This window comes from Alistipes provencensis (assembly GCF_900083545.1).
Lineage (GTDB): Bacteria > Bacteroidota > Bacteroidia > Bacteroidales > Rikenellaceae > Alistipes > Alistipes provencensis.
On sequence record NZ_LT559262.1, the window covers coordinates 3656380 to 3714050 of the forward strand.

Sequence of the window (57671 nt, forward strand, 5' to 3'; positions counted from 1 at the left end):
CGCGTCCATCGCCGGGGTCTTGACCCACGGATTGCCGGCGCACGACATAGCCCCGGCGGTCTGCTGGTCGGTCATGATGACGATGATGCCGGGACGCTTCCCGGCCGAGGGTTTGGGTTTGGGAGCGGCGGCGGCATCGGCGGTCACGGCCAGAGCGGCGAGCGATGCGGCCAGCGCAGGGTGGTTCAGGTTGGTCATAAGTCGGTTTTTCAGGTATTGCAAAGACAGTGCAAGCCGAGTGCGGAGCCGGGGTTTACCCGGACTATGCCGAGGCGCCGCCTGTCTAAGCCGAAGTTCATCTTCAGCAAAAGTAGCACAACGCTGCAACAAAGGCCCCGGAGATTGTTCTCAAAAACGTAAATCGTGTGCAAAAGCCTTTCGATTTTGTAGAATCGCACCTTAAATTTGTCCTAAAACCCCGTCGCAAGCCCCGTCAGGGCGCGTCATTCGACAAATCCGGCATCGGACTGCACAAAACTGAAACCCCTTTGCTGAAATTCGGGAAAGGATTGGTCATTATTAATAAAAGGTACCCGCGCTTTATCGTACCTTTGCCGTACCATGAAACCTGTAAAACTACTTATCACGCTTCTGCTGGCCGCCCTGCCCGCCCTGCTGCGGGCGCAGGCCGACACCTCGGTTTTCGCCCTGCTGGACCTCACGCACCCCGGACTGGAACGCGTCGCCGCGCTGCACGCCGCGGGCGACGAGCGGGCCGCCGCCGAGGCCCTGCTCGACTACTACCGCCACCGCACGGGCGTCGTCTGTCCCGACGTAGACCTCTCGGACATTACGATCTCGCCGGACGAGCGGCGCTGGGCCGACGAGGCGATGGAGCACCGTTTCTTCGTCCATCACGGCTACCAGCCCTCGTATTTCTACGGCGACGACATCGACTGGGAGTACTGGCCCGTGAAGGACAACGAACTGCGCTGGCAGCTGCACCGCATGAAGTGGTGGGTGCCGATGGGCAAGGCCTACCGTCTCTCGGGCGACGAGCGCTACGCCGCGGAGTGGTGCGCCGAATACCTCGACTGGATGCGCAAGAACCCCCTCACGGCGTATGACGAACGCAAGGCCGGGAACTGGACCCGCGCCGAAAACGTCTATTTCGCATGGAGGCCCCTCGAAGTGAGCGACCGGCTGGAGTTCCAGATCCACCAGTTCCTCTATTTCCTGCCTGCCGAGGCGTTCAGCGGGGATTTTCTCGTGCATTTTCTCGACAACTACCACCGCCACGCGGAGCATATCACGCGCCATTTCTCGGCCAAGGGCAACCACCTGCTGTTTCAGGCCCAGCGGCTCGTCTTCGCAGGCGTATTCTTCCCCGAGTTCCGCGACGCGGCCCGCTGGCGCGCGACGGGCGTCGAGATCCTCAACCGCGAGATCGGCGAGCAGGTCTACGACGACGGCATGCAGTACGAACTCGACCTGCATTACCACCACGAGTCGATCGGCATCTTCTTCAAGGCGCTGCAAATGATGGACGCCAACGGCTACCGCGGCGATTTTCCGGCGGAGTACCTCGCCACGGTCGAACGGATGATCGACGCCTACATCGACTGCTCGTTCCCGGACTACTCGACACCGCTGTTCAGCGACAACCGTTTTCAGGAGAAAGCCGTGCTGCTGCCCGGCTACCGGGCGTGGGCCGAGGTCTTTCCCGACAACGCCGCCATTCGCCGGATGGCGACCGAAGGCCGCGAGGGAGCCGCCCCGGAGCATCTTTCGCGGGCGCTGCGCACCTCGGGATTCTACGTCCTGCGCAACGGCTGGGAGAGGGACGCCACGGCGATGGTCCTCAAGGCCGGGCCGCAGGGATTCTGGCACTGCCAGCCCGACAACGGCACGTTCGAACTCTGGCACCGGGGCCGCAACTTCTTCCCCGACTCGGGCAGCTACGTCTATGCGGGCGACAAGGAGGTGACCGACCAGCGCAACTGGTTCCGCCAGACCCGCGTGCACAACACCCTGACGCTCGGCGGCCGCAACCTCGAGCGCACCGACTCGAAATGCGTGCGCTGGGAGACGGACGGCGCAACGGACATCCTAACGGTCGAAAATCCCTCCTACGAGGGCCTCACCCACCGCCGCACGGTGTGGTTCGTCGACCGGCGGTTCTTCGTCATCGCCGACGAAGTCTTCGGCGCGGCGCAGGGCGAAGTGGCCCTGCATTACAACCTCGTGGAGTGCGACCCGGCGGAGGATTTCGCGGCGCACTCCGCGGCGACCCGCTTCGACGACGGCAACAACCTCCTGCTGAAAGTCTTCGGGGCGGAGCGGATGGAACGCCGCGAAGGCTGGGTGTCGCGCACCTACCGCCAGCGCACCGAGCGTCCGGCCTATACGTTCACAGTACAAAAGCGCCCGGAAAAGCCCGTGCGGCTGGTGACGGTGCTGCTTCCGGCCGAAGACGCCGCGGTGCAGCGCGTCAAAGCCGTCTGGCACGGCGACCGGTTACAGGTCAAAATCAACCAAGAGAAATACAACCTAAAATAACGAACTGAAATGAAACGAATCCTGATGACCCTTTGCGCCGCGCTGGCGCTCGGCGCGGCATCGGCCGCCGGAACGACACCGGCCCTCGGCGACGAAAAGTCGCTCTACGACCTGCTGGACCTCGACCGTCCGGGGATGGAGGCGGTGAAGAAAGCCGTCGCCAAAGGTAACGTCGCCGCGGCGGACAAGGAGCTGCTGAGGTATTTCCGCACGCGCAAGCCCGTCGAGCTCTTCGGCCTCGACCTCGAAAACGTCAAGGTCAACAAGCTGGAGCAGAAGCAGGCCGACGAAGCGCTGGAGCACAAATTCTACGCCCACAAGGGCTACCAGCCCTCCTATTTCTACGGCGACGACATCAACTGGCGCTACTGGCCCGTGAAAGACAACGAGCTGCGCTGGCAGTTGCACCGTCACTACTGGTTCATCCCGCTGGCCAAGTGTTACTACACCACGGGCGATGTGAAATACATCGACGCATGGATGGAACAGTACGCCGACTGGGTGAAGAAAAACCCGCTGGACGGCGTCGAGCGGCTGACCGCCGCAGGGGCTCCTGCGGCCGAGATCACCGCCGAGAAGGAGAACATCCGCTTCGCATGGCGCGCGATGGAGGCCAGCCGCCGGCTGCAGGACCTGCTGACGGAGTTCGCGCTGACGATCCGTTCGCCGCGCTTCACGCCCCAGTTCCTCAACCTCTATCTGCGCACCTACCGCCAGCATGCCGACCACATCCTCCACAACTACTCCAAGCAGGGCAACCACCTGCTGTTCGAAGCCCAGCGGATGTTGTTCGCGGGCATCTACTTCCCGGAGTTCCGTGAAGCCGCCGAGTGGCGCCGCAGCGGCATCGAGATACTCAACCGCGAGATCGGCGTGCAGGTCTACCCCGACGGGATGCAGTTCGAGCTGGATTTCGGCTACCACATCGCCGCCATCGACATCTTCCTCAAGGCCCTCGGCATGGCCCGCGCCAACGGGTACGAAAGCGAGTTCCCCGCGAGCTACATCGAGACCGTCGGAAAGATGACCGCCGTGACGTGGAACATGCTCTTCCCCGACTACACGAACCCGATGTTCGGCGACACGAAGAGCCACGACAAGGGGACTCTGCAACGGCAGTTCCGCAGTTGGAGCCGGGTGTTCCCCGACGACAGGCAACTGCAATGGTTCGCCACGGACGGCCGCAAGGGCGCCCTTCCGAACTACACCTCGCAGCAGTTCCCGGCCTCGGGATTCTACATCCTGCGCACGGGGTGGGACAAGGACGCCACGGTCACGGTCGTGAAGGCCGGTCCCCCGGCGTTCTGGCACAACCAGCCCGACAACGGCACGTTCGACTACTGGCGCCGGGGCCGCAACTTCTTCCCCGACTCGGGCAGCTACGTCTACGGCGGCGACAGCGCCGTGCTGGCCCAGCGCAACTGGTTCCGCCAGACCCGCGTGCACAACACCCTGACGCTCGACAACCGCGACCTCGAAAAGACCGATTCGAAGCTCCTGCTGTGGGACGCGACGCCCGCTCTGACGACGCTGGTGACCGAGAATCCCTCCTACGAGGGCCTCACCCACCGCCGGGCGATGTTCTTCACCGAAGAGGGCCTGCTGGTGATCGCCGATCAGGTGTCGGGCGCGGCCGAGGGGACCGCAGGGGTGCATTTCAACCTCTGCCCGGGCAAGATCGAATACGCCAAGGACGGCACCGTGCGCACGTTGTTCGCCGACGGCAACAACATCCGCATCAAGACCTCGGCGACCGTCCCCGTGCAGATCCGCGAGGAGGAGGGATGGGTCTCGACCGCCTACCGCAAGAAGGAGGAGCGCCCGGCCTATGCCGTCGAAGCGCAGAAACCGGCCGGCGGCGAAGTGCTGTTCATCACCGTGATCGCCCCCGACGAAGCGCCGTTCCAAGGCTCGATCGCCATCGTTCCGGAAAAGGCCCCCGTGGGCGACAAACTCCGCTTCGCGGTGCGCGTGGGCGCCAAAACGTATAATTTAGGGTATGAACTCCGATAAGATGAAACGACTCTATGCAATAGGACTGCTGCTGGCCACGATGCCGGCAGCGGGTCAGGAAAAAGGCTACGAACCGCTGCCCGAGCGGGTGAACGTGCAGGCCGACTCGGCCCGCAGGGAGCAGGTGATCGACGGCGAGTGGGTCGCCGTGGGCATCCGCAAACCCGAGGCCCTCGGCCACGACTACTCCCGCCCCTATGCGGGCAAGCCCTCCTACCGGTTCACGCTCGGACGCGAGGACAACACCCTTTCGGGCTATGCCCCGGGCGAAACCAAGGGACGGTCGGAACTCTCCTACTGCTACGCCACGGCGTCCGATTTCGAGGGGCTCCCCGAAAAAGCCTACACCGACGCCCGACGGATGAAGACCGTCTACCACCACGGCAAGGGCATCTGTCCGCAGGGCACATCGTGGAGCTACACGTTTTCGGTCTACATTCCCTCGGAGTTGAGCAGCGACGTATCGACCATCTTCGCCCAGTGGCACGGCATGCCCGACCGGACGCTCGTGACGGCGCCCGACGGCCGGGTGATGAAGCTCCCCGCAGAGGAGTTCCTCGCCATGGAGGACACGGTCGTCATCAAGAAAGACACGGCCTACGAGCGCATCGCAGGGACCGACAAGAAAGGCAACACGGTCTGGAAAGCCGGGAAACCCACGGGCTGGAAGGTCGAGCAGGGCGGCTATCCCCCGCTGGCGTTCGGGTTCTCGAACGGGTATTTCTACATCAAAGCCAACTCCGACCGCCGCTGGTTCACCGACAAGACCGACCGCTGCAACGCCAATCCGGCCAAGGCCGAGGTGATGGTGCCCGTCACCTCGGAATTCAAGGCTTCGACGATCGCCGCGCGGATGCCGTTCGGGGAGTTTCCGAAAGATCGCTGGGTGACCTTCACCGTGGAGATCGACTGGACGCAGTACGGCGGCGCGGAGGAAACAATCGTGCGTCCGGGACGCCTTGACGTCGTGATGGCCTGCGACGGACAGACGCGCCGTCTGGTCGACAACGAACAGATCCTGATCGGCCGCAACGACGAGGACGGCTACTACTTCAAGTTCGGCATCTACCGTGTGGGCGACAGCACGGAGCCCGTGAGCTACAACCTCGCGGGATACGCCCAGCGGCAGCGCTGATCCCCGGAAAGGGAGATAAGAGAAGAGGCGGGATTTCGGTCCCGCCTCTTGTCATTCAGGTCCGGCGACACGCCGGAAACCCGCCCTATGAAATGCAGATACGCTGGATCTGCTCCTCGATGTCCGATGTCTTGTCGATCCGGGCGTTGCGCAGCCGCGCCCGGTAGGTGTAGATGGTCGAGAGGGTGCTGTTGAGGAACATGGCGATCTGCGCCGAGTCCGAAACGCCCAGCCGGATCAACGCCAGATAACGCAGTTCGGTCGAGAGCTGACGGCTCCGCTTGGGCATGAAACGCTCCGGTTCGAGGAGCAGCCCGCTCACCTGTTCGATGAAATCGGGGAACAGCCCGAGGAAAGTCTCGTCGAAAAGCCGCAGGAAATTGCGGTGTTCGGTCTGGATCAGCTCCTGCGAACGCAGCGTGATGAGCGTCTGCTCGGCATTCTCGGTTTTGAGCAGTTTGATGATCCCCATGCGGTAGGTGTCGAGACGCTGGATGTAGGAGCTGCAAAGCTGCATATATTGGCTCACATACTCCGATTTGATCTTGTTGGCGTCGTTGAGCTGGTCGTTGGTCCTCACCAGCGCGCTGTTGGTGGCGTTGAGCCGATGGTTGATGTCGGTCAGTTGGCGATTGATCTCGAGGTAGCTGTCCTTGAGGCGTTCGATCTCGCGCTTGCGCCGCAGGGTATAGATCGCCTGCCAGAGAATGACGACCAGCAGCACCGAAAGCGACAGGGCCGTGAAGAGCGTCAGCAGCAGTTTGCTGCGCATCGACTTGTCGAACGAGCGGGTGATCATGTCCAGCGATTCGGCATACTGGCCCATACGCAAACGATAATTACTGAGCGTCAAATCATTCAGCGTGCGTTTGATATAAGCGTTTGCCAACCGTATCTCCCCGGTTTCATAGAGTATCTGCGCCAGCCGGTAGAGCGACATGTGGGCGCGCGTCGAGGCCGAGAGTTCGTAGATCGAAGCCCGGGCCGCCCACAGCATCCCCCGCCGGTCGTCGCCCATATCGGTATAGTTGCGTGCGATCTGATAGGTGATATTGGCTTTCTGGAAGATATCGAGGCTGTCGATGTCGTCGTAAATAAGCCGTTCCAGCATCTCCAGCGCTTCCCGATTGCGTCCTTCAAGACGCAGCAGCTCGGCCTCGAAGTTCCGCTTCTGATAGGCGATGCGCGGCCCCGAGGCCCGGTTGATATAGGCCCTGAGGTAGTATTTGAGCGAATCGTCGTAGCGGCTCTGCACCTCGGGGAAAACGCTGAAGCGTTTCGACTCGCGGAATACCGTAGCCCGCGTGCGGTAGTAGAGCGTCAAGTCCACCTGCCGGCTGTCCGTCGTGTCGACGCTCCGCAGGATGCGGTTGGCCTCCGCCAGTTCGACGTTCCCGATCAGGACGATAGCCGTGCGCACCTTGGCGTTGTTTATCAACAGTTTGTCCCCCAGCTCCTCGGCCAGCGCACGGGCCTGCATGCAGTAGTAGGCCGACGAGTCGAGTTGGAAATGGCTGTAATGCCCCGCCAAGGTAGTATAAGCCCATGTCCGGGTCCGCATACTGCGGGTGGTGTCCGCAATGTTGCGGTATTTCCGGATCATACGGTGGCGGCGTTCCACATAGACCGCTTCGTTGTGTATGACATCGTTCAGTTCGCGGATCGTCGCGTCGATCTCGCGGTCGAGATCGTCCCGGCAGCCGGTCGCAAGGAATGCGGCAGCGGTAAGCAACAGGCAGCAGAGGCTTCGGTTCATGGCAAATGGCGTGTTTCGATGAGGCAAGATAATAAAATTCGGCATCAAAATCACGCCCCGGAGGACTTTTCGGGCGTTACAACCCGGTTACACAGTTTGATAAAACAAACCCGATTTACGCACAATCCACTGACAATTAACAGCCTGCATTTTCGACGAGTTTGATTTTCCCCACCCGCCTGCGGGAGTATTCATTTAGTAGGTACATTTGCCATACCGACTAACCCCGTTGCCCGGCGGCAACACACAAACCCAACCCCAAATGAACCGAATACTGAATTGCTTTTCATCGGCAGCGCTTGCATTGACGCTCCTCGCGGGCTGTTCGTCCGAATCGTCTTCCGAGGGTCCGACTCCCCCGCCCTCCGGAGCCGGGGATGTCTGCGGATATGTCCGCTGCGACGGCCATGGCATCGCCGGAGTCGTCGTTTCCGACGGCGTGAACGTCGTGAAAACCGACGCTGCGGGCTATTACTCCTTTACGAGCGACCTCGCCACGGCCGACTTCGTGCGCATCTCCATACCTTCGGGCTACGAAACGGCCCGCGACGGCATCCTTCCGGCATTCTACGCGCCCATCGACCCCGCCGCGACCGACGTGCAGCGCTTCGACTTCGACCTGACCGCCGTGGACAATACCCGCCACCTGCTGCTGGTCATGGCCGACATGCACATCTCGGGACGCAAACCGGGTTATCCGAACGACAGCGGAACAATCGTCGCCGAACTCGACGCCACGCAGTGCCGCGACCGTTTCATCCCGGCGCTCGCCTCCTATGCGGCCTCGGCCACCGAAGGTTACCGCGTCTACGGGCTGAATCTCGGCGACATGACCCACTCGGAATACTGGTATTCGAAAAACTACTCTTTCCCGCAATACATCGAGGCGATGAAGGGAGTCGATTTCCCGGTTTTTCACGTCATCGGCAACCACGACTACTGCCACAAGGTGGCCGACGACACGGCCGACGCGCAATATAAGGCGGCGCTGGGTCCCACCTACTATTCGTTCAATCTGGGCCGCATCCACTACATCGTGCTCGACGACATGGTTTACAAGGGTTCGAACGCCTACTCCACGCGCATCGACGACCGTCAGATGGAGTGGCTCCGCAAGGACCTCGCGGCGACGGACCCCGCGGTGCGCGACGTGGTCGTGGCGATGCACGTCCCGACCGTCAACGGGCTGCAAACGGACGGCTCCTATAAAAAGGCTCTTGAAAATTTCGACGATTTCTATGCGCTCTTTGCCGATTACAACCTTACGGTGATGAGCGGGCACTGGCACCACGCCCACTCGGTCCGCATCGGCGACAAGGCCGCCGAATACATCCTCCCGGCCGCGTGCGGCACATGGTGGTACAAACTCCTCTGCAACGACGGAACCCCGGCGGCTTTCTCGGCCTGCACCGTCAACGGAACCTCCATGAGCTACCGCATCGTGCCCTTCGGCGACGAGTACGCCGCGGAACGCTACCGCGTCTACAACAAGGGCGTCACGACCAACACCGGGACCGCCGCCCCCGGAACGGCGTCGGACCCCGCCGGCGGTTCGCCCGCGATTCTGCTCAATCTCTGGGAGATGCGCCCTGACTGGACCTTCACCTGCTACGAGAACGGCGCGCAGACATCGGGCCGGCTGACCCGCGTTGCGCGCTACGACCCCATCCACCGCGATTTCTGCAATCAGGGACTGATCGGATGGCAGAAATATTCGTGGTGCGCGACGGTCCGCACGGCCGACCACTGGCTGCAATATGTCCCTGCGGACCCCGCGGCAAACATCCGCATCACGGTAACCAACCAGAAAGGATCGCTGCTGCACGTCATCGACACGAAGATCGAATAACCCGAATCCATACCGCTTTTACCATTTTTTACCATGATGAAAAACAGAAAATTCCTGCTCTTCGCGGCCGTCGCCGTATGTCTTGCGGCGCCGGTCCGGAGCGCCGAACTGCCGCCTCTCCCCGACAAACCGGGGGCCACGGTCAAAGGCTATGTCGCGTGTGAAGGGCGAGGCGTCGAAGGGGTCGTCGTCTCCGACGGTTTCAACGTCGTGAAGACCGACGCCGAAGGCCGCTACTGGCTCAAGACCAAGCTCTCGCGGTCGGAGTTCGTGATGATCTCCACGCCGCGCGGCTACGACCCGGAGGTCTACTCCGGCTTCCTGCCCAAATTCTTCCACGCCCTCGACAAGACGGCGGGCAAAAAGGAGGTGCAGCAGTTCGACTTCCACCTCACACGCGCCGCCAACGACGATTACACCCTGCTCGTGGTGGCCGACGAACACGTCTCGGGCCGCGTGATCGACATCCCGCCCGGAAGCGGCAACGTCATCGCCCCGGTCGACTCGATCCAGTTCCGCGACGACTTCATGCCCCGGCTGGTGGAGTACGCCGACAGCCTGATGCGGCGCACACCGGTCTACGGGCTCAATCTGGGCGACATGACCCACTCGGAATACTGGTTCCGCAACAAAACGGGCATGGCCGAATACCTGCGTCTGGCCAAGGACACCCCCTTCCTGATGTACCACGTCATCGGCAACCACGACCACTGCCACAAATACGAAAACGACTACGAGGCCGAAGCCGAATACCGCAAGTATTTCGGACCGACCTACTACTCGTTCAACATCGGCAAGGTCCACTATGTCGTGCTCGACGACATGCTCTACCACGGACGCAACAAGTACGACAAGATCATCGCTCCGGAGCAGCTCGCATGGCTCTACAAGGACCTCCGGGCGCTCGATCCGGAGATCCGGCAGCTCGTCGTGGCCTGCCATGTGCCCCTCGTAGCCAACAACGGCGCATGGGACGACATCTGGTACAACCTCAAAAACAAGGACGAACTGTTCGTGCTGCTGCAGGACTACGACGTGACCATCATGACGGGCGACTGGCACACCGAGGGCACGACGCGCGTCAACGACCGGATGGTCGAATACGTCCATCCGGCCATCACCGGCAACTGGTGGTACCGTCAGGGCATCTGCTGCAACGGCTATCCCGCAGCCTTCACCGAGTATGTCTTCCGGGGCGACCGCCTCGAAAGCCGCTCGCTCGTCGACTGGGCCAACGGCAACAGCAAACAGCAGTTCCGGGTTTACAACAAGGGCGTCACCTCGAACACGGGCGTCGCCAGCGCCTCGGCGCTCGACCCCGCGGGCGGCGCACCCTCGGTGCTGGTCTTCTTCTGGGGCGTGGCCCCCAACTGGACCTTCGTCTGCCGCGAGAACGGCGAACAGACCTACGGACGCGGACAGCTCGTACAGCGTTACGACCCGCTGGCCCGTTCGCTGGTCGAGGAGGGCATCGTCCCCTACGAACGTTACACATGGCTCAAACAGAAACCCGTGCGTCTCTACCTCTACACCCCGAAGGACCCCGGCGCCGAAATCGAGATCGTCGGCACGGACCACATCCGCAACCGCGATTTCCGCGTGGTCACACGGATCGAACGCTAAACCAAGCATCCCTAAACACTACCTGATATGAGAAAATTCTACAAAATGATCGGTGCGCTGATCGTACTGGTATCGGTTACCCTCTCCACCCTCGCAGCCCAGCCGGCCGCCGAGGTCAGGGGAACCGTTACCGACGGCGACAGCGGCAGGCCGCTGGCCGGCGTGAGCGTCGCGCTCTCCGGCTCGGCAACGTCAACCACGACCGACGCGAAGGGCGCCTATGCCATCCGGGTCCCCTCCGCCGCGGCCGTACTCGAATTCTCCCGCGAAGGCTATCTCGCCCGGAAAGTCCCGACCGAGGGACGGACGCAGGTCGACGTCGCACTGAAACCCGCGCCCCGCGAAACGGGCGTCGTGAAGGGCATCGTGACCGACAGCGACAACGGCGCCCCGCTGGCCGGCGTGACCGTCGTCATCTCGGGTTCCGCCCGGGGAACCACGACCGACGCCAAAGGCGCCTACACCCTCTCCGTGCCGTCCGCCGAGTCGGTCCTCGACTTCTCCTATCTGGGCTATGTACCCCAGAAGATCCGGGTCGGCAACCGCTCGCAGGTCGACATTTCGCTGGTCGCCGACAACAAGGACATCGACGAGGTGGTCGTGATCGGTTACAGCGAGGTGAAGAAAACCGACCTCACGGGTTCGGTGACCAACGTCAAGATGGGCGACATCAAGGACATTCCGGTCGTCTCGGTCGATCAGGCTTTGCAGGGCCGCGTGGCCGGCGCCGACATCATGTCCACGTCGGGCGACCCGACCGCCTCGACCTCGATCCGCATCCGCGGAACGCGTTCGATCACCGCTTCGAACGAACCGCTGATCGTCGTCGACGGCATCATCGACGCCGTGCAGGACCTGAGCGACATCAATTCGGCGGACATCGAGTCGATCTCGGTGTTGAAAGACGCCTCGTCGACGGCCATCTACGGCGCACGCGGATCGAACGGCGTCATCATCGTCACCACGCGAAAGGGCAATCCCACGGTGAGCAAACCGTGGATCACGCTCAAGGCCGACATGGGCTTCTCGCAACTGCCCCGCAACCTCGACGTGATGAACGCCACGGAGTTCGCCCTCTACCGCAACGACGTGACCTATTTCAACTGGCAGATGGGCAACCGCCCGGTTCAGGACTACACCTACAACGACCCCTATTCGCTGGGCAAGGGCACCAACTGGATCGACGAGATCACCCGCACGGCTCCTTACCAGAACTACAACCTCTCGGTGTCGGGCCGTTCGAAGACGAGCAGCTATTTCGTATCGCTGGGTTACAGCGACATTCAGGGCATCGTCGACGACAGCGGGTTCCAGCGCACGACGGCCCGCGTCAACGTGTCGCACGACTTCGCCAAATGGTTCACGGCAGGCGTCAACTCGTCGCTCTCCTACCGCGACGAGGCCAACAACAAAGCCAACATCGGCGGCTCGTCGGTGTGGAACGCCGCGACCTATCTGGCTCCCGTGCTGGGTCCCGAGGACACCTACAACCCCTTCTACGGCTCGGGCCAGACGATTAACAACCCGCGCTACACGATCAACCTGAACGAGAACACGCTGGAGCGCTTCGCCTCGACCAACACGCTGTATGTGGACATCAAACCCATCGAGGGGCTGAAGATCAGCAGCAAGTTCACCTACTACCTCTACCAGCGCCACGACTACCGCTTCTACCCGAGCACGCTCCCCGTCAAGAACGAAGGCGAGGGCGGCGAGGGCTACCGCGCCGAATACGACACGCGCACGCTCTCGACCGAAAACACGGTGACCTATGCCTACACCGCCAAGACGGGACACTATTTCGACGTGATGGGCGGTTTCACGGGTTCGAAATCGCGGCTCAACGGCTTCGACCTCAACGCCAAGGGGCTGATCGTCGACGACAACAAGTGGAACAACATGAACGGCATCTACGACAAGGAGAACTACACGAGCACCTCCTACACCAACTACATCACGAAGATGTCGGTGCTGGCCCGCGTGAACTACAACTACAAGAAACGCTACTACCTGACGCTGACCGGCCGTTACGACGGTTCGTCGAACTTCGCCGCCAACCACAAGTGGGGCTTCTTCCCCTCGGCGGCCGTCAAGTGGAACATCTCGAACGAATATTTCATGCGCCGCGTGCGCTGGATCGAGGAGCTGTCGCTGCGCGTGAGCGCCGGCCGCACGGGTAACGACGCCATCAAGCCCTACCGTTCGATCGAAGCCTACACCTCGACCTCGGGCGGCTACCTGCTGGGCGGCTCGCAGTCGACGGCGTTCTACCCGGTGCGCGTGGCGAGCGACAACCTGACGTGGGAGACCACCGACCTCTACAACGCCGCCATCGACGCCTCGCTGTTCAAGAAGCGCCTGAACATCACCTTCGAGGCCTACATTTCGAAGACCCGCGACCTGCTGCTTTCGGTTCAGAAGGCCGCGCAGTCGGGCTACACGAGCCATTTCGAAAACATCGGCCGCACGTCGAACAAGGGCGTGGAGCTGACCGTCGAGACGCGCAACATCGTCAAGCCCAAATTCTCGTGGTCCACGTCGCTCACGCTCTCGCACAACAAACAGATGGTCGAGGACATCGGTTCAGAGGATTTCGTCAGCGCCATGAACAGCCCCGGCAACAGCCAGTACATGATGTACGGCTATGTCAAGGGCCGCCCGCTCAACGCCCTCTGGGGTTTCAAGTACGGCGGCGTGTGGCACAATCAGGAGGAGATCGAGCGCAACAAGGTGACCAACACCTACGTTTCGGCCACGACCTCGCTCAGCCCCGGCCTGCCGCGCTACATCGACACCAACAACGACGGTTCGCTGGACCAGAAAGACTTGGTCTATCTGGGCAACGCCGACCCCACGATCTACGGCGGCCTGCAAAACACGTTCAACATCGGGCAACTGAAAGTCGGCGTCTACTTCGCCTATTCGCTCGGCGGCAAGATCTACAACTACTCGGAGCTTTACATGGCCGGAACCTACTCCTCGAACCAGTACCGCTACATGGCCAATTCGTGGCATCCGGTGCGCAATCCCGATTCCGACCTGCCGCGTGCAGGCGCCGTTCAAGTGCACGTCCCGAGCGACCTGCAGGTGCACGACGCGTCGTACCTGCGTCTGAAAAACGTCTCGGTGGGCTACACGTTCGACCTGCGCAAGCGGGTGAAATGGCTGCGCGACATCACGCTGAGCGTCAGCGGCGAGAACCTCTACCTGTGGTCGAAATACAACGGCTTCGATCCCGACGTTTCGACGTCGAGCGAGAGTTCGACCCTGCGGCGCGTCGACATGGGCGCCTATCCGCGGGCGCGCACGGTGATCTTCAGCGTTCAAATCCGCTACTAACCAAAAACGACTACGATTATGAAATCGATGAAAATAGTTTTGCTGACGGTCGCGGCAGCACTCGCAAGTGCCTGCTCGCTTCAGGAATCGCCCGAATTCTTCGTCAACCGGAGCAATTTCTACCGCAACAAGTCGGAGTGCATAGCCGGCCTGAACAGTTGCTACATTCCGCTCAAGACGATCTACAACTTCAACTTCGGCGTGATGACCGAAGGCGTCACCGACCTGCTGTTTCACAATTCGCCGACGGTCTACGACTCGCGCCTCGAAATCTCGCCCGCGCTGCCCGGCTACGGGGCCACGGTGTGGACACAGGGCTACAAGGCCGTGATGTACTGCAACGCCGCCATCGAGGGCATCCGCAACGCCACGGTGAGCGAGGACGACCGCAGCAAGCTGCTGGCCGAGGGCGTGATCCTGCGGGCGATGTACTACTACCTGCTCACGTCGGTCTTCGGCGACGTGCCGTTCTACACGGTCGACGTCAACACCGAGGAGCTGCTCAACCAGACGGCCCGCCTGCCGCGCATGTCGGCCGTCGAAACGCGCAACTACCTGATCGAAGAGCTGATGAAGGTCGTCCCCGACTTGGATCAGGTGCGTTCGTCGGAGATCGCCGACAACCGCATGGGAGCTGCCGTCGGCTGGATGCTCGCCGCCAAGATGGCGATGTGGAACAAGCAGTGGGACACGGCGCTCGAAGCGCTCGCGGAACTGGAGAAGATCTACGGCTCGCTCGACCAGTACCCGCTTTCGGACGTTCCGTTCCGCATGAAGAACACCCCCGAGTCGATCCTCGAGATCCAGCACTCCTACACTTCCGGCGGGCTGATCTACACCTCGAACTACGCCTGTATCTGCATGCCCAACCAGACCACCGCCGAGTCGGGGTCCGATGTTTTCGACGGCGTGAAGATCGAGGAACTGGGCGACGACGCCAACGTGTGGCCCGGCCTGCGGCCCAATCTGGTTTTCAGCGCCGGCCTGCAGACCCGCACGGGCGGCGACCGCCGCGTGGAGATGAACCTCGCATGGGAGTACGGCGGGCAGGAGTTCAAGAGCGTCGGGACGCGTCCGTGGCTCGGCCCGAAGTTCTGGTGCCCCGGCATGCGCGACAGCTACGATTCGAACAACTACAAGGTGTTCCGTTACGCCGACGCCGTGCTGATGATGGCCGAGTGCTGGTGCATGAAGGAGAATCTGGAACAGACCAAACTGTATCTCAATCAGGTGAAGAACCGCGCGGGCATCGCCGAGTTCTCGGTCTTCAAGAGCTGGGAACGCACGCTCGAGGAGATTCAGAACGAGCGCGCCCGCGAACTGATCGGCGAGTTCCAGCGCAAGTTCGACCTCGTGCGGTGGGGCATCTGGTACACCAAGACCCTCGAATCGGCCGATTACGAGACCGTGCGCAACGCCATTCTGCCCTGCCACGAGTACTACCCGATTCCCGACACGCAGGTGGTCTATTCGGGCTATGCGCTCGACAACAAGGAGTATGAGAAATACGGACTTTAACCTAAAAAACGGAACATTATGAGATTCAGCTATAAAGGCATTGCATGGCTGGCGGCGCTCTGCGGAGCGCTGGGCGGCTGCAACGAGCCGTTCGAACCGACGATACGGCTGGCCGTGGACCAGAATCTGGTCGCATTGCCGGCGACGGAGGGCATGACCCGCGTGATGGTCTACTCGACCGGAAACTGGTCGCTCTCCGTGGATTCGGAGTCCGGGGACGCATGGGCGCGGATCGACCGGAAGTCGGGCCGCGAGAACGGCGATTTCCTCTTCGAATACGATACCAACGGCGGTCTGTCGCGCAAGGCGACGATCCGCATCCAGTCCGGGGACCGCACCTGCGAGGTGGTGATGTCCCAAGCCGCGGGAATCACCGACCCGACGCTGACCGTCACACCCGGAAGCGTCGCGCTGCTAGCCGACGGATGCCCCGTGGAGATGGTTCTCTCCAGCAACCTCGGCCCCGATCTGGAGCGCGTACAGCACGAGATTTCCTACGGTGAGGAGAGCGGCGAGGGATGGATCGGCGACGTAACGCTCGACGATCAATCGCTGCGTTTCACGGTGGCGGACAACGCGACCGGGGCGATGCGCTTCGCCACGATACCCCTTGGGGTCACCGACGGCAACGACACGCGTTACGAACCCCGCGCCACCGTCACGCAAAGCGCCGAAGCGCTGCGCCTGACGATGACGCCCGCCGAAGAGACCCACGCGGCGGCGGCCTACGGCGAGACGTTCGAACAGGCTTTCGAGTGCAACATCCCGGCGGTTTACGGCGAAATAACGCTCGTGTGCGACTACCTGACGGGGGCCGAAGGGTGGCTGACGAATTACCGGATCGACCGCGAAACGGGTCTGCTGAGCGTGAAGGTCCCGGCCAATCCCGCCGCGCCGCGTTCGGCGCGCTTCGCCCTGCATTACGACAACGGCAAGGGGGGGGGTATAACCACCGACTATGTGACCCTGACGCAGGAGAAGTGTGACATCGGCGGCGTGGAAGGCGACCAGATGGAGCACGAGAAGGACGACAACGAGTGGTAACCGATAAAACAGACGTGAAAATGAAAAAGATACAGAACCTATTGATCGCCTGCGGCCTGCTGCTCGCGGGGTGTTCCGAGACTCCCGAAGAGGCTGCCGGACTGCCCGGACCCGATCCGGTGAAATACGTTTCGCTGCGCCTCGACACCGGCGCCGGTACGCGCGCCGAACTGGACGGCGACCTGCGGGTGAAGTTCCAGCCGGGCGACATGATCGACATCAACGGCGTGGCCTACGAGGTCTTCCTGCTCGACGACGGAACGGCGGCCGTGCCCGAGGTCCCCGAGGCCGACCGTTACGAGGCGGTATTCCCCTCGGTTTGCAATTTCCTCCAGCAGACGAAGGAGTCGCCCAACTTCAAACTGCCGCTGGCGCAGTTCCATGCCGGTCCCGGCACGTTCGGCCGCAATGCGATGCCGATGTACGGCGAGGCGACGGGCATCGACGAAGAGAAGGGCTATGTGAACATCCGGCTGCACAACATGTGCGGCGTGCTGAAACTGACGCTGAAAGGTTCGGCGACGATCAATTCGATCCTCGTCGAGGACCGTTCGGGCGCCCCGATCTCGGGTTACGCCACGCTCGGGACGGACGACGGGGGTAGCAAAATCCTCGTGCCGGGCACGGCGAGTTCGGCCCGCTCCTACCATCTGGTGATGAACTGCGGCGGTGCGGGCGAAGGCGTCGCACTGAGCGAAAACGGCACCGATTTCTACATCGTGCTACCCGTCCGCGAGTATGCCTCGGGGCTGAAAATCCGCATCACCGACCGTTCGCACCGGGCGATGACCGTCGATTCGCCGACGCCGCGCACGATCAAACGGAACGTCGTAACCGAGACCCCGGCCATCACATACGCCCCCGACGCCGACCTGATCTTCGCCGAGTATTTCGACGCCTGCGTGTGGGGCGGCAACTATGTGGGCAACACGAAGGGCTATTCGCCCACGCAGACCGAATCGCAGCAGAGCAGCGGCAGCCTGGCCGGAACGACCGCGGACAAATCGGCGACGGGCGTCGAGGAGGCCCCCTTCTATGTGATGGAAAACGCGGCAGGCACGGCGGATTACACCAATGTCTGGAATGCGGCGCCAAGTGCATCAGGCGGTAATGTTACGGCCGAATATCTGCGCAACCGGAATCTCTATGACTGGACCTTTCTGTACCGGTGTTCGGAATTTCAAGGTTGCCTGCGCATCAGTTCACCTACGTTGGGCCGCGGCAAAATCCATTCTCCGACAATGAAAAACATTACCGACGGCGCCGCACATAAAGCGCAGATCACATTCCGTGTCAGTTGCGCAGCCGGCGCCGATCAAACCGACAACCTCGGCTGCTGGCTGGGCGACGGACCGACCGGCAAGAACAACGGGGAAATCTGCGAAGAGATTTACATCAACGGCGAATCGGTCTCCGTCACCAACAAGCAGTTCGCCTACATTCCGATTTCCAAGATCGGAAGCTCCGGCTGGTCCGAAGTGCGGTTGGTCGTCAGCGGATTTACCAAGATCAGTGCATTCAATTTCATGAAACAGCAGAATACGAATACGACGAAGACCCTCTTTTTCGTCGACGACATCGAGGTCCGCCTGCTGGATTGACAAACCCGTTTAAAACAAAGCTACCATGAAAACGATAAACAGTTGGAAACTGTTACTGCTGACGGCCCTCGCAGGTTGTGCAGCCGCCTGCACCGATGATCCGGACGAAGTGCCCGTCATCGAACTCGGTGCCGTGAAAGGCGAATACATCGTGCCGGCACAGAGCGGCACGGTCGAGGTCGAAGTTTACAGCAACCGCGGCTGCAACGTCTCGTTCCTCGAAGCGACTCCTTGGGCCGAGGCCCACACCGGACGGATTCCGGGCGACGGCGCCTTCAGCGTCACCTACGGAGCCAACGACTCCTTCGCCCGCGTGGCGCGCCTGCTGCTGCAGGACGACAGCGGCCGCCGCCGCGACACGGTCTACATCCGTCAGGAGGGGCTGATCGAGGAGCGGCTGGTGTTCCCGGCGCCGAACATCTCGGTGAAGGGCAGCGCCGCCGAAGGGTCCGTTTCGGTCCCGCTCGACACCAACATCGGCTCGGAACGCCTCACGACGAAGGTAGTCTATCCCGACGAGAACGCGTCCGGCTGGATTTCCGACGTGCGCATCGACGATGCGGCGGGCAAACTGCTCTTCGCCACGCAGGCCAATCCCGATCAGGAGAACATGCGCTCGGCGGAGATAACCCTCTCGTTCACCAACGGCTGGGACAAGGTCACCGCCACCAAACTCTATATCGTACAGGCCAACGCCCGCGACGATTTCGGAACGGAGAAGACGTTCGCCGAGATCCGCGCCCTGTGCGGTCCCGGACAGGTCGTGACCATCGAAAACGACTATTACATCTCGGCATGGGTGGTCAGCGACGCCGCGGGCGGCAACATGGGGGCCAACCCCATGACCACCGAATCGACGATCAACTACGAGATGTGCAAGAAGACCGCCTACGTCGAGAGCATCGACGGCAGCATGGGTTTCCTGATCGAGACCGAAACGGCCGACGACAACATCTTCATGCGTTACAGCCGCATCCAGCTCTCGCTCAAGGGCGTGCGGCTCGTACACGACACCGATCCCGGCCGTTTCGCCCTCAAAGGCGTGAAGTCGGCCATGATCATCAGCTCGGAGCTGGGCTCGGCGGCGGACATTCCGCACAAGGAGAAGCGCATCAGCCAGTTGACCGATGACGACATCTACACCTACGTCACGCTCACCGACTGCGAACTGCCGATCCGCAAAGGCCCGCTGACCCCGATCAACGAGGGTTACGCCAACGCCACGGGCGCCAACCGCACGGAAAAATGCGCGTCGCTCGTGCGCGACATCGAGGGCGAGCACATCTACCTCTACACCAACACGACGTGTCTCTACCGCCGCGACGGCAGCCGCCTGCCCTACGGTTCGGGCAAACTCTCGGGCATCGTCGTCCACGAGCTGTTCCCGCGCTTCGAGTGGGAGGACAACGCGAGCGGCGACGACGAATCGTACGGGTATATCGGCCGCTACCAGTTGCGCCACGTTTCGAAATCGGATTTCGACGGACTGGCCGACGATTTCGAGGAGAGTTTTTCGGCGCTGCTGACCGAATACCGCTTCCTGCAGTACGACAACAACAAGGTCTACCCCACCTACGGCACGAACGGCTACCTGACGCACAGCTACAAGGACGGCACCGGCGCCATCAAGATTCTCGCCAACGAGGATTTCAGCTACCTCGGCCCCGTGGGCAACAAATCCTCGTTCATCTTCGGGTCCAACATCGGCAACGTCAACGGCATGGGCATCATCCTCGAGGACGGGACCGACTGGTGGCGCGATTTCGCCGACGTGAACAACAACACCTCGGGCGATACGTCGGGCGGCGGCAAGGGCAAGGTGCCCCGCAAGAACAACGCCGAAGGCCCGGCATGGGTCGACTGGTACTGGTGGGACAAGGCCAACGACCGCGGCCACGCGTGGATCGTGAATTTCTCGACCGAAGGGATCTCGACCGACGTACTGTCGATGCAGGTGAGTGTCCTGAACGACCGTTACGACAGCGGCAAATACGGTTCGCCGCGCTATTTCGACGTGGCATGGTCCGAGACGGGCGACATGAACGCCGACGGCGACTGGACCTACATCGCCTCCTACACCGTGCCCGACATGGCGCGCTGGTCCCCCGCCACACGCTACTGGCAGTATGCGGGCTGGAAACCCGTCGATGTGAAGCTGCCGCTCGAAATGCTCGGCAAGAAGAACGTCTACATCCGGCTGCAGGCGGCCCGGAACCTCGGCGGAAGCCTCGACGAGTACGCCGCGCAGCCGATCGACTCGCCGTCGTGCATGAATTATTTCGCCATCCGTTACAACAAGAAATAACGCGCAGCCGGCCGGGACAGGAGCAACCTGTTCCGGCCGCTGACGCCAGAATCCCGAACTTATGCATAAAATACTGACCCTCGCCGCACTGCTCCTCTCCGTCGCGTGCGCCGAGGTCCCGCAACCCGAAATCAACGTCATTCCCCGGCCCTTGTCGGCGGAACAGGGCAACGGCACATTCCGTCTCGGCCGCAACTGCAAAATCGGTTACGACGACCCTTCGCTGCAATCCGTCGCCGGACTGTGCGCCGGCTACCTGACCGAAGAGGGCGTGCGAAAGCCCGTCGTTACGGACAAACCCGTACACAAAGGCATCGACCTGCAACTGGACGGCACGCTCGCCGGCGAAGAATATACCCTGAACGCAACGACGAAAGGCGTATCGATCTGCGGAGGCTCGCCCCGGGCGGTGCTTTACGGCGTGCAGACCCTGCGTCAGATCGTCGACGGCGACCGGGTTCCCGTCGTGGAGATCCGCGACAGGCCCTCTTTCGGCTATCGCGGCGCGATGTTCGACGTGGCGCGCTATTTCTACCCCGTGGAGGATGTCAAACGGTTCATCGACATCATGGCGCTCCACAAGCTCAACACCTTCCACTGGCACCTGACGAACGATCAGGGATGGCGCATCGAGATCAAACGCTATCCCGAACTGACGCGTATCGGGTCGCAGCGCCGGGAGACGCTGATCGGCCATTACAAAACCTCGAACGAGTATGACGGAAAACCCCACGGCGGCTATTACACGCAGGATGAGATCCGCGAAGTGGTGGCCTATGCCGCCGAACGCTGCATCGACGTCATTCCCGAGATCGAGCTTCCCGGACATTCGATGGCGGCCCTCGCGTCGTATCCGTGGCTGGGGTGCACGAAAGGGCCCTACGAGGTGCGCACGACGTGGTATTACAGCAGCGACGTGCTCTGCGCAGGCCGTGAAACGACCTTCGAATTCCTCGAAAACGTGCTTTCGGAGGTGCTCGAACTTTTCCCGTCGAAATACATCCACGTCGGCGGCGACGAATGCCCCAAGGTGCGGTGGAAAGCGTGTCCCGACTGCCAGCGCCGCATTCGCCGGGAGGGGCTGAAGGACGAGAACGCCCTCCAGAGCTACTTCGTGTGCCGCATCGAGAAGTGGCTCCACGCCCACGGCCGCGAAATGATCGGCTGGGACGAACTGCTCGAAGGCGGCGTAACGCCCTCGACGATCGTCATGTCATGGCGCGGCACGGAGGGCGGCATCAAGGCCGCGAAGCTCGGCAACCGGGTAATCATGTCCCCGCGGTTCTACTTCTACCTCGACTATTACCAGACCTCCGACCCGGAGAAGAACGGCGAGCCGCTCTCGATCGGCCGCAACGTCCCGATCCGCAAACTCTACGGCTACGATCCCTTCGACCAGCTCGACGAGTCGCAAAGCCGCAACATCCTCGGCGTACAGGCCAACCTGTGGACCGAGTACATCGCCACGATGGACCATGCCGAGTACATGCTGCTGCCGCGGCTGGCGGCCATGTCGGAGGTGGCGTGGGCGACGGAAAGGCGCGACTACGACGATTTCGTGCGCCGGCTCGGAACCCTGCGCGGTCTGTACGACCGCGAGGGGTACCGCTATGCCGATTTCGTCTTCCGGGGTATCGAATAACGCACCATAAAAATCCAAAGAAGTGAAAATACACCTGTTTGCGGTCCTCCTCGCCGTCCTAACCGCCGCGTCAGCCAGCGCGACGTCCGCCACGGAGCGGTGGCTCGATCCGACATGTTTCGCCGTGAACCGCGCCCCGATGCGCACGAGTTTCATCGTCTTCCCCACGGCCGCCGCAGCCGTTCCCGAAAACGACTACACCCGCTCACCCCTCTACCGGACGCTCAACGGCGAATGGGCCTTCCTGCGTGCCGACCGCCCGGGCGCCGAGCCCGAAGGCTTCTTCCGCGTCGGCTACGACGACTCGTCGTGGGGCACAATGCCCGTGCCGGGTATCTGGGAGCTGAACGGCTACGGCGACCCGGTCTACACGAACAAGCCCTATCCGTGGCACAAGTTCTTCGAGGTGAAGGCTCCGCTGGTTCCCCATGAACAGAACTACACGGGACTCTACCGCCGCATTATTGAGATTCCCGCCGGCTGGGAAGGCCGCGACACATTCATCCACATCGGCTCGGCCATCTCGAACGTGACGCTCTGGGTCAACGGCCGCGAAGTGGGTTACAGCGAAGACAGCAAGCTCGAAGCCGAATTCGACGTCACCCGCTACATCACGCCCGGGCGCGACAACCTGATCGTGCTGCGCGTCAACCGCTGGTGCGACGGCTCGTACCTCGAGGATCAGGATTTCTGGCGTCTTTCGGGCATCGGCCGCGACTGCTACCTCTACGCCCGCGACAAACGCCGGCTGGCCGACGTGCGTCTGACGCCCGATCTGGTGAACGGCTACCGCGACGGTGTGCTGCGCGCCGAGGTGGCCACGACACCGGGTGTCGGCAGTGTCCGGCTGACGCTCCGCGACGACGGGGGCCGCACGCTCGACACCCGCACGCTCCGCCCCCGCCGCAACAGCGTATCGACGATCTTCGAGGTCGCCGCCCCGAAGCAGTGGAGTGCCGAGGCCCCGAGCCTCTACACGCTCACGGCCGAAGTCCTCGCCGGCGACGGCAGGGTGACCGAGGCCGCGGCTTTCCGCGTGGGGTTCCGCAAGGTCGAGATCCGCGGCGGGCAACTGCTGGTCAACGGCAAGCCGATTCTCATCAAGGGCGTCAACCGGCACGAGATGGAGCCCAATACGGGCTACTGCGTCACGCGCGAAGAGATGATACGCGACATCCGCGAGATGAAGCGGCTCAACATGAACGCCGTGCGCACCTGCCACTATCCCGACGCACCGCTGTGGTACGACCTCTGCGACGAATACGGTCTCTACGTCGTGGACGAGGCCAACATCGAGTCGCACGGCTATCACTACCGCGACAAGTCGAAGAACCTCGCGGGCAACCCCTCTTTTGCCGCCGCACACCTCGACCGCAACCGCCGCATGGTCCTGCGCGACTACAACCACCCCTCGATCATCGTCTGGAGCACGGGCAACGAGGCCGGCAACGGTCCCAATTTCGAACGCTGCTACGACTGGATCAAGTCCTTCGACCCGTCGCGCCCGGTGCAGTACGAGCAGGCCTCCTACCACGGGGACTACAACACCGACATCGTCTGCCCGATGTACTGGAGCTACGAGCAATGCGGGAAATACCTCGCCGGCGATCCCGCCAAACCGCTCATCCAGTGTGAATACGCCCATGCCATGGGCAATTCGATGGGCGGATTCAAAGAGTATTGGGACATGACCCGCCGGGAACCGAAATATCAGGGCGGATTCATCTGGGACTTCGCCGACCAAGCCCTCGCATGGCGCAGTCCCGAAGGGAAGCTGATCTACCGCTACGGCGGTGACTACAACGCCGCAGACGCCTCGGACAGCACCTTCTGCTGCAACGGCGTGCTGGCCTCCGACCGCTCGTGGCATCCCCACGCCTACGAGGTGAAGCACCAGCACCGGCCGATCCACACCACGCTCCGCGACCCGGAAAACGGCGTCGTGAACGTCTACAACGAAAACTTCTTCACGGACCTTGCGCCCTACCGGCTTCTCTGGGAGATCACCGCCGACGGACGGCCCGTGCTGAGCGGCGCGGTCGAGCACCTCGACATAGCCCCGCAGACCACCGCGGCCGTGACGCTGGGCTACACGCCGGAACAGCTCCGGGCCCTCGGCGGCGAGCTGCTGCTCACGGTGCGTTACCGGCTGCGCGAACGGCAGGGGCTGCTCGACGCACTCCATGAGGTGGCTGCCGACCAGCTCGTATTGCGCGGGGATGACCCGGCGGCCCGCTTCGCCGCCGAGGTTCCGGCCGGGGCGCTTCGCGTGGCGGACAAGACCGTCTCGGGCGAGGGATTCTCCGTCGGGTTCGATCCCGAAAGCGGTTTCATCCGTTCCTACAAACTCCGCAACGTCGAACTGCTGGCAGGCCCCCTGCGTCCCAGCTTCTACCGCGCGGCCACGGACAACGACCTCGGCGTGCGCCAGACGGGAAAATACCCCGACAGCCGGATGTGGGCGACGGCCGAACCCCGGCTCGTCGGGTTCGTTCTTACGCCCGGAGATAACGGGGTCAGAGCCGTCGCAGACTATACGATCCCCGCCGTGGGCGCGAAACTGACGCTCACCTACACGATCGCCGCCGACGGCTCGGTACGCGTCTGCGAGGCGATGACCGCCGACCCGGAGCGCAGGGATGTGGCCGAGCTGATGCGCTTCGGCATGGCCTTCGAGACCCCGGGGATGTTCGACGCCGTGGAGTACTACGGACGCGGCCCGATGGAGAACTACGCCGACCGCGCCGGCGCCGCCTTCGTGGGACGCTACACGCAGCGCGTCGCCGACCAGTTCCACATGAAATACGTCAGCCCGCAGGAGTCGGGAACGCGCGGAGGACTGCGCTGGTGGAGGCTGACCGACCCCACGGGATTCGGGATCGAGATCTGCTCCGACCGACACTTCTCGGCTTCGGCGATCCCCTACTCCATTCCGCAGCTCGACAACGGAGCGCCCGAGTACGTCCGACACCCCGGCGAACTCCTCCCCGACGGACGCACGCACGTCAATATCGAAAGCAGGCAGTCCGGACTGGGCTGCGTAAACAGTTGGGGACGCCTGCCGCTCCCGCAATACAGAATGCCGTATCAGGACTATGAGTTCAATTTCCTGCTGCGCCCTGTGACGGGAGGACGGTAAAAAGAGCCGGTCCCCGGCATTAACAGATCGACGGGAGTTACGTTTTAAAACGTAACTCCCGTCGGCATGCTGATTTCAGGCTTTCCCGCCCGAAATCCACGGGAAGCCGCTACTGGCCCCAGCCGGGGTTTTGCTTGCACTTCTTCATCAGGTCGAGATCGCGCTGCGGAATGGGCAGCAGCTCGTGACGACCCTTCTGAGTATACATGCGGACCGAATAATTGGCGTTGGCAAACCAGTCGGCCAGCTCCTGAGCCGTATCGACGATGGAATCGTAATAGATACCCCAACGAATCAGGTCCTGCTTGCGGTGTCCCTCGAAACACAACTCATAGGCGCGCTCCTTACGGATCGCATCGCGCAGTTCGTCGCGCGAAAGGCCATAGGAGAGGTCGTGTTTCATATCGCCGAATCCACGGCGGCGCACGGCGTTCACGGCATCGACCGCATCGACGATCGAACCGCCCGACTCGTTGAGCGCCTCGGCGAAGAGCAGCAGCACGTCGGAGTAGCGCAGCACATACCAGTTGATATTCGACTTGTCATTGTTGACGATATAATTGGCCGTGTTGACATACTTCTCGGTGTCCCACTTGGCCGGCGTGAAGAGCTGACGCTGCTTGTTGAGGTTGTCCTCGGAAGGACTGCTCACCGTCGAAAAATAGGTCACGGGGGTCTTGTCGTCATTGGGGTACTTGTAGTCGGCGATCGAGAGCTTCATACGGGGATCGCCGTGCTGCTCCCATTCGCGCGTGAAGTTATAGGTCACCTTCCAGTTTCCGGCGTTGCGGCCGCGGATTCCCTCGACAGTCGTGGCAACGACTCCGTTCCATTTGCCGATACGTCCGGCGGTATTGTCGGTATCGAGGCCCGTCGGCGAATAGAATGACACTTCGATCAGGCTCTCGCCCGCGTCCCAGATACCGTTGCAGGTGTTCTTCCAGACGGTCTCGTAATCGGTGATCAACCGGTGCTTACCCGACTCCACGACGCGGCGGGCCACTTTGGCGGCCTCCTCCCACTTCGATTCGTCGCGCACGGGATACCCTGCCCATGTGCAATAGACCTTAGCCAGCAGCCCCAGCGCCGCACCCTTCGAGAAGCGGTAGGCGGTCGAGGAGCGTTTCGAATCGTCGGCGGCCCACGGAAGCACCTCGGCGGCATACTTGAGGTCCTCCTCGATAAAGGCGTAGACATCGGCAGGATCGGCCTGCACATATTCGGTGGCGGGAATATCCGAATCGGCCGTCGATTTTATCAGCACGACGTTGCCGTACCAGCGCACCAGCTCGAAATAGAACAATGCGCGCAGCGCACGGGCCTCACCCAGATAAATCTCGGCCAGTTCGCGGTTGCCGGAACTCCAGCCGTCCTTGCGGGCCGACACGATCTCGATAAAATCGTTGGCGTCGTAGATCGACGAATAGAGTTTCTGCCATGTATTGCGGATCTGCGAGGTGTTCGGATTATGCGAATTGGTCGGGATTTCGCGGAACGAAGTGTTCGAACTGCCTTCGCACTGGGCGATGTCCGTCGAAATGGTGAACAACAGCGACAGGTGGTAGGAGTACAGGTTTTCGTTGGCCATGTCCTTATAGACACCCATCAGCACCGTTTCGGCCTCGGAAGCGTTGTGTACATAGTTGTCTTTGCCCGTCTCGATATAGGACTCTTCCTGCAGCAGATCGGAGCACGAGGCCGACAGCAGGCAGAGCATCGGTATGTAATATAGTATCTTTTTCATGTTTTTATCGTATTAGAAGGTCAAATCGACACCGAACGTATAGACTTTGCTCTTCGGATAGGCACCCCAGTCGAGCGAAGGCGTCATGGGGTTCGACGCGCGCATGCTCACCTCGGGATCATACCCCGAATAGCCCGTCACGACGAAGAGGTTCTGGGCCGTGAAGTAGAGACGCAGTTTCGAAACATAGAACTTGCGCGTCCACTGCTGCGGGAAGGTGTACCCCACCGTGAGATTCTTCAGTCGCAGGAACGATCCGTCCTCGATAAAGCGCGAATAGATCTCGTTCTTGATGTATCCGTCCCATGCCGGAACCTTGTTCGAGGCATTGGTCGCCGTCCAGCGGTCAGCCGTCTCGGCCATCATGTTCGAACGCTGGTCCTGAGTCTGAGAGGAGTAGATACGGGTGGCGTTGTAGACATCGTTGCCGTAGTTGAACTGGAACAGGAAGCTCAGGTCGACACCCTTGAACGAAAACGTATTGGTGATACCGCCGTACCATTTGGGCGTACCGTTGCCGATCGTCGTCCGGTCGCTGGTGGTGATCTTGCCGTCGCCGTCCTGATCCTTGTACTTCACCATGCCCGGTTTCACGGCAACACCCGCATGCTCGGAGATGTCCGTAACACCCTCCTTGAGTACGAGCTGGCCCGTGGCGGCATCGACGCTGAAATCCGAACTCTGGTAAACACCGTCGAACTCATAGCCGTAGATCAGACCCAGCGACTGTCCGATCTGCGCAATATAGTCGGAAGTCGTGTAGTCGCCGTTCCAGCTCGAATTGACATCCATGCTCGAGGCGCCGTCGGCCAGCGAACGCAGTTCGTTGCGGATGAACGAAATATTGAGATCGGTCGTCCAGCGGAACCCGCTCCGCGAGGAGATATTGGTCGAGTTGACCGCCAGTTCGATACCCTTGTTGCGAATCTTGCCCACGTTTTTCCACTGCGAGGCGAAGCCCGACACATAAGCCTTGTTCGAAGCCATCAGCAGATCCTTGGTGTCCTTGAGGAAGAAATCGGCGGTGACATTCAGACGATTGTTGAACAGACCCAAGTCGATACCGATATTGGTGCTCTGCGAAGCCTCCCACTTGAGGTCCTTATTGGCCAGTTGCTTGGGCGACAGCACCGTGACAATGCTATTACCGTAGCCGTACTTGCCCTGCGTATAGAGGTCCATCGAGAGGTAGTTGGAAATGCGGTCGTTACCCACGACGCCCCAGCCCAGACGCAGTTTGAGGTTGGAAACCACATCCTGCTGCTTCATGAAATGCTCCTCCGAGATACGCCATGCGGCCGAGAAAGCGGGGAAATAGCCCCATTTGTGGTTGTCGCTGAACACCGTCGAACCGTCGGCACGGATCGTCGCCGAGAAGAGATAGCGGCCCTTATAGCTGTAATGCCCCTGCGCGAAGAACGAGATGAGCAGTTTCTCCTCGAGCGAGGTCGAAACCTTGCTCGGAGTGGCGCCCAGTCCGAGGTTGTCGTTACCGAGGTTATCGAACGGGAAGTCCGTCGCCTCGCCGAAAAGGTACTCCGACCCCTTGTAGGAGGTCTCCTGACCGAGCATGATATCGAATTCGTGGTCGCCCTTACCCTTATACTTATAGGTCAGGTGGTTATAGTTGGTCCAGCGCAGGTCGCGCGTCATACGGGTAGAACCGTAGGGCGACTGTCCGTTGCGGTAGGCCTCCTTCGAACCTTCGCGGTAGAAGAGATCGGCGCGGGTATTGGTCGTATTGTACGAACCGGCTGTCTTGAACGTCCAGCCCTTGCCGAAATCGACCGTCAGCGCAAGGTTACCCGACCACATCTCGGAGCGTTTGGTGTTAGTCACCGACTGGGCCTGCACGATGGGGTTCACCTGCGAGAGCGACTCCGAGGATTCGAGTTCCAGCGGGTCGATCGCTGCCGAGAGCAGCTCCTCGTTGGTCATGCGCAGACCGGCCGTGGGACGCGCCCGCAGAATCTGCGCCAGCATGTTGAAACGCCCGTTGTCGCCCGAAGTGCCCATACCCCGCTTGTCGGTATTGGCGTAATTGATCGTGGCATCGAGAGTCACGCGCTTCGAGATTTTGTGGTTGACACGCATCTTCGCCGTGATCTTGTTGAACGAGCTGTTGGTGAAGATACCGTTCTCCAAGAAATCGGAGAAAGAGAACGAGTACTTGGTCTTGTCCGTACCGCCCGACACCGACACATTGTGGTCCTGCGACCAAGTGGGACGGAAAGTTTCCGACTGCCAGTCCACACCCTCGTCCGTCAGGTAGTAGTCCAGTGACTGAATCCGGTAGGGGTTGCCATCGCTGTCGTTGCCCTCACGGTAGTAGGTCTGGCCGAATTTGTCGGGCCATGCCTCGGTCTGCAACTGCACGAACTCGTAGGGCGACAGCAGGTCGAGCGTCTTGGAAATCTTGCGGTAGCTGGCCGAACCGTTGTAGGTCACGATCGGACGGCCGATCTTACCCGATTTGGTGGTCACCATCACGACGCCGTTGGCGGCGCGCGAACCGTAGATGGCCGCCGAAGAAGCGTCTTTCAGGAAGTCGATCGCCTCGATATCCGAGTTGGAGAGGTAGTCGATGTTGTCGACCTGAAATCCGTCGACGATGAACAGCGGCGAGGTGTCGCCGTTGACCGAACCCACACCGCGGACCTTGATGTCGAAGCCAGCACCCGGCGTACCGTCCGTGGAGGTGATCTGCACACCGGCGACCTGACCGCCGAGCGCTTCCATCACCGAACCCGACTTGTAGCCCTCGATACCCTTGGCCGAGACCGAAGCCACCGCACCCGTGAGGTCTCCGCGCTTCACGACGCCGTAACCCACGACCACCACTTCGTCCATGACGTTCTCTTCGGGCACAAGTTTGATCTGCAACTGCGTCTGGGCCGCGATCTTCACCTCCTGAGGCTTGTAGCCCAGATAGGAAAAGACCAGCACGTCGCCTTTCTTGACCGCGATCGAGAAGGCGCCCTTCACGTCGGTCGAAACGCCCTGCGTCGAACCTTTGACAATGATGTTGGCACCGATCGCAGGCTGGTTGTTTTCATCGACGACCGTACCCGTCACCTTATTCTGGGCCGCCGCCGTGAAGGCCAGCATCAGGGCGAGAAGGGTCAGAACCCCTCTCAGCCCGAAAGCCCGGTATATAGTTTTATTCATTGGTTTCATGTTCAGTTAGGTTTAAAATTTCTCGTCGAACCAGATCCATATGGGGAATATCTTCTCTCCGTTGTTGATGCCGCCCTCGATACCGTTGGTCACAAAGGTAATTTGGCCGAAGAACGCCCCGTTGGCAGCAACGCCGTTGGTATCGATCCACTTGTTGGCGTTCACGACAACCGACTTGGTCGCCTGATCCACATAGAGCAGCGCCAGATTCAGGTTGGCTTTGTTGACGAAATACGACAGCGGGTCCTTCGAGCCCGTACCGGCCGGCTTGGTTACGCCCGGCTGAGCGTTGTAGACCTTTATCCACATCTGGTTCAGGAACGAGCCCCCAACGCTGGGCTGACCGTCGATGTGCGAATCGGGACCGCCGATATTGTAGTAGTTGAACGTGCGGCGGTAGTCCATCAGGAATGACGACATATTCGACACTCCGCTGATCTCCGGAACCACCGACATGCCGCCCTTACGCGGGTTAACCTGCATGACGAACGGTTGGTAGTGCACCGTCACACCCGCTACGGCGACATGGAACGAGAAGAATACGGGAACCGTAACCGAAGTCTCGCCCACCTGACCTTTGCCGGCCGTAGCCGTCACGAGAATCAGACCGCCATTACCGCTATTGAAGTCTTTAGAATCGGTGGTAGCAGACGAAATCACACCCGTCTGCGCATCGATGACCGCTCCCTTGCACTGGTGTTTGATCTTGATCGACCACGAAATATCCGTACCCGGTTTGGCATCGGTCGTCGGCGTGAGCGATATTGCCTGCCACTCCGCGAACGACTTGCAGAGGAACTGATTGGCATAGTTCGCCGCGGGTGTCAGCCCCAGATTGTTACCATAAGTAATGGTCGTGAAGAAATAGGGATTTTCCTTGATCGTCAGCGAAAGGCTGGCCTCGGCCGTACCCTTGGCATTGGCGGCGATCACGGGAACTGCATAGCTACCCATCGGAATCGTATGGCCCTTCTTGGCTGAAACAGCGCCGGTCTCGGGATCGATCGAAAGTTGTCCGACGAGGGCAGCATCGAGCGTGCCCAGCGAGAAAGTCACCTCGTCGCCGACGAAATCAATCTTTTTGGACGCCGAGAACTCACCGCCCTGAATAGCCTCGACCGGCTCATAGGCGAATTTATCCGCCTCGATGGGTGCAATGTAGTCGATGACGGTCAGTGTATAGGCCCCCTCGAAATCGGTCGAACCATAGCTGTTCGAAACCGTCAGGTCGACCACATACTGTCCGTCGATCGGCAGGCCGTTGCCCTCGGCGACCGAAAGGACGCCGGTTGCGGCATCGACCGTGAACACATCCGTCGAGGGCGTAACCCCCTTGACGGCCCACACGACCTCCTCGGGAGATCCTTTCAGCACGGGTACGGCACTCTGGAAAGCCATGTTGTATTCCATACGGCCCGAAACCGGCGTATAAGTTACGCCCAGCGGCCGGCTGGTGATCTTCGCCGTCAGCACATCCTCATAGACCATCGACCCGGCATGCGTCGAGATCTTGATCGGCAGCGGGTAGACGCCCGGCAGGACTTCGCCTTTGAAAGCCGTGCTGAGCGACACGACGCCCGTCTTCGAAATAGAGAAGTACTCCTGTCCCTCGGGCTGCACGAGTTCGTAGCCGATAACGGCCACCGACTCGCCGACCGTCGAAACGGAAACCGTCTCCTCGGTAGTCCCGAGTTCGTCGTAGGGGATCGTCAGCGTCGGCGAACTGGTCTCGATCTCAACGGGCGTGGAGGGAACCATCCGCACCACGAAAATATCCCGGAAAGTGTAACCCGCCCCGTTGGCCCGGCAGGCGACGGTCAGTTTATAGGTGCCCGTCGCCATGCCTTCGGTATTGGAGATACTCACGGCACCCGTTTCGGGGCTGATGGTGAAGCTGTCGCTGGCGACAGCCTTGTCGTCGAGCGTCATGCCCGCGATCGAGAAATCCGAGGGTGCAGGACCGTAATAGGTCGGCGCACCCGAGATGAAACTCATCGAGGGACCGATGTCGATCACCTCCGGATAGTGAAGCCGCAGGTCGCCGCCGGTTGTTTTATCGTCTTCGCAGGCCGCAGCCGTCACCGCCAGAAGCACGGCGGTCAGCCATACGAAACATGCGTTTCGGAATTTTGACATGTAGTTCATATCGGTTATTTTTTTAGGTTACAGCGTATAGGAGAGCTTGTAATTCTGCTCGCCGATGGTCACCCGGACCACGGCGCCGTTGGTCGACCATGCATCTGCCGAGGCTTTCACCTCCTGCGACAACGGATCGGACGTCGGCAGCAGGATCGTGATGAAACGGATGACGGGATCGTCCGCCGTTTTCTCCTGATTCAGTTGATAGGCCTTGCGCTCGACGCTCTTGTCGATCTGGTAGGAGACGAAGCCTGTCTTCTTGACGAACGAGCCCCCGGCTTTGCCGGACGCGGTACGCACCAGCAGGTTGTTGCCGTCGGCGAACGCCGTATGGAATCCGTCATAAGTCTCGTTGTACACCACCTGCGCATCGCTGCCCTCGGTGATATTGAAGTTCAGATTGACCGTACCCGTAGCCGAACCGTAAGCCTCGTCGAGAATCACATAAAACTTATTGTCGACCATAAAGACCGAACGGCGGTGCGTCAGGTTCGTATACGAGGGATTTTCGAGCACCAGCACCTCGTAATCGAACGACGAGGTCGACTTCGACTCCTGATGGAGCATCCTGCCGTCGCCGGCGACGTTCTTGCCGTCGAGCGTCAGCGTGTTGTGGGCCGTCGAAGCGGCGTATTTCGCACGGTCGGCATTCGTAGAGGGGTTGGAACCGCCATAGGTGAAACAGCCCGAGTCGGGGAAGAAATTACGCCCCTTGACCCACAGTTCGAAGGTGTTGTTGTCGTACTGACGGTGCCATTTTTCGGCAGGTCCGTCGGGAGTGTTCTGCAACACCATCATCATGTCGTTCTTCGTCCAGCCCGTGCGCATCGTATAGTAACCGCCGTCGGGGAATGTCTTGACCTTCGTCTCGGGCATCGTTCCCGAAGCCCCCTCGGTAGCCATCCACAGCATCTCCTGATTGTCGGGGAAGAGGTTCGAATAGTTGGTCAGGTTACGCTTGAGCACGCTCTTGGTCCATGTGTCGCGACGCGTATCGGCCATATTGGGAACCGTATAATCGGGATAAATCATGTTCATCACCACGTCGGTCATCTTGCGCATCGACTCGACATAGCTCGCCGGGAAGCGATCGGCCTGCCCATTGAGCTGAGCCACGAGCATCGTCGAACGGAAATCCTCAATACCCGAAATGTGGTAATGCAGGTCGCCGTCCATCAGCCATCCGTCGGGGAAATACTGAGCCGTTACCTCTTTGTTGAGCACATTCGAACCGCTGTCGACCCACTTCGCGGCGTTCTTCAGCTCGGGGAACAATACACCCGAGAAAGTCACGGCCTGCGCCTGCGTAATAAGGTGGTTCGAAGTCGTCGAATAGTTCTTGATAATATGGTTGACCTGTTCGTCGAGGTGGTAATAAACCTTTGCAAGCCACTCTACATCGATCGTTTCCGACTCCTGATAGTACTCCAGCAGCGCGCACTGGTCGTTCACACGGGCCGCCACGTCGAGCGGACGCCACGACCAACCGGCATTGCGGTATTCAGGATCCTGTTTTTCGGGATAGAGCGTATAGTCGAGATCGACATCGGGCTTGGGATTTTGTTTCAGCCAATCGCTGTAAACTTCGATCCAGTTGGCGACATACTTCTCATCCTTGGTGTCGTAATAGGTCTTGGCCTGCGGAACCATCCACTGGTGGCGGTGGAGCTGATAGCGCTGCTCCTGATCTTTCGTAGGCCAGTAGGTCCAGTCGATGCCGTCGTCCTTCCTGTAGGAATAGGGAATCTCCTCGGAGGCATTTTCAAAGAAATTCTTCACATAGAACCGGTAATCGTTCTCTTTGAGCGCATAATCGGCCCACTTTTTTTCGTTGTCCGTAGCCGTCGAGGTCGAAAGGTCGACGTTGGGATTCGTCCCGTGCGTGCGCGAACGATAATAGTTGAGCATCTCCTCGAGCGCCTTGTAATAGTCGCCGATCTCATAGGCGCGCTTTACTTTCGTCAGGCCGCTGTAATCGAGATTCAGCACGTCGAAAACACTCACGTCGATACCGTTGTTCATCGACTCCGAGCCACTCTCGACCCATGCCGCGGCATTCTTCATCTCCGGGAAGATCGTACCGGCGCGGAATACGGCGTGGGCCTGCTTGGCCTTGAGTTCCGGGTCCTCGGAGTAGTGCGACTTGATGTGCTCGGTCTGCTCGGCCAGATTGTTCAGGAAGGCCGAAAGCCACTGCGGGGTGAAGTTCACCGACTGCATGAAGTAATAAAGCAGGTCGCACTGGTCCTCGACGCGGTAAGCCACGTCGATCGGACGCCAAGCATAGAACTGGTCGCGGATTTCCGCGGGCTGCGTCGAAGGATCGGCCTCGTAGTCCACATCGCCCGTCGGGCGGGGGAAATTCGTCAGCCAGTCCTCGTAGAGCGTCACCCACTCCGAAGAGTAGGTTTCATCGAGCGTCGTGCGGTAGGCCTTGCCCTGCGGCACCATCCATTGCAGACGATGCAGGCCGTAACGCTCCTCGGCCGTGGCCGAAGCTCGCTTCGTCCAGTCGATCTTCTTCGAGGTCATATAGGACCAAGGCTTGTCGCCGTCGAGATACCCGCCGTTGTAGAGTCGGTATTCATTGGCCGCGAGCGCATAGTCGGCCCACTGCTTCTCCTCGGCGGAAACCGAGGGCGCAATGAGATTGACATTGGCGTTGACCACGTCCGTGCGGCTGCGATAGTACTCCAGCAGGGCCTGTGCGGCCAGATAGTACTGGTCGGACTCGTAATAGGCCTTTACAGCGCCCAGACCGGGATAGTCGAGATTCAGCGCGCTGAACACACCCGCTTCGATCACACTGTTGCCGGGAATCGTCGGATCTTTCGAATCCGAACCGCCGTTGTTCGATTTCTCCGTATCGTCCTGCAGGCAGCCCGCCGAAAGCAAGACTGCCGTAAGGAGACAGAATACCGGAATTTTCGTAAAAATTCGTTTCATAGGTTATAGGTGATTTTAGGTTTTTTGTAGCCGGAGTCAGATCCGCCGCGGGTCGAGGCCCCGCAGCGACAGGTAGCGCCCGATGGCCTCGAGGTAGTAGTAGTCCGCATAGTTGAGCGGGGTGTCGATCTCGCTGTCGGCGGGCAGGTGGCCGACGCTGTGCATCAGGATAAAGCCCCCGTTGGTGCCCTTCTCCGCGAGGTAGGCGTCCGACGAAAGGTTCATCAGCAGGGTCTCGGCATAGTCGAAATACTTTTTGCCCTCAGCCTCGGGAACCATCGTCGAGAGTTCGAACAGAGCCGACGAGACGACCGCGGCGGCCGAAGCGTCGCGCGGAGCGTCGGGAATGTCCGGGGCATTGTAATCCCAGTAGGGAATGCGGTCGGCGGGGGTGTTCGGGTGGTGCATGATGAAGTCGGCGATCCGCTCGGCGTGTTTCAGGTACTTCGTGTCGCCCGTCTCGCGGTAGCACATCGTGTAGCCGTAGAGACCCCACGCCTGTCCGCGGGCCCACGCCGAGGAGTCGGAGTAGCCTTGGAACGTACCCTGACTCTCGACCGTGCCGTCGTCGTTGTAACTCACGACATGGTACGAGCTGGCGTCGTCACGGTAATGGTTCTTCATCGTGATGTCGGCATGGCGGACCGCCACGTCGCGATAGACCGGATCGCCCGTGTGCTTCGAAGCCCAGAAGAGCATTTCGAGGTTCATCATGTTGTCGATGATGACCGGATAGTTCCACTCGCCGAAGTCCCACGAGCGGATCACGCCGATGCGGGGATCGCAGCGCGAGATAAGGCTCTTGGCGGCCTCGACGATCACCTCTTCCGAGTGTCGGTCGTGCAGCGTCTCCATCTGCTGGCCGAAACTACAGAAGACCATAAAGCCCAGATCGTGCGTCCCTTTATAATATTGTATACCCTCCAGCCGGTCGGTGTATTTCTTGGCTTCGGCCAGCAGTTTTTCGTCGCCCGTAAAGCGGTAGCACTGCCAGAGCGAGCCGGGGAAGAATCCGCTTGTCCAGTCCTTGGCATTGACGGCCCGGAACTTGGGCATCAGCGAACGGGGAAAGCAGTTCGTCGTGTCGAGTTGGGCGGCGGCGTCCAGCAACTGGCTGTCGGCCACCCCGATGGCATGTTTCAGAGATGCGATCTTGGGGTCGCGTTCCGCAGAGCACGAACCCAGCACGAACAGAGAGAGGAGTCCCAGAACGGGGAGAAAATTTCTTCTCATGAGCGGTTCAGGTTTTTGGTTTAGGTTTTACAATGTTTCGGTAAGCAAAATTACCGATAAGCCCCGGCACGCACCCTGAGAATTGAAGAATTGATTTTAAAAACCGCTCAAATAAACTTTGAATTTGTGCAACCGGATGCGGATTTTGTCCAAAAACGACCCCGGGAGGGGTTTTCAGCAGGGGCCGGATCGACGCTGTCCAGCGGGCTTCGGACGCCGTTCCGGGCCCGCAAAGCGGGTCGTGCGGCCCCGAAAGGGGATAAAAAACGGGAGTTCCGCGCCGGGATTTCCTTTGAAAGATTGTAACAGTCTAAGAAATTAGGCTGTTACGTTTTTTTGATGGGATAAGGTAACGAAAAAGTAACGGTTCTGTTTTCAGTCTGTTGCAATGATTTTCCAAACTCAAACAACTGATACAAAGATACTAAAAATAGTTTAGCATTCAAAAAAATACTGCCCATATCTTCCGACATTGGGCGGCATTCCTTAAATTTACCTTTTACATTCCGTCTGCAAAATTTACATCTCTCTCCCGCTGTATCGCAAATAGCTGTGTGCTACTCATTCCTAAATTCGGTTCCAACTCCATCTGTTCTTTTTCCTTGATTTACCTACACATTTTCACGTAACGGTATTTCAGATCCGGCTCCATGTACAAAAAAAATCGCTTAATTACTTCAAATAATAAGTTAAGCGATTTTTATTTTGTCTATTTTCCTGTGTTTTCCCCATATGCGTGATTTAACCGTTCCGAGTGCTGGTATTTCAGCACCACCTGATATCTCTATTCCCTGACACTCTCCATAGTAACCGCTTCCTAAGACAGCAACTTTCATTCTCGAATGCAACTTCAATGTTTCCGCCTACGATTCTTATCATTTCGGTTTTGATACGATCACCTCGTAAAACCGAGTTGAAATACATGGTAAGCAAAATTGGCTGGTGCGCCACCGATCTTGCGGCCTTCAGGCAACATGTCCCACAAGACTTCCCCTTTGACGACGACGGATATTTCGATGGAATCAGGTTGGGCAACCATAGCATTCATTATCAAGTTATTTCATGGATTTTTTGGTTGCTTCTTTTTGCACTATGCAAACGTTTCCAAAATCGGCAAACGTTGTAGTGAGTTGTTGTGTTACATCTCGCAGATGACTTATCCACCGAGGGAGGAACTGAATATTTCAGTTCCTCCCTCGGTATTTTATAGTTAACAAAATCAATTATAGTGTCCAGCCGGCCGTCCAGTCGTTACCGACCGGAACAGCGCCCTTGTAGGCAGCTGCCGTGAAGAAGCTGTCGGAAAGAGTCCTGCCGCCGGCGATGGTTCCGATATACAGATCTGTCAACGTGTTGGCATAGTCCGTAATGTTACCGGTTGCCGCTGCAAACTTGTCGTTGGTGTAGATAGCCTCTTTCGAGTCGAGAGGTGTACTCATCGAAACGTATTCGAGTTTAGAGGGATTCTGAACCTTCGAAAAAGAGTTCTCGGTCTCGGCGGTCTCCACGGTGATACATTTCGATTTGCCGGTGACGATGGCGTTGTAAAGTTCGACCTCGGTGCCCGCACGCAGCCGTACGCCGCGCGTGCCGGTTGCCGAGTTGTTGCCTACCAACGTTACATTGGCCAGAATGGGATGCGCTACGGGCGTCGCTGCTGCATTGTTGCCGTTATTGTCGCACTCCATCAGACAGTCGCAATCGTATCCGAGCGTCGATTCAGCCTCCTGATAAGCCACGAGAAACTGCCCCTTGCCGTTCCAGCCTTCGGTCCAGTCGAACGAATCGTCGGAGCAACTCGTCGCGACCAGATATTTCACATTGACCGAGCCGCCGAAGAACTCGAAACCGTCGTCCGCTCCCTTGTAAGCCTGTAAATACTCCACCGTCGTGCCGTTGCCCACACCGTAGAATGAAACGCCGTTGGCTTCGTGTTCTTCGTCGAGTGCAAAGCCCGTGTACTCCAATCGGATGTAACGGAGCATTCCCGAATCGTCGCCGTCGTTGCTGCCGCCGTAGGGGGCATTGCCGATCTCCGACAGTACGCCCGTGCCGGCGTTGGTATGGGCGTAACCGCAGATGTGGATGCCTCCCCAGGCCCCCGACTGTTTCAGTTCAGCGGTCATTACGATCGGACTCGAAGCCGTACCCCGGGCATCAATTTTAGCCCCCTGTTCGATCAGAATGTAGTCGGGCAGTTCGTCGTCGACGGCGATGACCCGGACCCCCTTTTCGATCCGGAGCGTAGCGCCGGCCTTGACATGCAGGCCGCCGCTGAGTTTATAGGTACTACCTTCGGTAAGGGTTGCGTCGGCGGTAATGTTGCCCGAAAGAGTGGTTCCTGCAGGAATGTTGCCTCTCAGACCCTGATTGTCATTGCCGCCTTCATCGTCGTTACAGGCAGTCGTGAGCGTCATGCAGGCGATTGCCGCCATTGCCAGAAATTTCCAATAGGTTTTCATTTGATTGAAATTTGAATGTTGGATATTATATTTACTTGTCAGAATTTCAGGTTTACTCCGATCTCGAATCCCATCCCCTGCCGGTAACGCTCGACCTCGACAGATTCCCCGGTCTGCGGCACCTCCTGATCGAAGACCATCGCGCGGTCGAGCAGGTCGGTCAGCTGCATTTTCAGCTCCGCGCGACGGCTGAAACGGTATCCGGCCGAGAAGTTGAGCGTGTGCACGGAGCGCTGCTCAATGTCGCCCAGCCCGGAGATTCCGACCGCATGAATCCGAGGACCTTGCAGGTTGTAAAGCAAGGCCAGATTGAGTTGCCTCTCTGCACCGAAACGGGGCGACCATGTGAGATCGGCGTTGACCAGATAGGGCGAAGCGCCTTGCAGGGCCCGTTCCTTGTTGGTGTAGGCTCCGCCCTCGGGCAACTTGACGTTGGTGTACATATAGGTGCCATTCACGGCGATGCGCAGCGTCCGCGTCAGGGATTTGCGCACCTCGACTTCGACGCCAGCGGCCATGCCATTGTCGGCGTTGCGGAACGTATGTACGGCAGCCCCTCCAGCGAGCATTTGTACGCGCTCGATGGGTTCATCGAGATATTTGTAATAACCCGTTACGGAAACCATATTGCCCTGCTGATTCAAGAATTCATAACGCAGGTCGAGGTTGTAGTTGTAGCTGTTCTGCAAATTCTCGTTACCGCGCAACTGTACCGAACCGTAGGATTCCTGATAGAGAAACGGGGCCATTTCGATGAATGACGGGCGGGTGATCGTGCGCGAGGCCGCCAGACGCAATTGGTGTTTCCCGTTGAAGCCGTATTTGACGTTCAACGCAGGGAAAAGGTCGTTTTTATCCAGATTGCGCCGCTGGCGGATGCTCTGGTCGTTGTAGTAGTCGACCCATTGCTTCGATACTTCGTAGCGTACTCCGGCGTTGACGAGCAATGCCGGCAGCGGTTTCAGGTTCAGCGAGAGATAGCCCGCCAAAATCCGGTTCCCAGCCTCATAGCTGTCCTTGGGCTGTTTCTGGCGGTTGATCGTCAGCATACCGTTGGCCACGTTCCCGAAATTGAGGTAGTCGTCGGGCGTGTAGATGTCGTCGATCGCGGGCGACAACCTCGATAAATCGTAGTAGAAACGGGTTCCCTCGTAGTCGCGGCTCTTGTCCTTAAAAGAGACGCCTGCCGTGAGTCTGTGCCCGGCGCCGAATCCGTAATCGGCAGCGGCGTGGGCGTTCCATTCGTTTTCGTCGAGCGTTCCGAAGTAGCGCATAGTTTCCTGCTGGTTGAGTTTGAAGAGCGAGACCGAACCGTCCTCGTTACGTAGGTACATGACCTGTCGGCGGTCAGGCTCATCGGAGGCGGTGGCCGAGTAAGAGCCGCTCCAACGCAGTTGCCACCGCTGGCCGAATTCGTGAAGGCCGTTGAGCTGATGGGTCATCAGTTTGTAGACGTGCATCACGTCGTTGCTGCCGATGAGACGGTGGCTCTCCTGATCGTATCCCTCCCGGCGCATATAGGTATCCACGGCGTTGCGGGCATAGAAGAAAGTGTAACTGATGCGGTCGGCATCGCGCAGAGTCGTACTCAGGCTCGCCAGAGCCGCCATTTTCAGTTCACTTGCATAGCTATCATAAGAGTATTCGTCGGTGATGGTTCCCGTCGCTTCGAGCTTCCGGAATTCAGCGTCGTTCATCGTCTGTCGGTCGTTGCTCATGCCACCCGAGGCCAGCAGGCTCACCGTCTGCCGTCCGACCTTGAAATCGTGTCCCCAGGCCAGATTGCCGCCGAAGACGGGCAGCGCAGTCTGCTTCGAAATCGAAAAATCCGTATCGAAAATTTCCTTTGTTTTCACATACTCCCGAAATTCGGGCAGGCTCGACGAGAGAGCCTTGCCGTCGACCGCTGGTTGTGTGAAAAGCGAGCGGTGGTCCATGCGATAAAAGTCACGGCCCAGCGTGTTGAATTGCCCGCCCATGTGAAAATTCGCCGAGAAGAAATTTTCTCCGGAATTTTCCTTGGTGTCGATGTCGATATGTGCGCCTGAATAGTCGGCATAGGAACTGACTTCGTACACTTTACTTACTGTAATATTCTTTACGGTCGACGAAGGAAAAATATCCAATGGGATCAATTTGTTGTCAGGGTTGGGTGAAGCGATGGGCTGCCCATTAAGCGTAGTGATGCTGTATCGGTCTCCCAGTCCGCGGACGATCAGTTGCCCGGCTTGCGCGATGGAGATGCCGGTCATCTTGCGCACGCCCTCCTGCACGTTGGAAATACCTTTGAGCGACATCTCCCGGGCACCCATGTTTTCGATGGCCACGTTTGAGGCGATACGTTCGGTTTGCAGGCTTCGTTCCGATTCGAGGTTTTTGCGTGCCGTCACCGTCACCGAGGCAAGAACCCGATTGTCCGGTTCCAGTTCGATATGCAATTCCGGCATTTCCGCCGAAATTCGGACGTCGAGCCTGCGGGCAGTGTAAGAGACATAGGAAACGAGCAGCGTGCAGGAACCCGAAACGAGATTGAGTTCGAAGCGTCCCGACGCGTCAGTCGTCGTGCCTTTCGTCGTGCCGTCCACGGTGACAGTGGCCCCGACGAGTGCTTCCTGCGTCGCCTTATCGACGACCACACCTTTGATAGAAGCGGCTCCGGCGATTCCGGAAGCCCATAAAAACAGCGTTGTAAGCAGAATTTTTCGCAATGACATTCGCAGCGTAATTTATCATCTATTTTCCGGTTGCAAAGATGGAGATTCGGTATTGCGGAAAAATGTCATTGGTGAGATGTTTTTGTTACGAAAAAGGACGTGCTTGATTTGGAAGCGGGCTTTTCCAGAAATGGAATTTCCAATAGAGGCGGATATCTATGCATGTCCTCTATAAAACGAAGATATTCTTCACAGCCTAATGAATTGGGGCTGATTGATCCATTTTTACATTTTTACACTTTTTCAGATTAAATTCAATTTTTCTTCAACTGCGTGTATGAGTTGTACATCTGGTAGATTTCACTAAAATCTAATTCGAATCGGTCGATTTCCGATCTGAATTTTTATTTACCTCTCAATTTCTTCACATCATCGAGCAGTTTTTGCGCTTCCCGCTCCTTGATTGCAGCTTGTTCCAATTGCTCGGCCCGAATTCTCACTCTTGTTTCATACCGTTCGACACGGCTCCGAACGGTATCGCGGATGGTCTTGCGCCTGTCTTCGCGGAATATTGTTTCCAACTCCATTAGTTCCTTTTCCTTGATCTCACCGAGCATCTTGACATAACGGTATTTCAGATCGTTTGCGGCCAACTGTTGATTGCTTACCGAGACCCGGTAAATAAACCCCGCCAATAGGACGATCGTTACCGCCATGACAAACATTACCAGCACGGTTTTCGAGGATTTGATGTCGAGTGTGTAGGTATGGTGATGCTCCTGCACAGGTATAGTATCAGGCTTTGCCGCTGCTTCGACGGTTTGCCGTACCTGTTCCATTAATACATGGGTCTGTCGGTTATCCTTGTCGATAACCTCCAGTCTGCCCGCCAGTTGCTTCAGCAGACTGTTGGATTGATCTGCGATTGCCTGTTCCCGCTGGCTTTGCACGCCGGATGATGCCATCAGTTTACGCAGTTGTGCGACCTGCTCCTGCGAGAGCTCTGCGGCCTCTATCAGCCGCTCGATCCGTTCGGTTTGTGCATTGTCTGAATGTATACTGCCGTCAGTTTTTCCCGTCTTGGCGTTTTTAATGGCTTTGACAAGCGTTTCTTTGAGGTCTTCGTACATTTCAAGCGACAGGTCGATCCGATTGTTCTCTTTCATGGTATTTATGTGTCCGTTAAAGTTTTACTTGAGTTTAACTTGGGGATTGTTCTTCTGTTCGCGCAGCCTGCGGCGGTGTTCCATCGCGGCTATCGCCATCGCTTCGGCCGCGGCATCGAGCAGTGCCGTGATTCGTGCGATATGCTCTTCGGGACTTTCTCCCGGCTTGCGCTGCAACTGCTCGGCGGACACTCCGACGGGCGAACTGACCGGCGGCAGAGGTATGCTTCCTGCCTTTCCGAGATTGACTGAAGGCGGCTCTTCGCGCGTGCCGCTGCCTCTACCCATACCGCCGAACAAACCTGCAAATGCCGAACGGTAACTGCCTGCCGCTGCCGAGAGGTTTCCGAGGAGCGTCGTCCGGTGTTGGGACTGCTGTTGAATATGGTTGAACCGGTTGTCGAGCTTCGTAAAGCTGAATGCCCGGTCGATCTTCGAGCCGGAGAACTCGAATCCGTTTTTCGAGAACAGAACACCTTGTTTCCGACCAGTATTTCCGCAATACTTGTAGCGGATACCGATGCCCTGTTCCCTTAATTTACCTTCCAGCTCGTTCCAATTCTTACACTTGGGAAGATTGCCTTTAATGGCATCGTAGATTTCATATTTGGTCTTGTCGGGTTCGCGCAGCCGCTCCCGCCGCACATCGTCCTTTCCCGGCGCGAGATATAATCCGTGTTTCTTGGTCAGCTCCCGGCAGACCTTGGCGTTGCGGATCTTGATGTTCTTGTCCGAAATGGTCTGTCCGTTGTTCCCGACCCGGTTGTAGACCAGATGGCAATGCGGATGGGGCTGGTCGAGATGACGTACCAAAAGGTACTGCGTATCGGTGATGCCCATCTTCTGCATGTACTCCTTTGCGATCTGCGTCATCAGGGCATCGGTCATGCGCGGGGCGTCCTTGGGTGAAAAAGAGAGGGAGATATGCCCGACGGTATTTTTCAGCCGCGGGTTGAGCATGGTCTGGTCTTTGAAATCCTGCACCATGTCCTTTACTTCCGGAGGCATAATGCCTTCGGCTTCCAGTATCCGGGATTCCTCTTTCATTACATAGCCTACCGTTCCCGAAAAGGACGAAGCGGATATGACTTTACCGACCATCGCCTATCTGTTTCAGGAGTTTTTCGATGGCCGTGACGATTGCCGCATGCCGGACTCTGACAGCCGCCAGACCTTTGGCGTTGGCCAGTCGGGTTAGCTGGTTCAGGTTCCGGGCGATGCCCTTGAGCTGGGCCATGAAATCCAACTGTTCGCGGGTGATCCGCGCTCTCACCGTTCCGTGGTCGATCAACTGGCGCAGCACTTCGGCAGGCGGTTGCCCGGCCTCGCGGCAGAGGGCTGAAAAGCGGAGTTTCCGTTCGGGACTGAGCCGCGTGCTGACGACGTATTTGCGGATGCGGCCGATACCGACTTTCGGGCGCCCGCCCTGTTTGCTATATGTTTTCTTCGGTGTTTCCATGATAAGTGGTTTGTTGGCATTTTTATTCAGACCAGCGGGATTTTACGCCGGCCAGCGGGGAAGGCGCAGTTTTCGTCTACGAAAACACAACCTTGCCTTCCCTTTGCTGGTAAGATAAAGACGCGACGCCATGCCCTTTACGTTCGAGTCGATTCTGTCCCGAATCTTTGGTGGCGGAACAGAGCGGATGGACGGACGAGACAGAGAAATGCAGGAACGCTCCGGAGCGTTTCGACGGACGCCGAAGATCGGGCGGTCGAACAGACCGGGAGGGGCGGATGCCGTAAAAGACTGTTCGGCGACAGTGGGTCGCAGCGGGCGGGAGAGGCCCGGAGAGGACGAGTGCGTACAAAGGTCATAATGCGAAGTTTGGGGTTTCGGGCAAATATACAGCGGCCCTCACAAAGCATTGCAAAACGTGATGCTTATGCGTTATCTTACTGTCTATTACCATCGTTGCGGCAGGGGCAAAGAAGCCGGACTGCAATCGGATCGAATTTATGTCCTTACCCGTTTTGAGAATAAATACAGAAATATTTATTCATCGGATTATTTCCGGCGATAAGTAGTCGTTTACCGTGCTTACATACCAACGAACGAATAAACCCGGATCGGTATTAGGATAAGGCGCGGCCAAAAGGCGACCGCCGCAGACAAAGCATACCCAGATTCGGACAATAGGGAAAACACCTTTTCTTGAGGTATATCTTGCAACTGCAAGCAGCCGGTGTAACGGTAAAAGTGCATGTGTTGCGGACTGGAGCGGACTGGGACGGTCATGACAACCATTTCCCGGAAGATGATACTATCTTGCAGTCATGTCGGTAAAAATGAAAGGAATAGAAAAAGTCAGGCTGATAGAAGAGGTTGTCTGTGGTGATCGGAATTTATATCGGAATGGTGTCCTCGCATTGCGAAGCCAACTGATGCCAACGCCTGCCACAGGCCGATGAACCCGAAACATTCCGCAGGCAGCACCCGTTGCTTTCCTGCAATCCGTTCTGAAACAAATATGACCGAAAGGTACGACCTGAAATCCGAGTGCGGGAAAGTCCCGCGCAATATATGTTTAACTTTCAAATTTTTGCTTTATGCCCGTATTGTGTATCGACGAGCAGGTATGGACTTCGCTCGTCGGAAAGTTGAAAGCCTTGAGCGAGCAGGCACGGCGTGTACAGACGCAGTTCAACCCCAAGACCTCCGACGGCTGAATGGACAGCCAAGAGGTATGTCAGTTGCTGAACATTACCAAACGCACGCTGCAAAGCTACCGCGATAAGGGCGTAATAGCCTTTTCATCCGTCGGCGGAAAGTTCTATTACCGACAAAAAGACATCGACGAATATTTGCAGGCACGAACGAAACGAAAGGAGGTAAGGTAATGGCATTGGATTATCTGACGGCGGACACCCAAGAGGTGAAAGACGTCTTGGCCTGTATCGCCGACGCGGAGCGGGCCTTGCAGGCCGCGGAACGGAATTACCGTCCGGTGATCTGCGGGGAGCGCTATATGACGGGCGACGAGGTTTGCGAATATCTGCATATTTCGCCCCGGACGCTGCAGACTCTACGCGATATGCGGAGAATACCCTTCACATCCGTCGGGGAACGGTTGATTATTTATCCCGAAAGCGGAATACAAGGGGTATTACAAGAAAATTGCAAAGCTGCACAAACCCTCTGATAATAAAGGATGCCTAATAATTTTAGGCATCCTTGTTTTACCCCCCCCCGCCAATAACCGGAGGCTTTCCGACGCTTAGAGTCTTTTATCTCTGTAAAATAAGGTAAACGAATATTTTTTTACGATATGCAAACCGTAATGCGGATTATTGAGCCATGCTGAATTTATCAGCGATCTTATCCGTCAGTGCATCCATATCCCGACCGATTTTATCGTTGGTGATTTTGGCGTAAACTTGTGTCGTGGTGATATGCTTATGCCCTAACATCTTGCTGACCGTTTCCAACGGTACGCCCTGCGTCAACGTGACCGTCGTGGCGAAGGTATGGCGCCCCGTATGCGTCGTAGGATTGAAAGAAAGTCCGGCTGTCGGGCTACATGGCGTAACGACATATTCATCGAATTATCGTCCTTGACCGGAAACACCTTATCGTCCGGCAACTGCAAGCGACTGTACTGCTCTACGAGTTGTTTTGCAACGGGCAGCAGCTTTACCCGGAACTGCGTGCCTGTCTTCTGGCGTTTGTCGATGATCCACATGTCACCCCTCCGTGTGTATATCTTCGCGGGAGAGTTTCTTTACGTCGGCATAACATAGTCCCGTAAAGCAGCAGAACACGAAGATATCCCGGACAATGGCCGTTTTGTAATTGGGCAAGCGGACATTCATCACGGCCTGCAGTTCCGATTCGGACAGAAAACGGCGGTCGCGGTACGTTACCGAGATACGGAAGCCGGAAAATGGGTCGGTAGTGATCCAACCGTTCTTGAAGGCCGTGTAGGTCATCAGTTTCAGTTTCTTGACCGGCGTGTGGATACTGCCCGGAAGCATTCCCCGCACCGTCGAAAGATAAACGACGTATCTTTCGATAAATTCCCGCTTCAACTCTTTGAACGGAATATCCTCGATCTTATATTCGTAACGCAAGAAGGCCGCAAGGTAATTGCGGGCTTTGCGATAACAAACGAGTGTACCTATCGCACGGTCTTTACCTGCACGCTTTTCCTCAAAATCTTTTAAATAAGCGTCGAAAGTTTCGATCAGCAACTGATAGCCGTCACCGAAACCCAGCCACGCATTTTTGACCTTTTCGGCTGTGACATACGAATCCCGGTCACAGATACGCTGGTATTGTTTGCCGATATTGGTTTTGATATTTTCCAGCTTTTCGTTGATGCGCTGGGCCGCGACGCTCTTGCCTGCGGCTTTATTACCTTTTGTATCCCAGAGTGCGGGAGATACGGACATCTTGCAACTGAATTGCGAGATCGTACCGTTGATCGTGATACGCCCCATGATGGGGACTTTGCCGTTCTGCTCGGATTGCCGTTTCAGATAAAACAGGACTTTGAAAGTGCTTCTTGCCATAACTCTAATAACTTTACTGTTAATACGCTGAGTAGAGTTATTTGTTGTTGGCAAATTCAGCGCAACAAACTGAAAAACAGCACTATATTAAAAGCTATTCGGAAATAGATGCGGTAACGATTTGGTAACGCAACTATTTCCGAACTTTGCTTTTTCGCGGGGTGAAACCCGATTACTACCTTGGTCGCAATATGATGTAAACAGCGCATTTATAGCTGTTTACATCATATTGCGTCTATCCCATTTTTTCAAAGGAGATTCTTCTCAGGGACTCCCGTACAGTATAACCGTCGCAGGCTATTTCAGCGGTGAATCGGGTTCCTTGGACATCACCAAGTAGAACATCCGGTCGAGGAACGCCGGGGCGAATTTCTTGACGAAATGCGTGGCACGTCCCTCGTTCTCCATCAGGCAGAGGCGCTTGCGTTTGAGGATGCCTTTCGCCACGATGCGGGCCACCTCGTCGGCGGTCATCATCTTGGCCTCGTCGCGCGGGGTCTCGCCCTGCTGCGATCCGTCGGCCGTGAGGGCCGAGAATCGGACGTTCGAGGCGGTGAATCCCGGGCAGGCGATCATCACATGCAACCCCTTTTTGAGGTTCTCGATACGCAGCGTCTCGAGAAATCCAGTCATGGCGTATTTCGAGGCCGAATAGCCCGTGCGTCCGGGCAGTCCGTGCAGCCCCGCGACGGACGAAATGCCGACGATCGAGCCCTTCGACGCCTGAAGATACGGCAGCGCGTATTTGCAGCAGTTGACCGTGCCCCAGAAGTTGACGTCCATCAGTTTGTGCAGCACGCCGAGGTCCACGTCGTCGAAGATGGCGCGCATCGAGATACCCGCGTTGCAGATCAGCACGTCGATCCCCCCGAACTCACGGACGGCAGTGTCGATCAGCTCCTTGCACTCCGCAGGATCGGTCACGTCCACCCCGCAGTAGGCCGCCTGACCGCCTTTCGAGCGGATGTCGCCCGCCAGCAACTGCAATTTCTGGACGCTGCGCGCCCCGAGCACCACTTTCGCGCCCTGCGCGGCGTACCCCTTCGCCATTGCCTCGCCGATACCCGACGAAGCGCCCGTAATAATGACGACTTTATTTGCTAATGTTTTCATCTGTTTCCTTTATTTCGATTTCCAATGTGTCGTAAGCCAGATGCACCCCCGCCGGGAGCATCTTCCCGGTCTCGGCATGCAGGCCGATCTCGTGGGACATGTGCGTGATATACGCCTCGCGGGGCCCCACACGGCGGATCAGCGCCAGCGCCTCCTCAAGATTAAAATGCGACGGATGGGCCGCAAAGCGCAGCGCATTGACCACCAGCACCTCCACGCCGCGGAGCTTCTCGACCTCGGCATCCTCGATGGTCTTGAAATCGGTCAGGTAGGCCAGCGGCCCGATGCGGAAGCCCGTGACCAGAAAACGTTCGGAGTGGTGTCCCGAAACCGGAACGATCTCCACGCCTTTGACCGTAAAGGGATGCGCAACATCGACCTCATGCAGTTCGATCTCCGGGACGCCGCGGTATTTGTCCTGCGCGAAGGCGTAGTCGAAATCCTTGCGCACGCACTCCAGCGTCCGCGGTGCGGCGTAAATCCGGACCTTATGGACGGTCGGCGGGTAATCGACGAAATTGAAGGCCCTGACGTCGTCCAGCCCGCCGATATGGTCCTTGTGTTCATGGGTTAAAAGAATGGCATCGATGTGCCGCACGCCCGTGCGGAGCATCTGGTAACGGAAATCGGGCCCGGCGTCGATCACCAGCCTTACGCCGTGCGTCTCGACCATCGCCGCAGTGCGCAGACGGCTGTCGCGCCGGTCCGCCGACGTGCAGACCTTGCAGCGGCAGCCGATGACAGGTACGCCCTGCGAGGTCCCGGTTCCCAGAAAAGTGAGTTTCATTCTATAAATATACAAAAATGCCGGATGATTCAAAACCGGACCGCTGACGATTCGGCAAAAGGTTCCGACAAAATAAAAATGTCGTTACAGACATCAAAGATACGAAAAATATGCTTAATTTAGCCACACACTAACCGAACCATGACCAGCACATCCGATAAAGATATTCTCAAAAGGCTTTCCGACGGGGACGCATCGGCCTATGAATATATCTTCGACCGTTACCACGCAAAGGTGTGCCGTTTCGTGAAATCGATTCTCTACGACCCCGACGCTGTCGGCGACATCGCCCAAAATGTCTTCATGAAAGTCTGGATCAACCGCACGGAGCTTTCCCGGGTAAATTCGCTGGACAATTATCTGTTCACCATCGCCCGTAACGAAGCCTTCGACTCGCTCCGGCGCCGGAGCAGCAGGTCCCGATACGAGCGGTACACCCTGCTCGACGGTATGGAACATTCCGACAGGCTGTCCCTCACCTACGATATGGAACAGATGGAGCGCATCGTCGAGAAGTGTGTCGAGGAGATGCCTCCGCAGCGCAAACTCGTCTTCAGGCTGAGCCGGGAGGAGAAACTCTCCAACCGGGAGGTCGCCGAACGGCTGCAACTGTCCAAACGTACCGTCGACAGACATATATCACTGGCGCTTAACGACATCCGGTTTGCACTGAAAGATATTGTGTCGCTGTTCATACTTTTTTTATTTTCCGATTGGGTATGAGGTCGGGTCTGTGCGTCTACTTTATAAACGCACCCGATCATGGAAATACCCGCACCGGAAAAAATAAAAGCGTACCTGAACGAGGAACTTCCCCGGAAGGAGCGCGAAGCCGTAGGCCAATGGATCGCCGTCAACCGCGACCATCCCCTATTGACTGCAGCCCTGAAAGAGCACTGGAACAGGATTCCGGAACACATGCAGCCTGCCGAAAGCCGGAGAGCATTCCGCGATTTCGAACGATCGGTCGGAGGATTCCCGCATCCGTCCGGAAAACCGGCGTTCCGGGTCTTTTTCGGACGCATCCGCAACATCGCAGCCATACTGGCTATTCCCCTGCTCATTTGCAGCATCTTCTTATGGAGCCGCTCCTCTGCCCCCGACCCTGACTACCTCGAATTCGCAGTTACCAACGGCCGGCAGGATTCCGTCCGGTTGCCGGACAACACGATGGTCTGGCTCAACTCGGGATCGAAGATCATCTATCCCGCGGAATTCGGCCGCCGGAGCCGTCAGGTCTTCATCTCCGGCGAAGCCTTCTTCGACGTGGAGAAAGACCGCAAGCGCCCTTTCATCCTCAAATCCAACGACGTCAGCATCAAGGTTCTGGGCACCAAATTCAACTTCAATTCCTATGAAAATGCGAACGCCGTGACGGTGAGCCTGCTGGAGGGTTCGGTCCTGCTGTATACGGACCGGGCGCAAAAGGAGGACGGCGTAGCCCTGCGTCCCGGCGACGTCGTCCGTTACGACAGGGCTTCCGGGGACATCGAACGAACGCACATTTCGACGGACGCCTACTGCTCGTGGCGCAACGGCGGATTCTATTTCAACGACCAGAGCCTGTCGGAGATCGCAGCGCAGTTCGAACGGGTCTTCGACGTGAAGATCGTCATCCTCGGCAAAAAACTACAGGAGGCCCGCTACACGCTCGCATTCGTCAACGGGGAATCGCTCGGACAGATGCTCAGCGCCATCAATTACAGTGGCAGCATGCAGATCGTCAAAGACGAGGAAACCGGTGTCATAACAATCAAATAAACGGGAGGAACTGCCTATGACATAAAACGATATAAAACAGAAAGCCGGAAAGCTCGCACACTCTCCGGCCTGAAATAAGCTATCAATCTGTCTCATAATAACCTAAATCACTACAAATGTATGAAAAAAAATCCTCATTTGAAAGTTAAGCCGGGGATTCCGTTCAGATGGCTCGCGGCCACGCTCGCCGCAGTCCTGCTGCTGTTCGGGCGCGCATCCGCCCAACAGGAAGAACCCCGGATCTCGCTTTCGATGGAAAAGGCGACGGTCGAGTCCGTCCTGGAACAACTGCGCAGCCGCTACGGCTATTCGTTCATCTACCAGCCCCAAGATCTCGACATCCGAAAGCCGGTGTCGATCCATGTCACCGACAAAAGCATCGGCGAGGTGCTGGACATCGTGCTGGCCCAGCAACCCGTAATCTACGAGGTCCGGGCGAAAATCATCCACATCTCCCCCAAAAAGAAGGCAGAAGCTGCCGGCACGCCCAAAAGCGGGTCCGTCGAAGGCAAGGTGACCGACGAAACGGGCGAACCCGTCGTCGGGGCCGCCGTCGTGATCAAGGGCACGACCCGGGGCGTCAGTACGGGCAGCGAAGGAAACTTCCGGCTGGATGCCCCGAAAGGCGCCGTGCTGCACATCACGGCTCTGGGGTACGTCTCCACGGACATTCCCGTAAACGGCCGATCGTACATCGCCGTGAAGATGCTTCAGGACACCAAGATCATGGAAGAGGTGGTGGTGGTCGGATACGGCGTCCAGAAAAAGGCCAATCTCACGGGAGCCGTCTCGACGATCAACGTCTCGAAAGAGATCGCCTCCCGGCCGCTGACCAACCTTTCGACGGCCCTTGCCGGCATGAGCGCCGGACTGCAGGTCATGCAGAGTTCGGGCCAGCCCAACGGCGACGTGGCGAGTTTCAGGATCCGCGGTACGGGAACCCTCAACGCATCGTCGCCGCTGATCCTGATCGATGGCATGGAGCAGACCTTCACCGACATCAACCCCAACGACATCGCCTCCGTGTCCGTGCTGAAAGACGCAGCATCCTGCGCCATCTACGGCAACCGGGGCGCCAACGGCGTCATCCTGATCACCACCAAAACGGGAACCAAGGGAAAGATCAACGTCAACTACTCCGGTATCTTTTCATTCAACCAGCCTTCCAACCTCATCGAACTGGTCAGCAATTCGGCCAACTACATGGAACTGATGAACGAGTCGAGTAACAACGTCGGGCAGGGCGACATCTTCTCGGCCGAGACCATCGCCTTGTGGCGCAATGCGGAAAAGGACCCCAACGGCATCTCGCCCAAAGGTTATCCGAACCGGGTCGCCTACCCCAATACCGACTGGTACAAGGCGATCTTCAAGAACAAGATGATGATGGAACACACGGTCTCGGTTGTGGGTGCCACCGAAAGGACCAATTTCAACTTCTCGGGCACCTACCTCGACAACCCGGGACTGATTACCGGTTCGGGACTGAAAAAATACTACATCCGGTCGAACATATCGGTGAACATCGCCGACTGGCTGACCGTGGGCAACAGGACCTACGGTTACCAGAACGACGTGGAACGCAACTCGACTTCGGGAACGCTAACCGGACTGGGATTCAAGAAGATGGTCCCGAGTATCTATCCCTACTACGACGGCATGTACGGGGCTCCCGAACCGAAGGAGGAGGACCCGCAGTCGCACAACCCGCTGTGGGACATCGAATCCACCGGCGGTTCGTACACCTATTCACAGGTCAACACCTCGATGTTCGCCGACGTGCGTTTCCTGAAGGATTTTGTCTACCACGCCAATTTCGACTGGACCCGCTACTGGCGCGAGGACCTCTACCATACGAAGAGCGTCGGGAAATACAGCTTCAGCCAAGGGCAGATGGCCATTGCGCCGAAACCTTCCGAGGAACTCTCATCCATGTTCTACACCTTGGGTAACAAACGGTGGCGCTTCGAACAGACGCTGACATGGAACAAAACGCTGAACGACGTGCATGAGATCGGCGCGCTGGTCGGATACGAGGAGATGAAGGCCTCGACCTATACCGTGGACGCCCAGAAAACGGGGCTGATCGACGAGACGATCACCGATCTGTCGACCGCCACCGAAATGAAAGGTATCTACGGCGGCAATTCCGAATATTCGTCGCGGTCCGTATTCGGGCGCGTAACCTACGCCTACGACTCCCGCTACCTGCTGGAGATGAACCTGCGCTGGGACGGCTCATCGCGGTTCGCGCCGCAGAGCCGCTGGGGCTGGTTCCCCTCGTTCTCGGCCGGATGGCGGATTTCGCAGGAGCAGTTCATGGAGAACGTTCCGCTGGACAACCTCAAGCTGCGCGCCTCGTGGGGCAAGCTGGGAAACAACAGCATCGGCAACTACGAGTGGCAGTCCACCTATGACGCGGCGAACTACCCGCTGGGCAACTCGCTCCATTCGGGACTGGCGATGACGTCGCTGGCCAACAGTTTCCTGCAGTGGGAATCGACCGCCATCACGAACATCGGACTGGAGATCGGAGCGCTCCGGAACAGACTCGTATTCGAAGCCGACATTTATCACAAGCTAACCGACGGCATCCTCTACCGTCCTGCCATCTACGCCGCCATGGGCAACAAGACCGCCCCCTATGAGAATATCGCCGAAGTGGTCAACCGGGGCGTCGAACTGTCGGCGGGCTGGAACGACCGGAAAGGCGATTTCACCTACGGCGTCAAGGCCAACTTCGCCTACAACCACAACCGGGTGTCAAAATACAAAGGAGAACTACAGCGGGGCTGGACTACCGACAGCGAAGGCAGCCGGGTCTACCAGACCAACATCGGAGATGTTTCGACCGGAACGACCAACCGGGTCATCGAAGGGAAAATGATCAACGAATTCTACACGCTGGAGACCTACAAAGGTGACCAGTCCTACTTTCATTCCGACGGATCGGTAAACGTCAACGGCGGCCCGAAGGACGGCATGATCCGCACGCCGAAGGACATGCAGTGGCTCTCGGCGATGAAGGATGCGGGCTACTCGTTCTATCCCAACCAGTCGATCGGGGCAGCCAACATCTGGTATGGCGACTATATCTACGCCGACCTGAACGGAGACGGCGTCTACGGCAACGGTCACGACTACGATTTCCAAAACCTCTCGACACAGCCCAAATACAACTACGGCCTGCAGGCCTACGTCTCGTGGAAAGGCATCGACCTCTCGATGAACTGGGCCGGGGCCGCCGGATTCGGCATCTACTGGTACGAGGTGGGGCAGAATTCGTCGGCGACGATCTTCGGCTACGCCATTCCCAAAGCCATCGCGGACGACCACTATTTCTACGACCCCGCCAACCCGAACGATCCGAGGACCAACCTGACCTCCAAAAATCCGCGCCTGAGCCGCAACAGCGGCGCATCCCAGAACGGAGAGATCAGCACGCTTCACCTCGAACGGGGCGACTACCTGAAGCTGAAGAACCTGACCGTCGGCTACACCTTCCCGTCGGGTATCCTGCGCAAACTGCGTATGCAAAGCCTCCGGGTATTCCTCTCGTGCGAAAACCTCTGGACGATCACCGGATTCAGCGGCATGGACCCCGAAATGCAGACGGGAGTGGGCTATGTCACGATGCGGCAGTTCGCCCTCGGAGTCAACGTCACCTTTTAAAAACACGGAAAATGAAGATCAAGAAATCATACGCCATACTGTTCACGGCTTGTGCCTGCATCCTGCAGGGATGCCAGTCCGGACTGCTGGACACGATTCCCACCGACGCCGTAAGTTCCGAGAACATCTGGAAAAAGGCCAATCTGGCGGAACAGGCCGTAGTCGGGGTGTACAACTGCCTGCGCGAGGACTACGCCTCGAACGGCAACAGCGCCTCCGGGCGCCACTATCCGGCATGGGACGTCCGTTCCAGCGTCATGGATTACGATGCCAACTGGATCGGCAACCTCCCGATGCTGCGCGGCAACGCCACCCCGCGGAGCAACGACTACTTCGTCTATTGGAAACGATACTACGAACCGATCCACCGGGCCAACGACGTCATCGCCAATATTCACAAGGTTCCCGACATGAGCGACTCTAAAAAGGCCCAGTACATCGCCGAATGCAAATTCCTCCGGGCCTGGTACTACTACCGCATGAACATCCTGTGGCACGGCGTGCCCGTCTACCTCGAACCGGTGGAGGCTTCGCAGGCCAACCGGGGCCGCTCTACGGAGGAGGCCGTCTGGGAGATCGTCCTCGCAGACCTCAAGGATTGCATCGACGAACCCAACCTGCCGGACAAATACGCGTCCAGCAGCAGCGACTACGGGCGCGTGACAAAGGCCGCGGCCTATGCCCTGCGGGGAAAGACCTACCTCTGGCTGGGAAAATACGAAGAGGCGGAGGATGATTTTACGGCAATCACGAAAATGTCCTATTCGCTCTTCACCGCGGACAGCTACAAGATGCTGTTCAAGGAGGAGAACGAGCGCTGCGACGAGATGATCTTCTCGGTGCAGTTCATCGAGCAGAACGGCTACGGATCGCCGTTCAGTTGGGCGTTCGGCAGCCGCGGCGCCGCAGGTGCGGGCTGGAACAACTACCTGGCCAACCCGGGGTTCGTCGACTCCTACGAGTGTGCCGACGGCAAGCCCTTCAACTGGGACGATTTCCTGCCGGGATACAGTTCGATGACCCCCAAACAGCGCTCCGTGTTCTTCCTCCGGGACAACATGACCGACAAGGAGATCGCCACAATGACCGCTTATGGGGCCGACATGAGCAAATACCTTCCGTCGGGCAACGAGGCGCGGATACGCAAGGCCTACGCCGACCGCGACCCGCGGCTGGGCATGAATGTCATCACACCCTACTCGACCTTCCTAGGCGGCATAACGGGCTCGGCCGTCACCTACACGCTGCGCTGGCCCTACCGGGGTTCGGACAACGCGGCCCCGTATGACCTGCGCACCGACACCAACGCGAAGTTCTATTACCTGATCCGCAAATTCGTCTTCGAAGGCCGTGAACACGTCTATCAGAACTACTCGCCGATCGACCTGCCGCTGATCCGTTATGCCGACGTATTGCTGAATCTGGCGGAAGCGCTGAACGAACAGGACCGAACCTCCGAAGCAGTCGCCTATGTCAACGAAGTACGCAAACGTGCCGGGGCGCAGCCGCTCAACACCAACGCCTACACGACCGTCTCCGGCAAGGACGACATGCGGGAACGCATCCGCAACGAACGTTACTGGGAGCTGCCGTTCGAAGAACACCTCTATTTCGACGAGCTGCGGTGGAAGACCTGGCAGGAGAAGAAATTCCGTTCCGGGAACGGCCTGACCGAAATCTGGGGTACGACCACCTATACTTACAAGTGGGTGGGCGACCAGAACTGGACATGGCCCATCCCCGCCGCCGAAAGGGAAAAGAACAAAAACCTGACCCAGAACGAGAACTGGATCGATTAATCCCGGAGATTCCGCCCACGGCGGAAACCGGCCCCAATTCAAACGGACAAAGTCATGAAAATCAACCATCATAAGTTTCTGAAAATACCGGGACTGTTACTTCTCGCACTCCTCGTCCTGACGGCGTGCGGCAAGGACGATCCCTTCCTGACCATCGAATCCGAAGAGTCGGTCACCGTTCCCAACGACGGCGGCGACTTCGACATCGCCGTAAGCACCAACCTCGACTATTACGAGTTCCGGTTCGAGGAGGGCGACTGGCTGACCGGAAAGGTTACCGACAAGGGCGTCACGCTCACGGCCGAGGCCAACTCCGCAGTGACGGAGCGCAAGGCTGTCTTCAAGATCGTGTCGCCCAGCCATCCCGAGGTGAACCGGAGCATCCGGATCATCCAAGAAGGGACCTATCTGCGGATCACGCCCGAGCGTGTTCCCTACCTCAAACCGGGCGGTGAGAGCATTTCGCTGACCGTGGAAACCAACCTGAAAACGGGCGAATGGAGCGTCAGCGTCCCGGACGGGAACAACTGGCTCACGGCGTCGGCCCAAACTCCCGGCACGATCGGCCTGACAGCCGGTCCCAATGCCGACACCTACCCCCGCATGGCCTCCCTGTCGGTCGTTTCGGACCGTTTCGCGGCGCTGAACATCTCCATCCCGGTCGTTCAGTCCGGCACGGACGAAAGCATCGAATCGGTCATCTACACCGAAGATTTCAGTTGGATGAAGGACAAGAACGGCACGCCCTTCTCGGCCGATATCTGGGATGACAAAGTGCAATACGAGTTCAAGGACTGGCCCCAAGGCCACGGCTGGGAGGCTTCGAACAACGGCAGCGGAAATTACACGCGCCTCGGTTATGTGAAGATGGGGCGTGCGGCGCTCACCTCGGACCTCATCACACCGAAGATGTCATCCATCGAGGAGTCCCGGGATATCTTGGTGGTGTTCAAGTGCTTCACGTTCATGGATAAGAACGGTAAGGCCGACGACAACGCATTCTGCGTTTCGGTGGTCGGCGACGGCGAGATCACCGAAATCCG

At 58.4% G+C, this 57671-nt stretch carries 33 protein-coding genes and 1 pseudogene (2 of these 34 only partly in view); 19 read left to right on the forward strand and 15 right to left on the reverse strand.

Annotated elements, in window-relative coordinates; genetic code table 11:
* Window positions 1-198, reverse strand: the start of a protein-coding gene (locus BN5935_RS14295) for a sulfatase family protein (protein WP_064976691.1). Its footprint begins 1206 nt before the window's first position; only the first 198 of its 1404 coding nucleotides appear in the window; it begins with the start codon at window positions 196-198; its stop codon lies off the left edge, out of view.
* Window positions 199-561: 363 nt separating this feature from the next.
* Here BN5935_RS14295 and hepC (BN5935_RS14300) point away from each other — a divergent pair, with 363 nt between their 5' ends.
* Genes hepC (BN5935_RS14300) through BN5935_RS14310 form a run of 3 tightly spaced genes read left to right on the forward strand, consistent with a single transcriptional unit; the run spans window position 562 to window position 5647 of the window.
* Complete coding sequence (gene hepC / locus BN5935_RS14300) at window positions 562-2499, forward strand: heparin-sulfate lyase HepC (RefSeq protein WP_064976692.1); 1938 nt, start codon at window positions 562-564, stop codon at window positions 2497-2499.
* Between the two features lie 9 nt (window positions 2500-2508).
* Window positions 2509-4512 carry a heparinase II/III family protein gene (locus tag BN5935_RS14305; protein ID WP_064976693.1) on the forward strand — a complete coding sequence of 668 codons (2004 nt, stop codon included), beginning with the start codon at window positions 2509-2511 and terminating at the stop codon, window positions 4510-4512.
* Between the two features lies 1 nt (window position 4513).
* Entirely contained in the window at window positions 4514-5647 is a 1134-nt protein-coding gene (locus tag BN5935_RS14310; protein ID WP_064976694.1) for a heparin lyase I family protein, read from the forward strand.
* Between the two features lie 85 nt (window positions 5648-5732).
* On the opposite strand, the gene BN5935_RS14315 is transcribed toward BN5935_RS14310, so the two are convergent.
* The gene (locus BN5935_RS14315) at window positions 5733-7403 is read right to left on the reverse strand and encodes a DUF6377 domain-containing protein (RefSeq protein ID WP_064976695.1); all 1671 of its coding nucleotides are present in this window, start codon (window positions 7401-7403) and stop codon (window positions 5733-5735) included.
* Between the two features lie 262 nt (window positions 7404-7665).
* Between BN5935_RS14315 and BN5935_RS14320 the strand changes: the two genes are divergently transcribed.
* The 9 genes from BN5935_RS14320 (at window position 7666) to BN5935_RS14360 (ending at window position 25463) form a co-directional block, all read left to right on the forward strand.
* Window positions 7666-9252: a metallophosphoesterase N-terminal domain-containing protein gene (locus BN5935_RS14320; RefSeq protein ID WP_064976696.1), complete on the forward strand. Its 1587-nt coding sequence runs from the start codon at window positions 7666-7668 to the stop codon at window positions 9250-9252.
* A 36-nt stretch (window positions 9253-9288) separates the two neighbouring features.
* Window positions 9289-10875, forward strand: a complete 1587-nt coding sequence (locus tag BN5935_RS14325; protein WP_235821124.1) for a metallophosphoesterase N-terminal domain-containing protein — start codon at window positions 9289-9291, stop codon at window positions 10873-10875.
* Window positions 10876-10902: 27 nt separating this feature from the next.
* Window positions 10903-14214, forward strand: a complete 3312-nt coding sequence (locus BN5935_RS14330; protein ID WP_082944165.1) for a SusC/RagA family TonB-linked outer membrane protein — start codon at window positions 10903-10905, stop codon at window positions 14212-14214.
* A gap of 18 nt (window positions 14215-14232) precedes the next feature.
* The gene (locus BN5935_RS14335; RefSeq protein ID WP_064976698.1) at window positions 14233-15732 is read left to right on the forward strand and encodes a RagB/SusD family nutrient uptake outer membrane protein; all 1500 of its coding nucleotides are present in this window, start codon (window positions 14233-14235) and stop codon (window positions 15730-15732) included.
* Window positions 15733-15750: 18 nt separating this feature from the next.
* Entirely contained in the window at window positions 15751-16776 is a 1026-nt protein-coding gene (locus BN5935_RS14340) for a BACON domain-containing protein (RefSeq protein WP_064976699.1), read from the forward strand.
* 20 nt (window positions 16777-16796) lie between these two features.
* Window positions 16797-18377, forward strand: coding sequence for a hypothetical protein (locus tag BN5935_RS14345; RefSeq protein WP_235821125.1), 1581 nt, complete (start codon window positions 16797-16799; stop codon window positions 18375-18377).
* A 25-nt stretch (window positions 18378-18402) separates the two neighbouring features.
* Entirely contained in the window at window positions 18403-20682 is a 2280-nt protein-coding gene (locus BN5935_RS14350; RefSeq protein WP_064976701.1) for a DUF5689 domain-containing protein, read from the forward strand.
* 61 nt (window positions 20683-20743) lie between these two features.
* A complete protein-coding gene (locus BN5935_RS14355) occupies window positions 20744-22324 on the forward strand; it encodes a beta-N-acetylhexosaminidase (protein WP_064976702.1) in 1581 nt (526 codons plus the stop codon).
* A gap of 28 nt (window positions 22325-22352) precedes the next feature.
* Window positions 22353-25463 (forward strand): glycoside hydrolase family 2 TIM barrel-domain containing protein, encoded by a 3111-nt coding sequence (locus BN5935_RS14360; protein WP_449353806.1) that lies wholly within the window; start codon window positions 22353-22355, stop codon window positions 25461-25463.
* Window positions 25464-25572: 109 nt separating this feature from the next.
* On the opposite strand, the gene BN5935_RS14365 is transcribed toward BN5935_RS14360, so the two are convergent.
* The 10 genes from BN5935_RS14365 to BN5935_RS14410 all read right to left on the reverse strand — a co-directional run bounded on the left by BN5935_RS14365 (window position 25573) and on the right by BN5935_RS14410 (window position 44443).
* Window positions 25573-27207 carry a RagB/SusD family nutrient uptake outer membrane protein gene (locus BN5935_RS14365; protein ID WP_064976704.1) on the reverse strand — a complete coding sequence of 545 codons (1635 nt, stop codon included), beginning with the start codon at window positions 27205-27207 and terminating at the stop codon, window positions 25573-25575.
* Between the two features lie 12 nt (window positions 27208-27219).
* Window positions 27220-30375 carry a SusC/RagA family TonB-linked outer membrane protein gene (locus BN5935_RS14370; RefSeq protein ID WP_064976705.1) on the reverse strand — a complete coding sequence of 1052 codons (3156 nt, stop codon included), beginning with the start codon at window positions 30373-30375 and terminating at the stop codon, window positions 27220-27222.
* 21 nt (window positions 30376-30396) lie between these two features.
* Window positions 30397-32529, reverse strand: a complete 2133-nt coding sequence (locus BN5935_RS14375; protein WP_064976706.1) for a surface glycan-binding family protein — start codon at window positions 32527-32529, stop codon at window positions 30397-30399.
* A gap of 18 nt (window positions 32530-32547) precedes the next feature.
* Window positions 32548-35469 carry a heparin-sulfate lyase HepC gene (gene hepC, locus BN5935_RS14380; RefSeq protein WP_064976707.1) on the reverse strand — a complete coding sequence of 974 codons (2922 nt, stop codon included), beginning with the start codon at window positions 35467-35469 and terminating at the stop codon, window positions 32548-32550.
* A 36-nt stretch (window positions 35470-35505) separates the two neighbouring features.
* Complete coding sequence (locus tag BN5935_RS14385) at window positions 35506-36702, reverse strand: glycoside hydrolase family 88 protein (RefSeq protein WP_064976708.1); 1197 nt, start codon at window positions 36700-36702, stop codon at window positions 35506-35508.
* 1223 nt (window positions 36703-37925) lie between these two features.
* Entirely contained in the window at window positions 37926-39164 is a 1239-nt protein-coding gene (locus BN5935_RS14390) for a hypothetical protein (protein WP_064976709.1), read from the reverse strand.
* 38 nt (window positions 39165-39202) lie between these two features.
* Window positions 39203-41878: a TonB-dependent receptor gene (locus BN5935_RS14395; RefSeq protein WP_064976710.1), complete on the reverse strand. Its 2676-nt coding sequence runs from the start codon at window positions 41876-41878 to the stop codon at window positions 39203-39205.
* Between the two features lie 344 nt (window positions 41879-42222).
* Window positions 42223-42984 (reverse strand): hypothetical protein, encoded by a 762-nt coding sequence (locus tag BN5935_RS14400; protein ID WP_064976711.1) that lies wholly within the window; start codon window positions 42982-42984, stop codon window positions 42223-42225.
* Between the two features lie 24 nt (window positions 42985-43008).
* Window positions 43009-44085, reverse strand: coding sequence for a relaxase/mobilization nuclease domain-containing protein (locus tag BN5935_RS14405; RefSeq protein ID WP_064976712.1), 1077 nt, complete (start codon window positions 44083-44085; stop codon window positions 43009-43011).
* Window positions 44075-44443: a MobC family plasmid mobilization relaxosome protein gene (locus BN5935_RS14410; protein ID WP_064976713.1), complete on the reverse strand. Its 369-nt coding sequence runs from the start codon at window positions 44441-44443 to the stop codon at window positions 44075-44077. Before BN5935_RS14410 ends, BN5935_RS14405 begins: the two co-directional genes overlap by 11 nt.
* A gap of 1211 nt (window positions 44444-45654) precedes the next feature.
* Between BN5935_RS14410 and BN5935_RS14415 the strand changes: the two genes are divergently transcribed.
* Complete coding sequence (locus BN5935_RS14415) at window positions 45655-45825, forward strand: helix-turn-helix domain-containing protein (RefSeq protein WP_064976714.1); 171 nt, start codon at window positions 45655-45657, stop codon at window positions 45823-45825.
* Window positions 45825-46127 (forward strand): helix-turn-helix domain-containing protein, encoded by a 303-nt coding sequence (locus tag BN5935_RS14420; RefSeq protein ID WP_064976715.1) that lies wholly within the window; start codon window positions 45825-45827, stop codon window positions 46125-46127. The genes BN5935_RS14415 and BN5935_RS14420 overlap by 1 nt, the downstream gene beginning before the upstream one ends.
* Before the next feature lie 145 nt (window positions 46128-46272).
* Here BN5935_RS14420 and BN5935_RS14425 read toward each other — a convergent pair.
* The 3 genes and pseudogenes from BN5935_RS14425 to BN5935_RS14435 form a co-directional block, all read right to left on the reverse strand.
* Window positions 46273-47496: pseudogene (locus BN5935_RS14425) on the reverse strand (site-specific integrase).
* Window positions 47497-47793: 297 nt separating this feature from the next.
* Entirely contained in the window at window positions 47794-48609 is an 816-nt protein-coding gene (locus BN5935_RS14430; RefSeq protein WP_064976716.1) for an SDR family oxidoreductase, read from the reverse strand.
* Window positions 48590-49396, reverse strand: coding sequence for an MBL fold metallo-hydrolase (locus tag BN5935_RS14435; RefSeq protein ID WP_064976717.1), 807 nt, complete (start codon window positions 49394-49396; stop codon window positions 48590-48592). Before BN5935_RS14435 ends, BN5935_RS14430 begins: the two co-directional genes overlap by 20 nt.
* Before the next feature lie 141 nt (window positions 49397-49537).
* Here BN5935_RS14435 and BN5935_RS14440 point away from each other — a divergent pair, with 141 nt between their 5' ends.
* From BN5935_RS14440 to BN5935_RS14460, 5 genes are all read left to right on the forward strand, one after another.
* Entirely contained in the window at window positions 49538-50119 is a 582-nt protein-coding gene (locus BN5935_RS14440) for an RNA polymerase sigma-70 factor (RefSeq protein WP_064976718.1), read from the forward strand.
* A gap of 39 nt (window positions 50120-50158) precedes the next feature.
* Window positions 50159-51157: a FecR family protein gene (locus tag BN5935_RS14445; protein WP_064976719.1), complete on the forward strand. Its 999-nt coding sequence runs from the start codon at window positions 50159-50161 to the stop codon at window positions 51155-51157.
* A gap of 120 nt (window positions 51158-51277) precedes the next feature.
* On the forward strand, window positions 51278-54829 hold the full coding sequence (locus BN5935_RS14450; RefSeq protein WP_235821126.1) for a TonB-dependent receptor: 3552 nt from the start codon (window positions 51278-51280) through the stop codon (window positions 54827-54829).
* Window positions 54830-54840: 11 nt separating this feature from the next.
* On the forward strand, window positions 54841-56628 hold the full coding sequence (locus BN5935_RS14455) for a RagB/SusD family nutrient uptake outer membrane protein (protein ID WP_064976720.1): 1788 nt from the start codon (window positions 54841-54843) through the stop codon (window positions 56626-56628).
* A gap of 54 nt (window positions 56629-56682) precedes the next feature.
* Window positions 56683-57671, forward strand: partial view of a BACON domain-containing protein gene (locus BN5935_RS14460; RefSeq protein WP_064976721.1) — the 5' portion only. It continues 301 nt past the right edge of the window; 989 of the gene's 1290 nt are visible here — the first part of the coding sequence; the start codon lies at window positions 56683-56685; its stop codon lies beyond the right edge, outside the window.

Coding starts and splice junctions, on each gene's coding strand:
- BN5935_RS14445 (WP_064976719.1), top strand. CDS start 50,159: ATGGAAATACCCGCACCGGAAAAAATAAAAGCGTACCTGAACGAGGAA.
- BN5935_RS14400 (WP_064976711.1), bottom strand. CDS start 42,984: ATGAAAGAGAACAATCGGATCGACCTGTCGCTTGAAATGTACGAAGAC.
- BN5935_RS14375 (WP_064976706.1), bottom strand. CDS start 32,529: ATGAACTACATGTCAAAATTCCGAAACGCATGTTTCGTATGGCTGACC.
- BN5935_RS14385 (WP_064976708.1), bottom strand. CDS start 36,702: ATGAGAAGAAATTTTCTCCCCGTTCTGGGACTCCTCTCTCTGTTCGTG.
- BN5935_RS14350 (WP_064976701.1), top strand. CDS start 18,403: ATGAAAACGATAAACAGTTGGAAACTGTTACTGCTGACGGCCCTCGCA.
- BN5935_RS14305 (WP_064976693.1), top strand. CDS start 2,509: ATGAAACGAATCCTGATGACCCTTTGCGCCGCGCTGGCGCTCGGCGCG.
- BN5935_RS14390 (WP_064976709.1), bottom strand. CDS start 39,164: ATGAAAACCTATTGGAAATTTCTGGCAATGGCGGCAATCGCCTGCATG.
- BN5935_RS14430 (WP_064976716.1), bottom strand. CDS start 48,609: ATGAAAACATTAGCAAATAAAGTCGTCATTATTACGGGCGCTTCGTCG.
- BN5935_RS14440 (WP_064976718.1), top strand. CDS start 49,538: ATGACCAGCACATCCGATAAAGATATTCTCAAAAGGCTTTCCGACGGG.
- hepC (WP_064976692.1), top strand. CDS start 562: ATGAAACCTGTAAAACTACTTATCACGCTTCTGCTGGCCGCCCTGCCC.
- BN5935_RS14410 (WP_064976713.1), bottom strand. CDS start 44,443: ATGGAAACACCGAAGAAAACATATAGCAAACAGGGCGGGCGCCCGAAA.
- BN5935_RS14365 (WP_064976704.1), bottom strand. CDS start 27,207: ATGAAAAAGATACTATATTACATACCGATGCTCTGCCTGCTGTCGGCC.
- BN5935_RS14335 (WP_064976698.1), top strand. CDS start 14,233: ATGAAATCGATGAAAATAGTTTTGCTGACGGTCGCGGCAGCACTCGCA.
- BN5935_RS14345 (WP_235821125.1), top strand. CDS start 16,797: ATGAAAAAGATACAGAACCTATTGATCGCCTGCGGCCTGCTGCTCGCG.
- BN5935_RS14450 (WP_235821126.1), top strand. CDS start 51,278: ATGAAAAAAAATCCTCATTTGAAAGTTAAGCCGGGGATTCCGTTCAGA.
- BN5935_RS14320 (WP_064976696.1), top strand. CDS start 7,666: ATGAACCGAATACTGAATTGCTTTTCATCGGCAGCGCTTGCATTGACG.
- BN5935_RS14310 (WP_064976694.1), top strand. CDS start 4,514: ATGAAACGACTCTATGCAATAGGACTGCTGCTGGCCACGATGCCGGCA.
- BN5935_RS14355 (WP_064976702.1), top strand. CDS start 20,744: ATGCATAAAATACTGACCCTCGCCGCACTGCTCCTCTCCGTCGCGTGC.
- BN5935_RS14340 (WP_064976699.1), top strand. CDS start 15,751: ATGAGATTCAGCTATAAAGGCATTGCATGGCTGGCGGCGCTCTGCGGA.
- BN5935_RS14395 (WP_064976710.1), bottom strand. CDS start 41,878: ATGTCATTGCGAAAAATTCTGCTTACAACGCTGTTTTTATGGGCTTCC.
- BN5935_RS14405 (WP_064976712.1), bottom strand. CDS start 44,085: ATGGTCGGTAAAGTCATATCCGCTTCGTCCTTTTCGGGAACGGTAGGC.
- BN5935_RS14370 (WP_064976705.1), bottom strand. CDS start 30,375: ATGAATAAAACTATATACCGGGCTTTCGGGCTGAGAGGGGTTCTGACC.
- BN5935_RS14315 (WP_064976695.1), bottom strand. CDS start 7,403: ATGAACCGAAGCCTCTGCTGCCTGTTGCTTACCGCTGCCGCATTCCTT.
- BN5935_RS14330 (WP_082944165.1), top strand. CDS start 10,903: ATGAGAAAATTCTACAAAATGATCGGTGCGCTGATCGTACTGGTATCG.
- BN5935_RS14435 (WP_064976717.1), bottom strand. CDS start 49,396: ATGAAACTCACTTTTCTGGGAACCGGGACCTCGCAGGGCGTACCTGTC.
- BN5935_RS14325 (WP_235821124.1), top strand. CDS start 9,289: ATGAAAAACAGAAAATTCCTGCTCTTCGCGGCCGTCGCCGTATGTCTT.
- BN5935_RS14455 (WP_064976720.1), top strand. CDS start 54,841: ATGAAGATCAAGAAATCATACGCCATACTGTTCACGGCTTGTGCCTGC.
- hepC (WP_064976707.1), bottom strand. CDS start 35,469: ATGAAACGAATTTTTACGAAAATTCCGGTATTCTGTCTCCTTACGGCA.
- BN5935_RS14420 (WP_064976715.1), top strand. CDS start 45,825: ATGGCATTGGATTATCTGACGGCGGACACCCAAGAGGTGAAAGACGTC.
- BN5935_RS14415 (WP_064976714.1), top strand. CDS start 45,655: ATGGACAGCCAAGAGGTATGTCAGTTGCTGAACATTACCAAACGCACG.